The 57671-nt window shown below is 62.0% G+C and carries 53 protein-coding genes (1 of these 53 running past the window's edge); 26 read left to right on the top strand and 27 right to left on the bottom strand.

Annotated features, from left to right (window positions below):
* Positions 1 to 428: the start of an HlyD family secretion protein gene (locus tag PHS32_RS08435; protein WP_301078479.1), read on the bottom strand. 643 nt of this gene lie to the left of the window's left edge; only the first 428 of its 1071 coding nucleotides appear in the window; its start codon is at positions 426 to 428; its stop codon lies beyond the left edge, outside the window.
* Positions 429 to 541: 113 nt separating this feature from the next.
* Positions 542 to 2122, bottom strand: a complete 1581-nt coding sequence (gene garD, locus PHS32_RS08430; RefSeq protein ID WP_301078478.1) for a galactarate dehydratase — start codon at positions 2120 to 2122, stop codon at positions 542 to 544.
* Positions 2123 to 2208: 86 nt separating this feature from the next.
* Between garD and PHS32_RS08425 the strand changes: the two genes are divergently transcribed.
* The 5 genes from PHS32_RS08425 to PHS32_RS08405 all read left to right on the top strand — a co-directional run bounded on the left by PHS32_RS08425 (position 2209) and on the right by PHS32_RS08405 (position 7569).
* The gene (locus PHS32_RS08425; RefSeq protein ID WP_301078477.1) at positions 2209 to 3237 is read left to right on the top strand and encodes a LacI family DNA-binding transcriptional regulator; all 1029 of its coding nucleotides are present in this window, start codon (positions 2209 to 2211) and stop codon (positions 3235 to 3237) included.
* A 208-nt stretch (positions 3238 to 3445) separates the two neighbouring features.
* Positions 3446 to 4399, top strand: coding sequence for a tripartite tricarboxylate transporter substrate binding protein (locus PHS32_RS08420; protein WP_301078476.1), 954 nt, complete (start codon positions 3446 to 3448; stop codon positions 4397 to 4399).
* A gap of 5 nt (positions 4400 to 4404) precedes the next feature.
* Positions 4405 to 5754, top strand: a complete 1350-nt coding sequence (gene gudD / locus PHS32_RS08415) for a glucarate dehydratase (protein ID WP_301078475.1) — start codon at positions 4405 to 4407, stop codon at positions 5752 to 5754.
* A gap of 76 nt (positions 5755 to 5830) precedes the next feature.
* Positions 5831 to 6619, top strand: a complete 789-nt coding sequence (locus tag PHS32_RS08410) for an aldolase/citrate lyase family protein (protein ID WP_301078474.1) — start codon at positions 5831 to 5833, stop codon at positions 6617 to 6619.
* Positions 6620 to 6675: 56 nt separating this feature from the next.
* On the top strand, positions 6676 to 7569 hold the full coding sequence (locus PHS32_RS08405; RefSeq protein WP_301078473.1) for a 2-hydroxy-3-oxopropionate reductase: 894 nt from the start codon (positions 6676 to 6678) through the stop codon (positions 7567 to 7569).
* Between the two features lie 31 nt (positions 7570 to 7600).
* On the opposite strand, the gene PHS32_RS08400 is transcribed toward PHS32_RS08405, so the two are convergent.
* The 5 genes from PHS32_RS08400 to PHS32_RS08380 all read right to left on the bottom strand — a co-directional run bounded on the left by PHS32_RS08400 (position 7601) and on the right by PHS32_RS08380 (position 13092).
* Positions 7601 to 8752, bottom strand: a complete 1152-nt coding sequence (locus PHS32_RS08400) for a GGDEF domain-containing protein (protein ID WP_301078472.1) — start codon at positions 8750 to 8752, stop codon at positions 7601 to 7603.
* Between the two features lie 6 nt (positions 8753 to 8758).
* Positions 8759 to 10246, bottom strand: coding sequence for an AMP nucleosidase (locus PHS32_RS08395; protein ID WP_301078471.1), 1488 nt, complete (start codon positions 10244 to 10246; stop codon positions 8759 to 8761).
* A 76-nt stretch (positions 10247 to 10322) separates the two neighbouring features.
* Positions 10323 to 11165: a C13 family peptidase gene (locus PHS32_RS08390; RefSeq protein ID WP_301078470.1), complete on the bottom strand. Its 843-nt coding sequence runs from the start codon at positions 11163 to 11165 to the stop codon at positions 10323 to 10325.
* A 375-nt stretch (positions 11166 to 11540) separates the two neighbouring features.
* Positions 11541 to 12467, bottom strand: a complete 927-nt coding sequence (locus tag PHS32_RS08385) for a C13 family peptidase (protein WP_301078469.1) — start codon at positions 12465 to 12467, stop codon at positions 11541 to 11543.
* Positions 12457 to 13092: a hypothetical protein gene (locus PHS32_RS08380; protein ID WP_301078468.1), complete on the bottom strand. Its 636-nt coding sequence runs from the start codon at positions 13090 to 13092 to the stop codon at positions 12457 to 12459. The genes PHS32_RS08385 and PHS32_RS08380 overlap by 11 nt, the downstream gene beginning before the upstream one ends.
* Before the next feature lie 180 nt (positions 13093 to 13272).
* Here PHS32_RS08380 and PHS32_RS08375 point away from each other — a divergent pair, with 180 nt between their 5' ends.
* On the top strand, positions 13273 to 14712 hold the full coding sequence (locus tag PHS32_RS08375) for a serine hydrolase (protein WP_301078467.1): 1440 nt from the start codon (positions 13273 to 13275) through the stop codon (positions 14710 to 14712).
* A 37-nt stretch (positions 14713 to 14749) separates the two neighbouring features.
* Here the strand turns inward: PHS32_RS08375 and PHS32_RS08370 are convergent, their stop codons facing one another.
* From PHS32_RS08370 to PHS32_RS08335, 8 genes are all read right to left on the bottom strand, one after another.
* On the bottom strand, positions 14750 to 18103 hold the full coding sequence (locus tag PHS32_RS08370) for a type II CAAX endopeptidase family protein (protein ID WP_301078466.1): 3354 nt from the start codon (positions 18101 to 18103) through the stop codon (positions 14750 to 14752).
* A gap of 38 nt (positions 18104 to 18141) precedes the next feature.
* A complete protein-coding gene (locus PHS32_RS08365) occupies positions 18142 to 20253 on the bottom strand; it encodes a peptidase domain-containing ABC transporter (RefSeq protein WP_301078465.1) in 2112 nt (703 codons plus the stop codon).
* A gap of 9 nt (positions 20254 to 20262) precedes the next feature.
* Positions 20263 to 20796 carry a toxin-activating lysine-acyltransferase gene (locus PHS32_RS08360; RefSeq protein ID WP_301078464.1) on the bottom strand — a complete coding sequence of 178 codons (534 nt, stop codon included), beginning with the start codon at positions 20794 to 20796 and terminating at the stop codon, positions 20263 to 20265.
* Positions 20781 to 22412, bottom strand: coding sequence for a hypothetical protein (locus PHS32_RS08355; protein WP_301078463.1), 1632 nt, complete (start codon positions 22410 to 22412; stop codon positions 20781 to 20783). The genes PHS32_RS08360 and PHS32_RS08355 overlap by 16 nt, the downstream gene beginning before the upstream one ends.
* Before the next feature lie 20 nt (positions 22413 to 22432).
* A complete protein-coding gene (locus PHS32_RS08350) occupies positions 22433 to 23194 on the bottom strand; it encodes a hypothetical protein (RefSeq protein ID WP_301078462.1) in 762 nt (253 codons plus the stop codon).
* A gap of 98 nt (positions 23195 to 23292) precedes the next feature.
* Entirely contained in the window at positions 23293 to 23724 is a 432-nt protein-coding gene (gene tnpA, locus PHS32_RS08345) for an IS200/IS605 family transposase (RefSeq protein WP_301078461.1), read from the bottom strand.
* Positions 23725 to 24269: 545 nt separating this feature from the next.
* Positions 24270 to 25616 (bottom strand): HlyD family efflux transporter periplasmic adaptor subunit, encoded by a 1347-nt coding sequence (locus PHS32_RS08340; protein WP_301078460.1) that lies wholly within the window; start codon positions 25614 to 25616, stop codon positions 24270 to 24272.
* A gap of 147 nt (positions 25617 to 25763) precedes the next feature.
* Positions 25764 to 26450, bottom strand: coding sequence for an autoinducer binding domain-containing protein (locus tag PHS32_RS08335; RefSeq protein WP_301078459.1), 687 nt, complete (start codon positions 26448 to 26450; stop codon positions 25764 to 25766).
* Positions 26451 to 26746: 296 nt separating this feature from the next.
* On the opposite strand from PHS32_RS08335, the gene gshA reads away from it, so the two are divergent.
* From gshA to ccmI, 10 genes are all read left to right on the top strand, one after another.
* Entirely contained in the window at positions 26747 to 28309 is a 1563-nt protein-coding gene (gene gshA, locus PHS32_RS08330; RefSeq protein ID WP_301078458.1) for a glutamate--cysteine ligase, read from the top strand.
* A gap of 116 nt (positions 28310 to 28425) precedes the next feature.
* A complete protein-coding gene (gene ccmA, locus PHS32_RS08325) occupies positions 28426 to 29058 on the top strand; it encodes a cytochrome c biogenesis heme-transporting ATPase CcmA (RefSeq protein ID WP_301078457.1) in 633 nt (210 codons plus the stop codon).
* The gene (gene ccmB, locus PHS32_RS08320) at positions 29055 to 29738 is read left to right on the top strand and encodes a heme exporter protein CcmB (RefSeq protein WP_301078456.1); all 684 of its coding nucleotides are present in this window, start codon (positions 29055 to 29057) and stop codon (positions 29736 to 29738) included. Before ccmA ends, ccmB begins: the two co-directional genes overlap by 4 nt.
* The gene (gene ccmC / locus PHS32_RS08315; RefSeq protein ID WP_301078455.1) at positions 29735 to 30475 is read left to right on the top strand and encodes a heme ABC transporter permease CcmC; all 741 of its coding nucleotides are present in this window, start codon (positions 29735 to 29737) and stop codon (positions 30473 to 30475) included. Before ccmB ends, ccmC begins: the two co-directional genes overlap by 4 nt.
* Positions 30462 to 30641, top strand: coding sequence for a heme exporter protein CcmD (gene ccmD, locus PHS32_RS08310; RefSeq protein WP_301078454.1), 180 nt, complete (start codon positions 30462 to 30464; stop codon positions 30639 to 30641). Before ccmC ends, ccmD begins: the two co-directional genes overlap by 14 nt.
* Complete coding sequence (gene ccmE, locus PHS32_RS08305) at positions 30638 to 31081, top strand: cytochrome c maturation protein CcmE (RefSeq protein WP_301078453.1); 444 nt, start codon at positions 30638 to 30640, stop codon at positions 31079 to 31081. Before ccmD ends, ccmE begins: the two co-directional genes overlap by 4 nt.
* A gap of 51 nt (positions 31082 to 31132) precedes the next feature.
* Entirely contained in the window at positions 31133 to 33100 is a 1968-nt protein-coding gene (locus tag PHS32_RS08300) for a heme lyase CcmF/NrfE family subunit (RefSeq protein WP_301078452.1), read from the top strand.
* Positions 33097 to 33624, top strand: a complete 528-nt coding sequence (locus PHS32_RS08295) for a DsbE family thiol:disulfide interchange protein (protein WP_301078451.1) — start codon at positions 33097 to 33099, stop codon at positions 33622 to 33624. Before PHS32_RS08300 ends, PHS32_RS08295 begins: the two co-directional genes overlap by 4 nt.
* A complete protein-coding gene (locus tag PHS32_RS08290) occupies positions 33621 to 34088 on the top strand; it encodes a cytochrome c-type biogenesis protein (RefSeq protein WP_301078450.1) in 468 nt (155 codons plus the stop codon). Before PHS32_RS08295 ends, PHS32_RS08290 begins: the two co-directional genes overlap by 4 nt.
* The gene (gene ccmI / locus PHS32_RS08285; protein WP_301078449.1) at positions 34085 to 35482 is read left to right on the top strand and encodes a c-type cytochrome biogenesis protein CcmI; all 1398 of its coding nucleotides are present in this window, start codon (positions 34085 to 34087) and stop codon (positions 35480 to 35482) included. Before PHS32_RS08290 ends, ccmI begins: the two co-directional genes overlap by 4 nt.
* 13 nt (positions 35483 to 35495) lie before the next feature.
* Here the strand turns inward: ccmI and hemG are convergent, their stop codons facing one another.
* The 10 genes from hemG to PHS32_RS08235 form a co-directional block, all read right to left on the bottom strand.
* Positions 35496 to 36029, bottom strand: coding sequence for a menaquinone-dependent protoporphyrinogen IX dehydrogenase (gene hemG, locus PHS32_RS08280; RefSeq protein WP_301078448.1), 534 nt, complete (start codon positions 36027 to 36029; stop codon positions 35496 to 35498).
* Entirely contained in the window at positions 36026 to 38101 is a 2076-nt protein-coding gene (gene fusA, locus PHS32_RS08275; protein WP_301078447.1) for an elongation factor G, read from the bottom strand. The genes hemG and fusA overlap by 4 nt, the downstream gene beginning before the upstream one ends.
* Positions 38102 to 38167: 66 nt before the next feature.
* Positions 38168 to 38716 carry a crossover junction endodeoxyribonuclease RuvC gene (ruvC, locus tag PHS32_RS08270; RefSeq protein ID WP_301078446.1) on the bottom strand — a complete coding sequence of 183 codons (549 nt, stop codon included), beginning with the start codon at positions 38714 to 38716 and terminating at the stop codon, positions 38168 to 38170.
* A 1-nt stretch (position 38717) separates the two neighbouring features.
* The gene (locus tag PHS32_RS08265) at positions 38718 to 39707 is read right to left on the bottom strand and encodes a phosphatidate cytidylyltransferase (RefSeq protein WP_301078445.1); all 990 of its coding nucleotides are present in this window, start codon (positions 39705 to 39707) and stop codon (positions 38718 to 38720) included.
* A 5-nt stretch (positions 39708 to 39712) separates the two neighbouring features.
* The gene (locus PHS32_RS08260; RefSeq protein WP_301078444.1) at positions 39713 to 40324 is read right to left on the bottom strand and encodes a lysophospholipid acyltransferase family protein; all 612 of its coding nucleotides are present in this window, start codon (positions 40322 to 40324) and stop codon (positions 39713 to 39715) included.
* 68 nt (positions 40325 to 40392) lie between these two features.
* Positions 40393 to 41148 carry a transglycosylase domain-containing protein gene (locus PHS32_RS08255; protein ID WP_301078443.1) on the bottom strand — a complete coding sequence of 252 codons (756 nt, stop codon included), beginning with the start codon at positions 41146 to 41148 and terminating at the stop codon, positions 40393 to 40395.
* Positions 41149 to 41272: 124 nt separating this feature from the next.
* The gene (aroE, locus tag PHS32_RS08250) at positions 41273 to 42121 is read right to left on the bottom strand and encodes a shikimate dehydrogenase (protein ID WP_301078442.1); all 849 of its coding nucleotides are present in this window, start codon (positions 42119 to 42121) and stop codon (positions 41273 to 41275) included.
* Positions 42118 to 42972, bottom strand: coding sequence for a TonB family protein (locus PHS32_RS08245; protein WP_301078505.1), 855 nt, complete (start codon positions 42970 to 42972; stop codon positions 42118 to 42120). The genes aroE and PHS32_RS08245 overlap by 4 nt, the downstream gene beginning before the upstream one ends.
* Positions 42973 to 42974: 2 nt before the next feature.
* Positions 42975 to 45071, bottom strand: a complete 2097-nt coding sequence (locus PHS32_RS08240; RefSeq protein WP_301078441.1) for an RNB domain-containing ribonuclease — start codon at positions 45069 to 45071, stop codon at positions 42975 to 42977.
* 57 nt (positions 45072 to 45128) lie between these two features.
* Positions 45129 to 45725, bottom strand: a complete 597-nt coding sequence (locus PHS32_RS08235; RefSeq protein ID WP_301078440.1) for a YqiA/YcfP family alpha/beta fold hydrolase — start codon at positions 45723 to 45725, stop codon at positions 45129 to 45131.
* Positions 45726 to 45781: 56 nt separating this feature from the next.
* Between PHS32_RS08235 and rodA the strand changes: the two genes are divergently transcribed.
* From rodA to PHS32_RS08220, 3 genes are all read left to right on the top strand, one after another.
* Positions 45782 to 46936, top strand: coding sequence for a rod shape-determining protein RodA (gene rodA, locus PHS32_RS08230; RefSeq protein ID WP_301078439.1), 1155 nt, complete (start codon positions 45782 to 45784; stop codon positions 46934 to 46936).
* Between the two features lie 8 nt (positions 46937 to 46944).
* Positions 46945 to 48414, top strand: coding sequence for a metalloprotease TldD (gene tldD, locus PHS32_RS08225; protein WP_301078438.1), 1470 nt, complete (start codon positions 46945 to 46947; stop codon positions 48412 to 48414).
* A 301-nt stretch (positions 48415 to 48715) separates the two neighbouring features.
* Positions 48716 to 49855 carry a 3-deoxy-7-phosphoheptulonate synthase gene (locus tag PHS32_RS08220; protein WP_301078437.1) on the top strand — a complete coding sequence of 380 codons (1140 nt, stop codon included), beginning with the start codon at positions 48716 to 48718 and terminating at the stop codon, positions 49853 to 49855.
* A gap of 52 nt (positions 49856 to 49907) precedes the next feature.
* On the opposite strand, the gene mpl is transcribed toward PHS32_RS08220, so the two are convergent.
* Positions 49908 to 51293 (bottom strand): UDP-N-acetylmuramate:L-alanyl-gamma-D-glutamyl-meso-diaminopimelate ligase, encoded by a 1386-nt coding sequence (gene mpl / locus PHS32_RS08215; protein ID WP_301078436.1) that lies wholly within the window; start codon positions 51291 to 51293, stop codon positions 49908 to 49910.
* A gap of 43 nt (positions 51294 to 51336) precedes the next feature.
* Here mpl and PHS32_RS08210 point away from each other — a divergent pair, with 43 nt between their 5' ends.
* From PHS32_RS08210 to PHS32_RS08180, 7 genes are all read left to right on the top strand, one after another.
* Complete coding sequence (locus PHS32_RS08210) at positions 51337 to 51930, top strand: hypothetical protein (RefSeq protein ID WP_301078435.1); 594 nt, start codon at positions 51337 to 51339, stop codon at positions 51928 to 51930.
* Positions 51927 to 52493 (top strand): TlpA disulfide reductase family protein, encoded by a 567-nt coding sequence (locus PHS32_RS08205; RefSeq protein ID WP_301078434.1) that lies wholly within the window; start codon positions 51927 to 51929, stop codon positions 52491 to 52493. Before PHS32_RS08210 ends, PHS32_RS08205 begins: the two co-directional genes overlap by 4 nt.
* Positions 52494 to 52653: 160 nt before the next feature.
* Complete coding sequence (gene accB / locus PHS32_RS08200; RefSeq protein ID WP_301078433.1) at positions 52654 to 53103, top strand: acetyl-CoA carboxylase biotin carboxyl carrier protein; 450 nt, start codon at positions 52654 to 52656, stop codon at positions 53101 to 53103.
* Positions 53104 to 53121: 18 nt separating this feature from the next.
* The gene (gene accC, locus PHS32_RS08195; RefSeq protein WP_301078432.1) at positions 53122 to 54471 is read left to right on the top strand and encodes an acetyl-CoA carboxylase biotin carboxylase subunit; all 1350 of its coding nucleotides are present in this window, start codon (positions 53122 to 53124) and stop codon (positions 54469 to 54471) included.
* 126 nt (positions 54472 to 54597) lie between these two features.
* On the top strand, positions 54598 to 55503 hold the full coding sequence (gene prmA / locus PHS32_RS08190) for a 50S ribosomal protein L11 methyltransferase (protein WP_301078431.1): 906 nt from the start codon (positions 54598 to 54600) through the stop codon (positions 55501 to 55503).
* 40 nt (positions 55504 to 55543) lie between these two features.
* The gene (locus PHS32_RS08185) at positions 55544 to 56368 is read left to right on the top strand and encodes a zinc-ribbon and DUF3426 domain-containing protein (protein WP_301078430.1); all 825 of its coding nucleotides are present in this window, start codon (positions 55544 to 55546) and stop codon (positions 56366 to 56368) included.
* Between the two features lie 18 nt (positions 56369 to 56386).
* Complete coding sequence (locus PHS32_RS08180; protein ID WP_301078429.1) at positions 56387 to 57289, top strand: carbohydrate kinase family protein; 903 nt, start codon at positions 56387 to 56389, stop codon at positions 57287 to 57289.
* A gap of 61 nt (positions 57290 to 57350) precedes the next feature.
* Here the strand turns inward: PHS32_RS08180 and PHS32_RS08175 are convergent.
* The coding region (locus tag PHS32_RS08175) for a histone (protein ID WP_301078428.1) at positions 57351 to 57671 on the bottom strand (321 nt) is incomplete at its 5' end.

Below are 57671 nucleotides of genomic sequence, written 5' to 3'. Positions count from 1 at the left end.
AGTCGTTCGGAGCGGGGCAGGCGGCGCTGCGCGCTATCGAGGTCGCTTTCACGCTGCGCCACCAGCGCCAGCGCGGCCTGGAAATTGCTCTCTTGCAGGGCCACCTGAACCTCGGCACCGCTGACCGCCTGCTGCGCCTGCTGCAGCCGGGCCAGCGCCTCTTCACGCTGCGCTTGCAGGCTCTCGATCTGCATGCGCGCCAGCGGCTGTCCGGCTTTGACGAACTCGCCCTCATTGACCAGGATTTTTTCCACGCGCCCGGCCAGCTTGGTGGCCACCGAGATCTCGGTCGCCTCGATGCGCCCGTTGCCGCTGACAAAACCGTCACCCCAACCAGCCTCACGCCAAGGCTTCCAAACCAGCAAGGCCCCGAGGGCGGCAACCAGCAACAGCGCGGCGGCAGCGGCGGTCTTGAAACTGATTTTCATGGGCAGATTTCCGGTGTGCAACAAGGCGCCTCCAGCGGCAAGCGAGCGCCGGCACCATGTTCACCCGCCCGGCCGTTGGCGGCGTTGCGAAATGTCAAGACCGAGGAGGCTCTTCAGGTCACCGGCGCGGGATTGAACAAAACCAGGGCGTTGTGCAGTTTCCAGTGTTCGGCCCAGGTCTTTTTGCGGCCGCTGGCGACGTCCAGCAGCAAACGGAAGAGCTCCCAGCCGACGTCTTCAATGCTGGCCGATCCCTCGGCGATGGTGCCGGCATTGACATCCATCAGATCGTGCCAGCGCCGCGCCAGCTCGCTGCGCGTGGCCACCTTGATCACCGGCACCGCTGCCAGGCCGTAGGGCGTTCCGCGGCCGGTGGTGAAGACGTGCAGGTTCATGCCGGCCGCCAACTGCAAGGTGCCACAGATGAAATCGCTGGCCGGCGTGGCGGCATAGGTCAGGCCTTTGGTCTTGAGTTTTTCTCCGGGTCCCAGCACGCCCGTGATGGCTGCGCTGCCGGACTTGACGATGGAGCCCAGCGCTTTTTCGACGATGTTCGACAAGCCCCCCATCTTGTTGCCGGGCGTGGTGTTGGCACTGCGGTCGACCTGGCCGCGTTGCAGGTAGGCGTCGTACCAGGCCATCTCACGCACCATCGTTTGCGCCACTTCGGGCGTGCTGGCACGCGCCGTGAGGTGCGCAATACCGTCGCGCACCTCCGTGGTTTCCGAGAACATCACACTGGCGCCGGCGCGCACCAGCAGGTCGCTGCAAAAACCGACGGCCGGGTTGGCGGTGACGCCCGAGAAGGCATCGCTGCCGCCGCACTGCAGACCCACCACCAGTTCACTGGCGGGTACTGTTTCGCGCCGGCGCTGGTTCAGTCGTTGCAAATGTTCCCTGGCTTGGCGCAGGATGGCCTCGATCATCGACATGAATCCGACATGCGCCGGATCCTGCAGGCACAGCACGTCCAGCGGCCTGGCGGCGCCCTGGCGCGCATCGATCAGGGGCATCGAGCCGGCGGGCAGCAGCCGCTCGGGCTGCAGCTTTTCGCAGCCCAGACTGATCACCATCAGCTCGCCCCCAAAGTTGGGGTTCAGGCTGATGTTGCGCAAGGTGCGGATCGGCACGCTGGCGTCGGGCGCATCTATCGCCACGCCGCAGCCGTAGCTGTGCGCCAGCGCCACCACGTCATCGACATGGGGAAACATGGGCAGCAGCTCGGCCTTGATGCGCTGGAGCGCAAATTCGGTCACGCCGGCCACGCACTGCACGGTCTGGGTGATGGCCAGGATGTTGCGGGTGCCGACCGAGCCATCGGCGTTTCGATAGCCCTCGAAAGTGAAACCCTGCAACGGCGCCAGAGCAGCCGGCTTGAGGGTTGCCATGGGCAGGTCTTCGAGGCCGCACGCCGGCGGCAACTTCAGCAGACGTTCATGCACCCAGCTCCCCGCCGCAATGTCGGCCAAGGCATGACCGATGGGAACACCGTAGCGCAGCACCGCCGCGCCCTGCTTCAGGTCAACCAGCGCCACCTTGTGGCCTTGCGGCACCCGGTCGCGCAGTATCTGTCCGCTGGGCAGAAGGCTGCCGGCCGGCAACCCGCCGTCGTTGGCCACAATGGCGACATTGTCATCCGGGTGCATCCGGACCGTGCGCGGCGCCGTCAGCCTGGTTGGCGGGGTTTGCGGCATCGATATCTCCTATCATGCGTTGCGCCGTGAAAGCATTTTTTGAATTATTGTAGACTCATTGGTAGCGGTACCATTGTAAAACCCAAATGAACAGCAAAGTCAACAGCAAGCGAACCCGGCGCGGCAGTGGGGCGATTACCCTGCGCGACGTCGCCAAGTTGGCCGGGGTGGCGCCCATCACCGCCTCGCGCGCCGTCAACACACCCGGGCAGGTTTCGCCGGAGGTCCTGAAAAAAGTGCTCGATGCGGTGCAGCGCACCGGCTATGTTCCGAACCGGATGGCCGGCGGTCTGGCCTCCTCGCGCAGCCGCCTGATTGCGGCGATCGTGCCCAGCACAGTGATGTCGGTCTTCATGGAAACCATAGAGGCGCTCAACAGCACCCTGTTCGACGCCGGCTACCAGCTGATGCTGGGTCAGTCCGGCTACTCCGCGGCGCGTGAAGAGAAGTTGCTCGACGCCGTCATCGGGCGCCGCCCGGACGGCATCTTTCTGACCGGCGTCATGCACTCCGGCAAAGGCCGGACCCGGCTGCTGGCGTCCGGCATACCGGTGGTGGAAACCTGGGATCTGACGCGCACGCCGATCGATATGCTGATTGGCTTCTCGCACCTGGACATCGGTCACGAAGTAGCCAAATTCCTGCTCGGCAAGGGTCGGCGGCGCCTGGCCGTGATCAGGGCCGAGGACGAGCGAGCCGGGCGCCGCGCCACGGCGTTTGCCGAAACCGTGGCGCGCGGTGGCCAGCGCGACGTGCTGGTGGTCAATGTGGGCGATTCGCGCTCGCTCAAGAGCGGGCGCGAGGCGATGGTGCGCTTGCTGGCACAGGCACCGGATACGGACGCCATTTTTTGCAGTTCCGACCTGCTGGCCCTGGGCGTCATGACCGAGGCCAGAGCGCGGCGTATTTCGATTCCGAAACAGATCGCGCTGGTCGGTTTTGGCGATGTCCCGTTTCTGGCCGACATGGTTCCGGCGCTGAGCACCGTTCGCATCAATGGGGCCGCCATCGGGCAGCAGGCGGCGCACTTCCTGATCGAGCGGGCCGAGGGCCGCCCGGTCAGCCCGCATATCGTCGACGTCGGATTTTCCATCGTCGAACGCGATACGACCTAGCGCCGCGTCCGAGCGCACCCCCGTCGCACCCACGCGCCAAGCCCGGCAGGCTGCTAGGGAAATCCCTGATTCAACTTCATTGACGTTCATCAGTGGTACCGCTACCATTCATGGCATCAAAATGGTACCGCTACCAAATTTGCTTAGTTCAGGGCATTTTGCAAGGCGGCCTCGCGACGGCTGATCACCCACCTCAAGGAGTCTTGAAATGAAGAAGTTGCTTTCCGCCTTGGCTGTTTCATTGGCCATGACCTCGGCCATGGCCTGGCCCGACAAGGTCGTCACACTGCTTGTGCCGTTCCCGCCGGGCGGCTCTACCGACCTGATTGCCCGAACACTGGCACCCAAGCTGCAGGAAAAACTGGGCGGCACCTTCGTGGTTGACAACAAGGCAGGGGCAACGGGCACCATTGGCGCGGGGATCGTCTCGAAAGCGGCACCCGATGGCCATACCCTGCTGGTATCGTCCTTGGGGCCGTTCGTCATCGCGCCGCATCTGCTGGCCAAAGTACCGTACGACGCGCTGAAGGACTTCGACTACATCACGGTCGCGGTGCAAGCCCCCAATGTCCTGGTGGTACCCGCCAGATCGCCGCACAACTCGCTGGCCGATGTCATCGCCTTCGAGAAGGCCAATCCAGGCCGGATGTCGTTTGCCTCTTCCGGCAATGGCAGCAGCGACCATTTGACGGCTGAACTGTTCTGGCTACAGACCGGCACCAGCGGCCTCCACGTGCCCTACAAGGGCGGCGGACCGGTGATGACCGATTTGCTGGGCGGTCAGGTCGATTCGTCTTTCATGAACATCAACACCGCCATGCCGCAAATCCTGGCTGGCAAGCTGAAGGCGCTGGCCATCACCAGCGCCAGGCGCTCGCCGCTGTTATCCAAGGTGCCGACCATGGAAGAGGCTGGCGTCAAGGAAACCAACGTCTACTCGTGGCAGGCGATTGCCGCACCGCGCGGCCTGCCCGCCGACATCAAGGCCAAACTGCACGGCGCCATCGTGGCCGGGCTGAACGATCCCCAGATCAAGGCCCGGCTGCTGGACCTGGGCTTTGAAATCGTGGCCAACACGCCGGAGCAGTTCAGCGCTTACCAGGCGGCAGAATTCGCACGCTGGAAAAAGCTGATCGAAACCCGCAAGATCACGGCGGATTGAGCACGATGAGCCAGCCAGCCTTGCACCAAGCCGGGGCGCCAGTCGTAACCGCGCTGCGTGCCATACCGGTAGCGGGGCGGGACAGCATGCTGCTCAATCTGTCCGGCGCGCACAGTCCCTTCTTTACCCGCAACCTGCTGGTCTTGACCGACAGTGCCGGTCGAACCGGGGTGGGCGAAGTACCGGGCGGCGAATCCATCAGAGAGACCCTGGCCGAAGCCGCGGAACTGGTGCTGGGGCAGTCGATCGGCCATGTTCAGGCGGTTCTGAACACCTTGCGCACACGCTTCGGGGATCGGGATGCCGGCGGCCGTGGTATGCAGACATTCGATTTACGAACCACGATTCATGCCGTTACGGCGGTGGAGTCGGCCATGCTGGACCTGCTGGGCCAGCATTTGAATGTGCCGCTGGCGGCCCTGCTGGGCGAAGGCCAGCAGCGCAGCGCGGTGGAGCTGCTGGGTTACCTGTTCTTCGTTGGCGATCAAGCCAAAACCGACCTACCCTATCGCAGCGAAGCCGGCGCCGACGATGAATGGTTGCGCTTGCGCAACCAGCCGGCCATGATGCCCGAGGCGGTGCTGCGGCTGGCCGAAGCGGCGCACGCGCGTTACGGCTTCAACGACTTCAAGCTCAAAGGCGGGGTATTGCGCGGCGCGGAAGAAATCGAAACGGTCAAGGCCTTGCATGAACGTTTTCCGCAGGCCCGTATCACGCTCGATCCGAACGGCGGCTGGCTACTGAGGGAGGCTGTTTCACTGATGCGCGACCTGCGTGGCGTGCTGGCTTATGCCGAAGATCCGTGCGGCGCCGAAGAGGGCTTTTCCGGTCGTGAGGTGATGGCCGAATTCCGCCGCGCCACCGGTTTGCCGACCGCCACCAACATGGTCGCCACCGACTGGCGCCAGTTGAGCCATGCACTGTCCTTGCAGTCGGTCGATATCCCCCTGGCCGACCCGCATTTCTGGACCATGGCCGGCTCGGTGCGCGTGGCGCAGACCTGCCGCGACTGGGGGCTGACCTGGGGCTCGCATTCGAACAATCACTTCGACGTGTCGCTGGCGATGTTTACCCAGGTGGCTGCCGCTGCGCCGGGCCGCGTCACGGCGATCGACACGCACTGGATCTGGCAGGACGGCCAGCGCCTGACCAGGGAGCCCTTGCAGATTGTCGGCGGCCTGGTGCAGGTGCCCACCAAGCCGGGCCTGGGTATCGAACTCGACATGGTGGAAGTCGAGAAAGCCCACCAGCTCTACCGGCAGCTGGGTCTGGGCGCGCGCGATGACGCCATGGCCATGCAGTACCTGATACCGGGCTGGACGTTCAACCCGAAACGCCCGGCGCTGGATCGGTAATTTTGAAACCTTGTGGGACAGACCGCAGTTACACCAAGTGAACAAGCTCTGTCCCCAACCAATCAAGGAACACCCCATGCGAGCAAACCGCTTACGCACCCTGTGGCAATCCGGTGGCGCCGTTGTCAATGGCTGGCTCGCCATCCCGAACAGTTTCTCGGCCGAGACCATGGCGCACCAAGGCTGGGATTCTCTGACCATCGACCTGCAACACGGGGTCGTCGATTACCAGGCGATGGTCGGCATGCTGCAAGCCATCTCGACCACCGACACGGTGCCGGTGGTGCGCGTGCCCTGGCTCGAACCGGGCATCCTGATGAAGACGCTCGATGCCGGTGCTTACGGTGTCATCTGTCCGATGGTCAACACGCGGGAAGAGGCACAAAAACTGGTGGCCTGCACCCACTATGCACCGCGCGGCATGCGCAGCTTCGGCCCGGTGCGAGCCCTGCTCTATGGCGGCGCCGACTACCCGCAGCACGCCAACGACACCATCGTCACCTTTGCCATGATAGAGACCGCCAAAGCGCTCGATAACCTGGACCACATCCTCTCGGTGGAAGGACTGGATGCCATCTACATCGGCCCCTCGGACCTGTCGCTGGCGCTGGGCTGCACCCCGACCTTCGACGATCTGGACCCCAAGGCGGCGGAGGCGGTGGACCACATCCTGGCGCGTGCCAAGGTCCACGGCGTGGTGGCGGGCATCCACAACGGCAGCCCGGAGGCCGCGCTCAAGCGCATCGCCAAGGGCTTTCAGTTCGTCACGGTCAGCTCCGACGCGCGGCTGATGGCCGCCGGCGCACAGCAGGTCGTCGCCAAAATGCGCGCCGGCCAGGCCAGCAAGTCCACCGGATCGCGCTGATCCCCCGCACCCCACCTTCACAACCAGCGACGCAACTCACTCAAGGAAAGAAGACTATGAAGATCGGATTTATCGGCCTGGGCATCATGGGTACACCGATGGCGCTGCACCTGGTCAACGCCGGCCACCAACTGCTTGTCAACACGCTGGGCCCATTGCCGGACAGCATAGTCGCGTCGACCGCCCTGGCGTGCGCCAACGCGGCAGAGGTGACCCGTGGCGCCGACGTCGTCTTCATCATGGTCCCGGACACGCCCGATGTCGAGGCCGTGCTGTTCGGTGACATGGGTGTCGCGTCCGGCTTGCAGGCGGGCGCCGGGGAGCGCCGCAAGATCGTCGTCGACATGAGTTCGATCTCGCCGATCGCGACCAAGACTTTCGCGCAGAGAATCAATGCGCTGGGCGCCGACTACCTCGATGCCCCGGTTTCGGGCGGCGAAGTGGGCGCCCGGGCGGCTTCGCTGACCATCATGTGCGGCGGCTCTGAAGCAGCCTTCGAGACCGTGCGCCCCCTGCTCGAGAAGATGGGCCAGAACATCACCCTGGTCGGTGGCAACGGTGACGGCCAGACCACCAAGGTGGCGAACCAGATCATTGTGGCACTGACCATTGCCGCCGTGGCCGAGGCGCTGTTGTTTGCCAGCAAGGCCGGCGCCGATCCGGCCAAGGTGCGCCAGGCGCTGATGGGCGGGTTCGCGTCGAGCCGCATCCTCGAAGTGCATGGCGAGCGCATGATCAAGCGCACGTTCGCACCGGGCTTTCGCATCCGCTTGCACCAGAAGGACTTGAATCTGGCCTTGCAGGGCGCACGCGAGCTTGGCGTGGCGCTGCCGCAAACCGCCAACGCGGCCCAGTTGATGCAAGCCTGCGCGGCCAACGGCATGGCCGACCTGGACCACTCGGCGCTGCTGCGCGCATTGGAATTGATGGCCGCTCACGAGCTGGCCTGAGGCTTGCGGCGCCAGTGCCTGACGCGGCCGCTCAGTCCGCCCTCACCAGGCAACCACGTCCCTGGTGTTTGGCCCGGTACAGGGCCGCGTCGGCGCGCGCCATGAAGCTGGCCAGGGTGTCGTCCGCCGGCCCCAGCAGGCTCAGTCCGGCACTGTAGTTGACGGCCAGTTGCGGCTGCGCACTGCAAGCGTCCCGCAGTGCCTGGCGCAAGCGCTGTTCGAACAGAAGCGCGGCGGCCCGGTCGGTCTGGGGCAGCAGCAGCGCAAATTCCTCGCCGCCAAGACGCACTGCCAGATCGCTGCTGCGCCGGTTCTTCTGCAATATACCGCCCAGCATCTTGAGCACCTGATCGCCCGCCTCATGACCCAGCGTATCGTTGATGCGCTTGAAATGGTCCAGATCGAGCAAGATGAGGGCCAGCGGATTGGCGTGCCGTCTGGCCTGGTCATACAGTGCCGGCGCACGCTCGTCCCAGCCGTGGCGATTGAGCAAGCCGGTCAGGCCGTCGGTCTGGGCCTGCTCGCGCAGTTGCGCTTCGGCTTCTTCGTGCCAGGCCACCAGCAGCGCCAGGTTGCCCAGCACCAGCGTCACGTTGGCTGCCAGCATGGCCATCAGATTGACCGGGCTCGGGGCTTGAAATGTGGGGTACAACTCGGTAAAAAAAGCCCCCATCAGACCCCGCGCCGCCGTGAAGGCCGCCATCGTCAGGGCGCAGCCGAAGACCACCCAGCGCCAGGCCCCGTCGAGCCGCAAGGCGGGCCGCAACGTGGCCTGGCAGATGATCAGCAGTTGCAGCGCCAGCATCAGGTTGGACCAGCCGACGCGGACCGGGTAGCTCTGGAAGGTCAGCGCATAGCCAAGCGGTGTCAGCCACACCACCCACAGCAGCAGCGTCCGTCCGCGGCGTGGTCCCAGCCAGCCTTGCAGCGCCTGGAACAGCAGCCACTGGCTGGCACTGAGGTAGGCCATGGACACGCTAGACAGCAAATGGTCCTGCCACTGGTGAATCCAGAAGCCAGCCAGGATGAGGGCCAGCCAGCCCAGCGCCTGCATCACCAGCGAAGCCCGGGCATGGGCCGCCGCCTGGCTGAGCTGGCGCCCCATGATGAACGGCAGGATGGACGCCATCAGCAGCAGGTTGGCCGCATTGACGACCAACAAGGTGCGAATATCCAGGGTCATGGCAGCTTACTGAAACGCCACTTCGGCAAAGCTGCGCAGCTTGCGGCTATGCAGCTGGTCCACCCCTTGCCGGCGCAACAGCTCGATGGCACGCATGCCGATGCGCAGGTGCTGGTCGACCCGTTCGCGGTAGAAATGGTTGGCCATGCCGGGCAGCTTGATCTCGCCGTGCAGCGGCTTGTCGCTGACGCACAGCAGCGTGCCGTAAGGCACGCGGAAGCGAAAACCGTTGGCGGCGATGGTGGCGCTTTCCATGTCCAGCGCCACCGCGCGGCTCTGGCTGAAGCGGCGCTGCGGACCGTTGTCGGGCAACAGCTCCCAGTTGCGGTTGTCGGTGGAGGCGACGGTACCGGTGCGCATGACGCGTTTCAGCTCGGCGCCCTTGAGCTGCGTGACGTCCGAGACGGCCGCTTCCAGCGCCATCTGGATCTCGGCCAGGGCCGGCACCGGCACCCACAGCGGCAGTTCCTCGTCCAGCACATGGTCCTCGCGCACATAGCCATGCGCCAGCACGTAGTCGCCCAGCTGCTGCGAGTTGCGCAAGCCGGCGCAGTGGCCCAGCATGATCCAGGCATGCGGGCGCAGCACGGCAATGTGGTCGGTGATGGTCTTGGCGTTGGCCGGGCCGACGCCGATATTGACCATGCTGATGCCGCTGCGATCGGTGCGCATCAGGTGGTAGGCAGGCATTTGCGGCAGACGGGGTGGTGCTGCGGCGCTGGAGAAATTGGAATCTGACCCCGATTTTGTCGTCACCACATTGCCGGGCTCGACAAATGCGCTGTACTCGCTGCCGGGGTCGGCCATCGCCGCGCGCCCCAGACGCACGAATTCATCGATGTAAAACTGGTAATTGGTGAACAGCACGAAGTTCTGGAAGTGCTCGGGCGCGGTGCCGGTGTAGTGGCGCAGGCGGTGCAGGGAGTAGTCGACGCGCGGCGCGGTAAACAAGGACAGCGGCTGCGGCTCTCCCGGGCGCGGCACATGGGTGCCGTTGGCAATGCCGTCGTCCATGGCGGCCAGGTCCGGCAGATCGAAAACGTCGCGCATCAACTGGCGCCGCTCAGGGCTCAGATGGCCCTCGATATGGTCGTTCTCGGCAAACGAAAAATGCACCGGGATCGGCTGCGCGCTGGTGCCCACCTCCAGTTCAACCTGGTGGTTTTCCAGCAGCAGGGTGAACTGCTCCAGGTAATAGTCGGCGTACAGATCGGGTCGCGTGAGGGTGGTTTCGAAGCGGCCGGGGCCGGCCACAAAGCCGTAGCTCAGGTGCGCGCCCTGGGCCGAGTCCAGACGCGCCACGGTGCTGGTCTGGACCCGCACAAACGGGTAGCAGGCGCGCACATGGCCGGGCAGGCGCTCGCCGGCCACGAAGCGCTGCATGGCCGAGCGCAGGTGAGCGATGCTGCCGTCATAAATTTCACGCGCCCGCGCCAGCGCATGGGCCGGGTCGGTGAAGCGGGCGGGGGCAATGAAGGCAGGCAGATAAGGCATGGTGCTATTGTCCCTCCTCCGGCACCCGCTGCGCCAGCCCTGCCGCGGCTTGCAACAAGTCCCTTGCAGGCCGCTCTCAAGGCTTCAGAAAATCGGCAATCGTCCGGTCGGCCAAGGCGCCTGGAACACTGCTTGTCGGATTGGAAGCGGTGAACCGCAGTGCCTGTTCTTTTCGCTCGACACCGCGGCGTGCCGCCTCAAAATTTTGTTGCCAGGTGTTGTCGGGATTGAAACTGCCACCGAACAATTCGCCGATGAAGTGGGTGTTGTCGTCGCGGTAGCTACAGCCGAACGAATTGCGATCGGCCGCCGCCGCTGTCAGCACAATGCGGTTAGCCGCCGCCAGCGCCGGCACAAAAGAACCCGAATAGCAGGCCGACAGGATGACCACGGTCGGTGTGTCGCCCAGTGCCTCCAGCCACGCCCGCAAATGATTGGATTGAACCGGCGCGTAATAGTCATTGGCCACATTGCTGGACAAAACATCGACAGCGCCATGGGTCGCCACCAGCAGCACCAGCGTCAACGGGTATTTTTTTGACCACGCCGCGATACGCGCAAACGTTGGCGTCAGAGTATGCAGCGTGGCGAACGGATAGACCAGTTTTGCGGTCTGCAGCTGGTTACTCAAAATGATGCTCTGCAGCTTCGGGTTGACGGCGGTGAGGCGTTTTTGAACCAGCAGGACGTCGCCTTGAAAAGCCAGCGATTGAGAATGCTGCGCCGAGCCCAGGTACAAGACCAGGTGTTCACTGCGGGGCGCTGTTTCGAAGGCTTTTTCCACGGTTGCCAATTGCTGCGCCAACAACTCGTCACTGGTAATTCGCGATTCCGCGCTCTTCGGGCTCAGCGCGCAGGCCGACAGCAGCAGCGCAAGACCGCCCAGCAGAACGATGCGTTTGAGTTTTTGAAGGTTCATCGGTCTATCTCCAGTGTTTTTGTCGAACAAGCGCCCTGCCCTCGTACCCGTGCATTGTGCTCGGCCAGCGCCACCGGAGTCCATCCCCCAATTGGGGGATGCATCGCATGCGTAGCCCTAATGGCTTTGATCTGAATTGTTCGTGAATATGCCCAAGGCAAATGGGTCCGCACCTTTCAATTCCGGACAATTCCACAGGTTGGAGGCCCGTCCACGTTGGGTCTATCCCAGCCCATTGTGAATTGCCAGGCTGGCCAAAGCGCATTCTCTGGATTCCGATTGGAGGACTACTTGCACATCAAATTTGACTACCAACACCCACCGGCAAAGTTGCCGCCATACATCACTGGCGTATCTGAAATTTTCCAGATAACGCTAATGCTTGGACATCCGGAACTCGCGCAGGGCTGTGGACCACTTCGCAAGTGGCGTGACAGCAAACACCTCCATGTCGGAGCCAACGTCCATCACGGGCAGCGAATGCTGCATCTTCAGGCGCATTTCCAACCCGATGACCCGGTTGCGCCCCCGAATGAACAAATCTTCGAGCGAAAAGGAGCGATCCAGTTCCTTGTCCAGAAGCGCTTGCATGAAAACAGTACTGGTTGAATCAGCGCCGCACCCAAAAGAAACCCGGTCCGAGGCGGCGGCTGCGATGATGATGCGGTTCGGTGCGCGCAGGGCCGGGATGAGGGAGCCGGCGTGACAAGCCGAAATAATGACTATCGTTGGAACAGCACCGAAGTCGTTGAGAAACGCATTGATGTAGCTCCCATTGATCAACGCTAGGATTTGGGTTTTGCCAGCCCGCACCATCAACATATCGTCTTGCCCATGGCTAGCAATCACCACCATGGCAAATGGTGTGCGGTTAGTTTGCACGCTCTGGGATTGAAGCCACTGCCCCGCCGCTCGCGCGGCAGTCGGCATAGTTGCAAAATCAGCGTGCGGATCGCCCTGTGGTTCGGCCTGTAAATTGCTCAATAACAGTGACGGGCCGCTGGCCGCCTGGAGAAATAGGCCGTTACGGGCGCGGCGAATATCACCGTCGAATGCAGGGGACGCGCCGTCAAGTGCAACACCCATATAGACACCGAGTGGTTTATCCGGAGGCGTAGTGAATGAAGATCGAAGTGGTTGCAACGCGCGGTCAACAAGGGATGCGTTGATCTGTCGAAATTCAGGCCTGTATCCAGGCGGAAGTGCGCACCCGACCAGCAGTGTTACCACCAGAACAAGCAGTTGCCGCACATTACGCATGTTGGGCTGCATCCGTTGCAGGAGGAATAGATCACCACTCATAACGGTCGAACTTCCAAACGCCGGCATCAAGGATGAACACCATTCTTTGGCTCAAGACCGGGGGCCGCACGCCGGACGTGTCGCTGAAGTCTGCGGTGACGGCCAACTCTGCCGGGCTGCGCACATCCCACTTCGACCAGCGTGACACATAATGCCGCTGGCTGGGATCGTGCGGGAGAGGCGGGGGCAAGATCAAGACCTTCAAACCATGTTCTGTGACGTGTCTGCGTCCAGGGCTTCTGGGATCAAGTCCAAAAGGCAGGCCATTGCCAAAAATAATGACGCCATCGATCGCCGTCGCCAGAACCTTGGCCTCCCCTGCTGTGCGAATGCCGTCGGTGCTGACGGCTTGCTTGATTCTTCGAAGTCGTCCTTCTGCTTTTAGAAATGCCAGATCTTCCGCTGTCACGGGCCGCACGTCAGCCAAAGGGTTCTCCCCGGAAAGGGGTTGTGCACTCGACAAGCCGATGCAGAAGTGGGAGGCGGCCAAATAGACCAAGCGGCGAACAACGGTCCGCCTTGTGTCACCCATTCGTCGCGCCGCAACTCTGTTTTTCTTGGACGCCGCGTGCTGGCACTGCACACCCTCCGTGCCGCCGGAAAAATTCTCTTGCCAACTTTTCATGAGCCTCCCTCCCTTGCTTGGCGCTTATCCGTGCGCCCTGCCCTGGTACCCGTGCATTGTGATCGGCCGGCGCCACCGGCGTCCATCCCCCAATTGGGGGATGCCGCGGCGACGATCTTCCGGCAATTCGACCGATTGCTTCGGGTACAGTGAAGCCCTCCCTTGCTACCTGGAACTTTTATGGCGAACGCATCAAGCTGGATCAAACGTGTTTTGCTGACGCTGTTGGCCCTGCTGGTGGGCCTGGTGGCACTGGTCATAGTCGCCCTGCTTTACCTGGGCATCCCGCAGAATGCGGCCGGCATGGCGGCCAAGGGGGTTTGCTCGGCTGCCTTTGTGGCCGGACGTCCCTGGCAAAAGATGCTGGCCGACGATGTGCTGCCGGCCAGCCCGGTACTGGGTCTGATCAGCATCGCCGTCGATGAGAATGCGCACGCCGTGACGGCGAGGTTTGCCGGTCTGTTTGCGCGCCGGGCGGCGCTGCTGCCGCAGCGGGGTTGCGTGCTGGACCTGGCCCCGGCCGGCGAAGCTGCGCCGACGGCCAAGCGCGTCAACCCGGACCTCGACAAACCCTGGCCGCAAGGTGAGGCGGCTCTGCCGGTGGCGCAGTGGGGTCCCGGCGTCGATGCGCAAGCGCTGCAAAAAGTGCTTGACCAAGCCTTTGTCGGCGCCGGCGACCCGGCCGCCGCCAACGCCCGCGGCGTCGCCATCGTGCACCAGGGGCGCCTGCTGGCCCTGCGCAACGGGCCGGGCTTTGCCGCCGGCACACCCTTGCACGGCTGGTCGATGAGCAAGACGGTCAACGGCATGCTGCTGCACAAGCTGGCGGCCGAGACGCAGTTGTCGCTGGACTCACCCGTGGTCGACGCCTTCCGGCCGGCGCGCGAACCGGCCTGGGTCGCCAGCTGGCGCCAGGACGAACGCAAGAACATCAAGGTCTCCGACCTCCTGTACATGCGCGACGGCCTGGCCAGCACGGAAGACTATGACCCCTGGGGTTCCGTGCCCAAGATGCTGTGGGGGCAGCCCAGCGTGACCGCCTTCGCGGCGGCATCACCCACGCAAGCCGCGCCCGGCACCCGCTGGCGCTACCTGAGTGCCACCGCCAATCTGCTGGCGGGCGTGGCGCGCGGACGCTTCAGCAATGACGCCGACTACTGGGCCTACCCGGCCAAGGCCTTGTTCGAACCGATCGGCGCCAGCAGCGCGGTGCTGGAAACCGACAGCGACGGCAACTGGGTCGGCTCCTCTTACGTCTGGGCCAGCGCCGGCGACTGGGCACGCCTGGGCCAGTTGATGCTGAACGACGGCCGCTGGGGCGACACCCAGGTGCTGCCGCCGGGCTGGCTCAAGCGCGCCAGCACACCATCGACGGCGCAAGGCGAAGGCCTGGGCTACGGCGCGCAAAGCTGGCTGATCGGCAACCCGGCAGCCGGCGAATGCAAGGCCAACCCCGGTGTCCCGGCGGACACCGTGGCCATGATGGGACACTGGGGTCAAATCGTGGCCGTGGTGCCCTCGCGCGAGGCTGTGATCGTGCGTTTGGGCTGGACCTTCAAACGCGCCCAGTTCGACGCCTGCGCCTTTGTTGCCGACGTACTGCGCACCTTGCCGAAGTGAGGACCGGCCAAACCTCGGCCTGCGCCAGCGCTGAAGTTCAGCCCCGCCCCAGGCTTCGACCGTAGCGCAGAGCCCACCAGCTCAGGCCTACCGCCAGCGCGCAGGTCACTGCCGCATGCGTTGCCGCATTGGCGATGGGTGCGGCCAGCAACTGCGGCAGGCTGGCGATGACAGACAGGGCCACCATCGCCAGCGCTACCCCGATCTCGCCGCGCCGTACCAATGCCCACAGCGTCAGCACGTTCAGTAGCCCGGGCACGACCTGGGCGACACCGGCAGTGACGCTTTCAGCCGCGATGATGCCGCCCGAGATCAGCGCCACCAGCCCCAACGACCAGAGCAACACCAGGCGCCGCCGGGTCTGGCAAAAGTGCACGGCGCTCAGGATCAGCGCCATGGTGGCAACGGCCAGGCAGAGGCCCATGAGACCCTGCGCTGCCGTGGTCACAAGCGGTTGCACCGAGTCCCAAGCACCGACGCCGGGCAAGCCGGGGCTGTTCTCCGGAAAAAAATGTTGCAGGCCAGTTGCCACACCCTTGAGCGCCAGCGCCAGGCCCAGGCCGCGCAGCAGATCGCCGGCGACGCTGGCGTTACCGGGGCGCTCCTTGCTGTGCAGGCGCATCACCAGCAAACCCAGCAGCGCCGCCCCCAGCAGGAAGCCGGCGGCGGCCAGCGCCACGCCGGTGGTCAACTGCGTGTTCCAGTCCTGCGCCAGGTTGAAGCCCATCGCCTTGCGGTCGAAGGTGAGCGCGTAGTCCGCCAGCCCCGCGACCAGAAACAGCGCCGCCCAGGTCAAACCCTGGCGCCAATGCAAGCGGCCCTGCACCACTTGGCGCAGCGCCGCGCCCAGGATCAGCAGCAGCAGTGCGGCGCCGGCCACACCGGCGGCAATCCTGAACGGCGTTTTGGCCGACTCCGCTTCCTGCTGCTGGCGTATCCAGGCGTCGGGCACAAACACGTATTGCCAGGCGGTCATTTCGTCGCCGCGCACAGTGACGGCCACGCGGCTGGTGCCGCCCTTCACGTTGAGGGCCTGCTTGTCGTCCCAATAAAAAGTCCAATCGCGCCGCGCCGGACGCTCCTTCTGCTGTACCGAGGCCAGTTCCCACGGCCGGTTCGCCAGCGCCGGCTGGCTGGCCATGAAGTTCTGCACCAGGGCTTGCGCCTGTTCGCGGCTCAGGTGGGCACCGGGGCGGCCTTCCGGCAGGTGGTGTTCCACTGCCAACACCTCGCCTTGGCCAGTCAACGCCACTTCCCAGACTTCCGTGCGCTCTTCCACCGGCCCGCTGACGTGCTTGAACAGCACTTGCCAATGCTGCGGCAACAAGGTGCTGCCCAATAATTTGGCAAACACCTGTGCTCCCGCCTCGCGCCAGACAAAGCGCACCGTCTTGTCATCGCCCCCTGCCACTGGCCGCACAATGGCCAGGCGCTTCCAGCCGGCGTCCAGCCGCACTCCGCGCTGGGCCAGCACGCTCTCGGCGCGGGCCACGGCAGCGGCGTGGTCCAGCGTGAAGGGCGGCGTGCCGACCTGGGGTGCCTGCCACAGCCACAGCGCCAGCGCACCCAGCACGGCGGCCAGCGCCAACGGTGTACGGCCTAGCCACCATGGCCGGCCGGCAGTGGCCGGTACAAGCAGTGGCGGTGGCAGCGTCGGCTCATCGCCGGCCGGGGCGGCGGCCTGTTCCACCACCTCCTCGCCGTTGCGCAGGGCCTGTGGCAGCTCAGCCAGATAGCCCTGTTTGAAGCGGGCGCGCGCCAGCATCAACAGCGGCAGCAGACCGGCCAACAGCACCAAGGCGCGGTCCAGCCACAGGCGTGCGTCGGTCGCCACGAACAGCGGCAGACTCATCAGCGTCAGGTCGAAGCTGAAATGCATCACGATGCAGGGTACCAAACCGAAGCGCAGAAAAATCAATCCCCATACCAGGGCTGGGAAAAACAATTCGAGCACCCGGCTGTAGCTGGGCAGGCCGGGGTAGCCGGCATGGCCGCCGGCAAACACCAGTGCCTGCAGCACCAGCGCCACGGCGATGCTGCTGCGCCGCCAGCCCAGCCACTGACCGATCAAGGCGGCGCCGGCCAGCGGCACGGCGCGAAACAGCGCTTCTTCCGAGGTGCCGGCCATCAAGGCCTGGGCAATCGGACCCAGCGCCGGACGCCAAGCGGACAGGATGTTGGGGTCGCTCAGCGATTCGGCCGGCACCCACCAGCCGAACTGGGTTCGCGCGACAAGATAAAACCCCGCCACCAGCAACAATTCAAAACCGGTCCAGGCGTAACCGCCCAGCGTGCGCCCCAGCGCCTGCGGGCTGGCTGCCGCCGCCACGCTCCAAAAACCGAACAGCCGCGGCTGCTGGGCAAAGGCGCGCCGGCTCAAGCCCTCGGCCACGACAAAGATCAGGCCCAGTATCAGTGTGCTGCCAATCCCCGTGCCGAAGACGGCGGCGGCGTTGCGCCACAGGAAGCTGCTGACGGAATCGGTGGTGGCATAGCCAAACCAGCTCTGCGGAATGTTCGACAGCACTGCCGCCGCCAGCAACAGGCCGACGACGCCGGCGGCACGCAGTGCGCCGCGCCAGGCCAGGCCGCCACGGCGCGTCAGCCACAACCAGCCACCCAGCAGCCCGCCCAGGCCGAACAAGCTGGTCATGGCAATGGTGGCAACCTTGGCGATGGTTTCATTGCCGCTGCGCAACTGGGCAAAACGCTGCGCAAAGGCCTGCGGCACAAAAGCATAGGGCGCGACCTCCACCAAGCGGTCTCCGGCCACCACCAGCTTGAGCCGAAAGCGCGCCTCGCCCCGTTGCTCGGTTCGGTGCTCGTAGACAAAGCTGTGGTCTATGCGCCCGCCGGGACGGGTGATTTGCGACGCGCTTTGCGGCGCGTAGGCGGCCCACAGCGCATCGCCCAACAAGCTGCGGGCGCCGCTCTCGGCCAGCGTGCGCGCGGCGGCCTCGGTCAGCGCCGCGCCAGGCGCTTTTTCCGGAACCTTGCGTGTGAAGCCGTAGGCCCGGCCTTCGGGCGTGAAGCGCACGCTCAGCTCGTCCTCCTGCGACTCGGCAAAACGCCGCACCGTCCAGTGGTAGGGCGCGATGAATTGCCGGCCCAGCAAGCCGGTGAAGGCGTCCACGCCGCCGCCCTCCAGCTCGACGTAGTTTTGCAGGCTGGCGTCGTGGTCGAAACGGGCCACCGCGCGCGTCGTGGCAAGTTCCGCAAAGCGCTGCGTTTGCAGGGCTTCGGCCGCAGCCAGCGCCTGGTCGCGCGACATGCTGACGTTCAACTGAAGCAGCGGCATGGCACGTGGGAACAGCCACAGGGCAGTGCCGGCCGAGGCGACGGCCAGTGCCAGCAACACGGCCCAGAATGATTTGCGGTTGAGGAGGGTCATGCAGGTTTGCTTTCGAACAATTGTTGGGACTACAGGTATCAAGCTGTGATTTGACTCGCCTCACGCAGCACCTCAAGCACCTTGCCCTGCTGCAATACCACCACCCGCTGCGCGCCGGCGATGGTCTCGGGCCGGTGCGCCACCACGATGCGCGTCAAGCTCATCTGCGCCAGGGCTTGGGTGACACGCTGCTCGTTGGCAATGTCCAGGTGGCTGGTGGCCTCGTCCAGCGCCAGCACTTTGGGATTTTTGTACAAGGCCCGCGCCAGCAGGACGCGTTGCTTTTGCCCACCCGAGAGGCTTGATCCCATGTCGCCCACCAACGTCTGATAGCCCATTGGCATTTTGGCAATGTCTTCATGCACCGCGGCTATTCCGGCGCAGGCCAGGACGCGTTCCTCATTGGACCGCACGTCAAAGAAGCTGATGTTGTCCGCAATGCTGCCGGCCAGCAGCACGTCTTCCTGCATCACGGTGCCTATGCGTTGCCGGTAGTTTTGCAGCCCCAGGTGCTTGACCGGGATGCCGCCGTACAACACCTCGCCTTCTTGGGGAGGTAACAAACCCAGCAGCACTTTCAGCAAGGTGGTCTTGCCACAACCGCTGGGGCCGACAATGGCCACGCTTTCGCCCGCTTTTAACAGCAGGTTGGTGTCTTTCAGAATCCAGGGCTCGCCCTCCCCGTAGCGAAAGCTCACATTGCGCAGTTCAATGCTGGGCGCCAGATGCGTCAGCTCGTTGGCGGGCACCTCGTTTTTCTCCGGCGTCTCCAGCACAATATCGCCCAGGCGTTCGGCGTGCAGGCTGAGCATCTTGATCTCGACTGCATAGTTGATGAGCGCCGACACCCGGCCCGTGAATTGACCTTTGTAGCTGATGAAGGCAAACAGCATCCCGATCGTAAAGGGCGATACCGTCCCGCCAGCAGTAGTACCGGTCTGCATCACCAGACCCGCACCAATCCAGAACACCAACAGGTTCTCAACGCCAGACACCAAGGTGTTGGCAGTGGAGAAGCCGATACTCATCTTGGCGGTGCGTACGTCGCGGTTTTGCACTTCCACCAGCAAGTTTTGCCAGCGCGCGCGGCGCTCCTGCTCGCGGCCAAAGAGCTTGAGCGGCGTGATAGCACGCAGGGTTTCCAGAAAATGGGTGTTCTCCCGAGCCGAGACAATCAGACGCTCCGCCGCCGCATCGCGAAACGGGCTGTAGGCAACCCAGCGGATCAGGCCATACAGGAGCACGGAGCCGACCACGATGGCAGTCAGTTGCAGGGAATACAACAGCATCATGCCCAGTGCCGCCAGGCCCATGATGCCGTCCAGAACGGCTTCAATCACGCTGGTGGTCAGCGTCTTCTGGATCGTGCCGACCGAACCAAAGCGGGACACCACATCGCCCAAATGGCGCTTCTCGAAATATTCCACCGGCAGCTTGACCATGTGCGCAAACACATTGCTGGCCCATTGCAGGCTCAAGGACATTCCCAATATCATCACCATCCAGCTACGGGCCAGGCCGATGCCGGTCTGGATCAGCATCAGTAGAGCAAAGCCCACGATCAACACCGACAACAAATCAGCATCGTGCGTGGCGATGGCGTCGTCCACCACCAACTGATTCAGCAAGGGGGAGGTGATGGCAAACAACTCCAGCACCACAGCCAGGGCAAAGATTTGTAGCAATGAACGCTTCAGGCCCAGCACCTTGCCGGTGAGTGCCGACAACGCCACGCGCTGGAGCTCATCGGCGGGTTTGAAGTCGGCATTGGGCGTGAGTTCCAGTGCCACGCCGGTAAAGTGGCGTGAGGCCTCTGCCAAGGGCAAGCTACGCTCGCCCACAGCAGGGTCCAGGATAGTGATTGCCCGCCGGCCGACCTTTTTGAGCACCACAAAGTGGTTCAAGTCCCAGTGCAGGATGCAGGGCAGCTGCAGTTGCGCCAGCTCGTCCATCTCCAGGCGCAAGGGACGGCTGCTGAAATTGAGGGTTGCGGCGTGGGAGATGAGTTGCTTGAGCGTGGCCCCCTTCAGGGACACGGGGAAGCGACGGCGCAACTCGGCCAAGTCCACATGCAGGCGATGCGCGTTGGCCACCATGGCCAGACTGGCCAGCGCGCATTCGCTGGATTCGGATTGGAGGATGGGGGTCACGCGGTCGGACTATGCGGAAGCCGGCTGCACCGGTGCTAACGCTCGGGCGGTAGCTTGCGATGGTGCGTCGCGAAAAAAATATCCGCCGTCGGCCCGGCTCACTCGTTTAAAGATGCGCTTTCTATTCTTGATGCGAAAGTAGGTCAGCGTATCGAAGTCTTTGAACAGCTTGTCGCGCATGTCTTCCAATACGTGCTTGATGGAACCATGTGGAACCACCATATCCATAATCCACAGGCTGGCGCCCTCGTTCCATTCGCAGGTCCGCAGGTCGTAATCTTCACCGAGCAGAAGTCGTTTTTCCACATCGGGAGCCAGCATGGCCCATGTGACAAAGCCTACGCACTGACCAAAGTCATTGAAATACAGCTTGTACTGCTCCACCTCAACCGGTGAAACCAGCTGGCTGAGAGTGCGCCCAAGCGGCAAGTTGGCATGCACAGGGCTTTGGGCGCCAAGCTGGCACACAAAGCCAACCAGCGCGGCGCGGTGCGTGTCGGCATTCTCAGCCTTACCTGTAACAGTGCTTACGCTGTAACGCATAGTGCCTCCAGTTGGGCATTGAGCCCCTTGATGCGCCGCCCTTGGGGCATGACCAACTCGGGCGGCTCATCACACATGATTTCTTTTGCATGACAAATGGTGCTATCAATGAATGCGCCCAGGCCGCCGGGATCTTCTTCAAAAGTGGCCATGGCTGCGTCCAGCGCCTCGCGCGTCAGGTGCGACACATCGGCATTGAGCCTTGTCGCTTGGCGGGCAAGAAACTGCCTCGCCATCACGGCATCCATGCCGGGCTGCGAAGCCAAAAACCAGTCCACCAAATCGGTGTAAACGGCGCAAAATTCTGCCGCCAACGCCGCATCGTCAATCAGCGCCGCTACGGTACCTTGCAGTTGTACGGCATCGCGACACGGTGCAGCCTTGATCAATATGTCGTTCAAGTCATAGCGCCCGAGACTTTGCAGCGGCTGCACGCCTATCATGCTGGGGTCATCGTCTCCGCGCCACACGAACGACGTGTTGGCACCACACGTGTAAATGGCTTTGAAGCAACGGTGGGCACGGCTTCGTAGTGTTGGGGAATAGACACTTATTGCTTGCTCAGGGATGCCTGTTTGTTTCAGCATCTCAATTTCCATGCGCTGTTGCAGTGCATCGTTGAATTGGACTGTAAGGTCTGCCGGAGAAACAAGGCTCTTGATATCCGGGCAGTCCAAGTACTTGCCCACATGGAACAACAGGTAAGTCAGCGTTCGCAACAATGGGGTGTGCTGGCTCCAAAAGTCGGGCCAAAGGGGCGAACCCGCTTGCCGGCGGTATGCGCTAACGGCGGTCATGGTGCCAAAGTCCAGGTATCGCCCATCCAATGCAATGTTGGAGCAGTTCAAGCTGCTGTGGTACAGCCGTTTGGCAAAGGCAGCAGCTACCTGAGCGGCAAAGCGGCGCGCCATCAGCTTCAGCCCCATGTTGACCCTTGCGGTAGCAGACTCACCATTCAGACCATCACCAAACGCATCCACAAGAGCTGCAGGCAACGAGGCGATCATGCTGCTCACGCGCTGGTAGTCTTCGCACACACCAGCACCGGGCATCAAAGCAGTTTTGAAGTGAACATTGCGCATAAAGTGGGCTGGACGCAATGCCATGGCTCGCATGATGAGCGCGCGACGGTTGAGTACCGTCACCCCCGGAGCCGTGTCAGTACGCAAGCATTGCGTACCGGTGAGCACAACGGCCAGTGTGGGCACGGCGCCAAAGGGCAATGCAGCATCACAAATACCACTCCAGATGGCCTCGCGCCCGGCTTCATTCATGGTAACCGTGCCGCTACTGTGCCAGGGGTCAACAGGTGCGCCGGGTTGGCTACCCATTAACGGTGTCAGACCAACGCCCTTGATCTGGATGTCACCACAAGCGCCACACCGGGCACTTCCACCGCAGTAACCAACGCCATAACCGCCGTAACGGTCGGCATTCAGCACACGTTGCGCGGTGAGATAGTCAGCTTCAGTCTCCTGCCCCTGGGCCATACATCCGGCATGGCTTACTGCCTCCGATGGAGAAAATATTTTCTGATTTACCCATGCCACCAGAGGGTGTGCAACTTCCTTGGCGCAGAACGCAACCAGAGCTGCGGGTTGGATTTTCGATTTCACGTCAATTTAGCGAATATATATTATTCTGTAGACAGTTTTTCGCACAATTCCATAGGACTATTTCCGTGGATCGGCATGCTGACGGCGACATTGAATTGTCGAAATCTAATTTCTGGAATCATTACCTCATTAACCGGAACAACTCGATCAACAATTTTTAATTTCCTCATAACCTGCATGGAAGGTGACCAAAGCAGTTGACCAAGTCCTTTGCAGGTGTATAAATACCCATCAAACTTGATTGAAAATTTCTGATTAGGTTGCCCTATTGAAATGCTTTGAAGAAAGTGAATCAAGGCCACTTTGGGAATGATTTCTTCGAGACGCTTTTCCGCTTCAGTTAATTCACGCAACTTCGAAAGAAGCATGGGATCTACATAATTTCCACTTATATCCATAAATGCTGTGAGCGACGTCCTTGCGTCACCATGGTAAACAATAGTTGAATCGCCCTCTATGGTAACGATTTTTGCGGCAGGAATTAAATAGTTTGCACAAGAGGAATGACAATATCCACGGATAATGATAGATAGATTCTTCTGGTGAAGTTCATTTGCCACTCTTAGAGCAGCCTCAACATCACCACCTTCTGATTGAACAACTAAATCCCTAGGGCTGCGTCTTATTGCCTCAATCAAAATATCTGCACTCTCTCTTGAGATGCACCCAATGAATCCTATCTGTATTGAATTTTCAATTATTTTTGATTCACATGCGGATGCACTTGCAACCATCGACAGAAAAAACACCACGAGTTTCAGAAGTTGATTTACATGCTTCATACTATATTTCATGAAAGTCAGGTACCCCCGGCAAAGCCGGGGGCTTGATTTGTTAGCCCCTAAAAGGGGCAAAAAGATGGCGTCGCCTAAAGGCGACTTCACATCGCAAGCTTGAGTTGGTCATATCGTTCGTCCTCGCTTTCCTGATGCCTGATGTAGGCCCGTATCATCTCTTCATCTAACCCCACCGTAGAGACATAGTAGCCTCTGGCCCAAAAATTCTCCCCCGTGAAGTTCCTCGTCTTGCCTGAGAAATTTCGAGCTATGCTGATGGCGCTTTTCCCCTTGATGAACCCCATCACGTAGCTCACTGAATGCTTGGGTGGAATGCTCAAGCACATGTGCACGTGATCTGGCATCAAATGCCCTTCCACAATCTTGCATTCCTTTTGCTGCGCCAACTCGTGCAACACTTGCCCCAAGTGTCTTCTGATTGCCCCGAATATCGCCTTCTTCCTCTTCTTGGGTATAAATACCACGTGATATTTGCAATCCCAGCGCGTATGCGCCAAGCTCTGATACTCTTTCATCCGATGCTCCTTTTCCTTGGTCGGAATCGAAGCATCTACGACCGCTTCAAACGGTCAAACCTGTGTGAGTCCCCCGGCTTAGCCGGGGGCTTACCTTATAACGAGTTACGCATTTTAAGTTTCTTAAAATGCGTAACCTCTTCTTTATTTAGTCACGCAGGTTATTGTTGTAGTTACTCCACCGCTTGTTGTATTGGTCGTACTCGGCATACCGACGCTGCAACTTATAAAGGGCGGATTTGAGGTAACCACGCATCCAGGCGAAGTTTTGGTAGTCACGTAATTTTGAGCAGTAGTTACCACGGTGGAGGTTGTGCAGATTGGACCGCCCTCAGCATAGCCATAGGATTCGGATGACGCCCAATAGGAGGGCCCCCAAGTTGAGGGGTTAGAGGATGTGGCACCGGGATTACCGTACACCGTATCTTGAGCGTTGCCACCAGAAATATAGGCCAATTCACGTTTACACAGTACTTTCATAGATTCTCCAGAATATCGGTCGAAAATGGCGTCGACCTTTCACCTCCCCAACACCGTCCGCCGCCTCAGCCGCCTGCGCGTCCTTTGTTCGGATCAGCATTCAGAACCCACATCTGCTGCCGTGCTGCCAGCACAGGCTCCAGCACCCATTCCCATACTTTTCTGCGTTCCTGCAACACGTCGGCTTCCAGCGTTAGACCGGGCTTGAGTGGCATTGTTTCGCCGTAGGCTTTGATATCTTGCGCGTCCAGTTGTACGTTGATGCGGTACAACGCCTCGCTACTACCCACCTGGGCGATGAGTTGCTGGCTCAAGTTGGACGGCAATTCGCTGGGGGCGAAGGGGGTTGCGGAAACAGCGGTGATGTGTCCGGTGTACAGGCCGAACTTCTGATACGGGTAGGCGGCGTAGCGCAGGTACACGCTTTGCCCGGGGCGCACAAAGCCTGCGGTGCGGCTGGGGGCGAATAGGTGGGCTTGCAGTGCTGCACCCTTGCTGGCACCACCGCTGCCAGTTGCAGCCTGCGGCACCAGCGTGGCCAGGGTCTGGCCGGTCTGCACGGATTGGCCCACAGTGAGATTCAACGCGGTCACGGTGCCGGCATAAGGCGCGGTGATGACGGTGCTTTTGCGCGCGGCGTTTTCGCTCATCTCCTGATCCAGGCTGGAGCGATTGCGCTCGATCAGGTTCAGGTCGCTCTCGAGTTGGGCACTCAGCGCGGTGCGCTCACCGCGTAGCGCTTGCAGGTCGTGTTGAAGAGCCAGGCGTGAGCGCTCCAGTGCTTGCAGCCGGCCGTCGGCGTCTATCAGTTCTTCCTGTCGGGTTTGCACCTGGGCGGGGGCGACGAAGCCCTCGGCGGCCAATTGCTCGTTGCGCGCCAGGGTGCCGCGAGCGAGTTGCACGCGGCGCTGTTGCAGGCTGCGTTCTTCTTCCGCCTGACGCAATTCGGCTTGCAGAGTGCGGATGCGGTCGGCCAGCACTTGTTCGCGTTGCCGGGTTTGCAACTCGCGCAGGGTTTGCTCAGTGCTCAGGGTTTGTCGACGCGCCTCTATTTGCCGGGCGGCACGCTCACTGGTGTCACCAACAGCGCCTTGCAGCAGGCTGCGGTGTTCGGTGTTAAGCACCAGTAGCACGTCGCCTGCTTGGACTGTTTGACCTTCGGTGATGAGAAGTTCCATCAAGACGCCAGACTGCTGCGCGGTGATGTTGAGGCTACCCTGGCTGGGCACCAGCAGGCCGCTCAAGCGGGCTTTGCGGTTGACTTCACCCCAGGCCGCAAAGGCGACCAGCGCCAGCGCCATGCCCAGCGCCACTGTGGTGACCAGTGTGAACGACAAGGGCCTATGCAGGCGCACACTGCCCAGCCATTGGGCGGCTTGCGCGACGTGGACTTCCTGCCGGAACAGCTTCATAAAGCCACCGCTAGCTCGGCTGACATGCCCGCCACAATGTGCACCTCGTCTCCCTTATAGAACTGAGGGCAATCAGATCACGAAGAACAAGTCTTGGTAACTACCAAATCTGGTAGGTTTTGAAAGTGAATTGGGGCGAACGGCTGCTCAGTTCAAAAAACCAAGCTTTGCAGCGCGGGCAACGGCGGCCGTCTTGTTCGCGGTCTGAAGCTTTGCCACGGCATTCTTGACGTGAAAGTTCACCGTGTTTTCGGACACAGCCAGGATTTCTGAAATCTGGCCGGAGGTTTTGCCGTCTGCGCTCCAGCGCAGGACCTCGATTTCTCTGGCCGTCAATGGGATCTGCTCCCGCAGCCTGGACACGAATATCCCGGACAAAGTCAGATGCGAGACATTGACCAGCCAGCGCAGCTTGATTTCCTGGCTTGCCAGTTCCACCGCAGACCGCACTTCGCGTGAACGCGACAGGGTCAGCATGTCAGCGACACCGATAACCTCCAAACTCGACTGCGTCCAGCCGACACGCAGGCCGCAGCGCTGGGCTTCATCCCATAGCTGACGCGCGGAGCCAGAGACCTTGTCATTCCAATTGAGCGGGGTGTGGGTGCGACGACCGTGCAAGACGGTTGAATCGGTGTGCAGTGAGCCCTCACTGATGTATCGGACCCACCATGGCGCGGCGTAGTGGTTCAGGACGATGGCCCTGGAACCGGAGAACGGCTGCGCAGCACGCAGTCCAAGGGCGCAGTGCTCGAAGCCCAGCGCCCGCGCGCCAGCTTCGATTTTTTTAAACGTCGCATGCTCGCACGGCACGCCCCCGGTGGTACCGAGCAAATCCTCTGGCCAACTCTTCATGAGTCCTCCCTCATCTCACGTTGGCGCTTATTGGCGCGCCTTATTCGTGCTGGTTGGACTTATTATCATGGAAACGATTCCATAACTTCTTGGTGTTTGTACTTAGGGCTTGACTTTCATAGGGAGCCCCTGGCTTGCGCCCAAAAACTGCCATACTTCCAGCCGTTTCAAAGTGTTGGGGCGCGGCCTGGTCCTGCTGTGTAAAGGCAGCCGTCCCGCCAGATAATCGACATTTAGCCGCGGTCGTCGCGCAAGCTTTTAGAAAGCAAAAATCCATGTTGAAGTTCACCTGCTGCGACGCGGTCCAGCAATTTTTCACCAGCGGCCAGGCGCAGGTGTTGCGCGGCATTACGCGCGGTTTCGAGCGCGAGTGCCTGCGCGTCGACGCGGCTGGCCACCTGGCCAAAACACCGCACCCGTTGGCGCTGGGCTCCAAGCTGACGCACCCCTGGATCACCACCGACTACTCCGAGGCGCTGCTCGAATTCATCACGCCGCCGTCGCAGGACCCGGACTTTCCGCTGCGCTTTCTGCGCGACATTCACCGCTACGTGGCGCCGCACCTTGGCGGTGAGGCGATGTGGGCCGGCTCCATGCCTTGCGTCCTGGGCGATGACAAGGACATCCCGATTGCCGACTACGGCAGTTCCAACGCGGCCCGCTTCAAGTACGTTTACCGCGAGGGTCTGAGTTTGCGCTACGGCCGCAAGATGCAGACCATTGCCGGGGCCCATTACAACTGGTCGCTGCCGACGGACTTCTGGCTGGCGCTGAAAGACTGCTGCCTGGGCGGCAGCAAGCTGGAAGATTTTGTCAGCCAGCGCTACTTCGGCTTGATCCGCAATTTTCTGCGCTACGGCTGGCTGATTCCCTACCTGTTCGGCGCCTCACCCGCCATCTGCGAATCGTTTCTGCAAGGGCAATCATCCGATTTGCCGGAACTGGTCCCCGGCACCCGCTACGGCCCTTACGCCACCAGTCTGCGCATGAGCGACCTGGGTTACCACAACCGGGCCCAGGCCAACCTGCGCGTCAGCGTCAATTCGCTGGCCGAGTACACCCAGGCACTGGAGGCGGCGATCCGCACGCCCGATCCGTTTTATGAGGAACTGGGCGTGCGCGACGGCCCTCGCTGGAAGCAGCTCAACGCCAACCTGCTGCAAACCGAAAGCGAGTTTTACGCCAGCATGCGCCCCAAACGCATCGGCAAACTGGGCGAACGCCCGGCCAAGGCGCTGCAGCGCTACGGCGTCGAGTATGTGGAGATGCGCTTGTTCGACCTGAACCCGTTCATCGACATCGGCATTGCCCCCGAGCAAAGCACCTTTGCCGACGTGTTGCTGCTGATGTGCTTGTTCCGCGACAGCCCGCCCATTACCAGCCGCGAGCAAAGCGAGAACGACGAGAACAAGCGCCGCGTCGTGAATCGTGGCCGCCAGCCCGGCCTGCAATTGCTGGCGCACAACCGCGAGCAGCCGTTTCGCCCACTGGCGCACGAGTTGTTCGACGACATGCAGCCGTTTGCCGAAATGCTGGACGCGGCCTACGGCGGCAAGCGCTACAGCAGCACGCTGCAAGGTTTGCGCGGCCGCATCGATCAGCCCGACAGCACGCCCTCGGCCCAGGTGCTGGCCGGGGCGCGGGAACATGGCGGCTTTTTCAGCTACGCGCTGCAACTGTCGCAACAGCACCTCAGCGAATTGCTGGCGCAACCGCTGGACGATGTCAGCAACGCCAAATTCGTGGCCAGCGTGCAAACTTCGCTGCTGGAACAGCAGAAGTTGGAGAGCAAGGAGCAGGACCCATTTGAAACTTTTGTGACAAGTTACTACGATTAAGCTCGAAATTTCCGAGTGTCAAGCAGAGGATTAGGGAGCGTAAAGTTTTGATGAACGTCAATAATCGGACCCACCCTTGCCGTAAAATTGGCCTTCCCCTTTACCCCTGACCAGAATTGAAAACTGCGCCAACTCTCTCATTTTCCAAGCTTGCATGCAGTCGGGGGGGTCGGCAACTTTTTCAGGGCATTGATTGTGTACTGGAAGCCGGGCGCTGGCTCTATGTGACCGGTGCCAACGGCGTCGGCAAGACCAGTCTGCTGCGCATGGTGTGCGGTCTGGCGCCGATCGAGGCCGGGCAAATTCTCTGGAACGGCACGTCGATTCACGCGCAGCACGAGGCCTACCGTGAAGACCTGTGTTACCTGGGTCATCTGAACGCCTTGCAGGAGTCCATGACGGTCGACGAGAACCTGATTTTTACCGCTGCCCTGGCCGGCAACGCCACCGAAGCGGCGCAAAGGCAGCAGGTGCTGGCGGACTTTGGCGTGCGCGGCCGCGGGGGCCAATTGGTCAGGCACTTGTCGCAGGGACAAAAACGTCGCGTCGCACTGTCCCGGCTGGCCTTGAGCCAGGCTAGGCTGTGGGTGCTGGACGAGCCGTTTGTGGCGATGGACGAAGCCGGCGTGCGCATGCTGGCCGACCTGATCGCGGCGCATCTGGGCCGCGGCGGGCTGGCCGTTCTGACCAGTCACCAGTTGGTGGACATCGGCTCCGTGCCGGCGCAACTGCTGGAGTTGCGCGCATGAAGAAACTTGGAATGGCGAGCGTCATGCTGGCAGTACTGCGCCGCGAGGTGGCGGTGGCGATGCGGCAAAAAGGCGAAGTGCTGACGCCGCTGGTGTTTTTTGTCGTCATCGCCAGTCTGTTCCCGCTGGGCGTCGGGCCGGAATCGGCACTCTTGCTGCGCATGGCGCCGGGCGTGCTGTGGGTCAGCGCCCTGCTGGCGGCCATGCTGTCCCTGCAACGCCTGTTTGCCACCGATTACGCCGACGGCTCGCTGGAGCAGATGGCGCTCTCCAGCACGCCGCTGGGTCTGCTGGTGGTGGCCAAGGCGCTGTCGCACTTCTTGTTGTCGGGCCTGCCGCTGGTGCTGATGGCGCCGGTGCTGGGCTTGCAGTTCGGGCTGGAGCCGCGCTCACTGGGCATTTTGATGCTGACCCTGTTGCTGGGCACACCGACCCTGAGTCTGATCGGCAGCATTGGCGCGGCCCTGACCTTGGGCGTACGCGGTGCAGGGGTATTGCTGTCGTTGTTAATCCTGCCACTGTATATTCCGGTGTTGATATTTGGCGCCGGCGCAGTGGAAGCCGATGCCGCCGGCCTTGGTTTTGGCGGCCACCTGTCATTGCTGGCAGCCATGCTGGTGCTGTCGGTCTTTTTTGCACCTTTGGCCACCAAGACTGCCTTGAGGATTTCCCTGGAATGAACACTCAAACGATTCACTGGTTCAAGTTTGCCTCGCCGCAGAACTTCTATTATCTGGCCGGCCGCATGTGGCCCTGGTTTGCAATACTGGCAACCGTATTGACGGCGGTAGGTTTGTGGATTTCGTTCTTTGTCGCGCCCACCGACGCGCAGCAGGGCGAAGGCTACCGCATCATCTTCGTCCACGTGCCGGCGTCGCAGATGTCGATGTTCATCTACCTGGTGATGGCCGCCTGGGCTGGCTTCGGCCTGGCCTTCAACACCCGGCTGTCGGGCATGATGGCCTCGGCGCTGGCCCCCACCGGCGCCCTGTTCGCCTTCCTGTCGCTGGCCACCGGGGCTTTGTGGGGGAAACCGATGTGGGGTGCCTGGTGGGTCTGGGATGCACGCTTGACATCCGAGTTGATCCTGCTGTTCCTGTACCTGGGCTTTCTGGCCCTGCAGTCCAGCATCGACGACCCGCGCCGCGCCGACAAAGCCTGTGCCGTGCTGGCCCTGGTGGGCGTGGTGAACGTGCCCATCATCTATTTTTCAGTCAAGTGGTGGAACACCTTGCACCAGGGCGCCTCGGTGTCCTTGACGCGGGCGCCGTCGATGGCGGCCACCATGTTGTCGGGCATGCTGATCATGGTGGTGGCTTGCTGGATGTACGCCATCACCATCGCCTTGCTGCGGGTGCGCAACATTATTCTTGACCGTGAACGTCATACGGAGTGGGTGAAACATGCAGTGGAATAGCGTTTCGGAATTTTTCGCCATGGGCGGCTACGCCTTCTATGTCTGGGGCAGCTTCGGCTTGACCGCCGTGGTGGTGGCCGGCGAAGTGCTGCTGCTGCGGGCCCAGCGGAAAAACATTCTGCGCAACTTGCGCAGTGAACTATTGTCGGAAAGAAACTCGTCATGAAGCCTCGTCACAAACGTGCCGCCATCATCATCGGCGGCCTGGCTGCACTGGGTGTTGCGGCCTATCTGGTGCTCAATGCCTTTCAGAGCAACCTGGTGTTTTTCTTCTCGCCGACCCAGGTGGCGGCGGGCGAGGCGCCCAAGAACCGGACCTTCCGGATTGGCGGCCTGGTCAAGCCCGGCAGCGTCAAGCGCGACAACCTGACCGTCAACTTTGTGGTCACCGATACCGCCAAGGACATGGCCGTGGCTTACACCGGCATCCTGCCGGACCTGTTCAAAGAGGGCAAGGGCGTGGTGGCGCAAGGCAAGATCGACGCCGACGGCAAATTCACCGCCACCGAAGTGCTGGCCAAACACGATGAAAACTACATGCCGCCCGAGGCCAAGCAGGCGCTGGACCAGGCGCAGCTTCAGAAGACCGTCAAGTCACTTAAGTAACATTTTGTGGGACAGGCCCTCGGCTCTGTTCCCAACCGATGAGGATAGATCATGATTCCTGAAATTGGCCATTTTTCACTCATTCTGGCGCTGTTTGTGGCACTGGCCCTGGGCGCCTTGGGCGTGATGGGCGGGCAGCAGGGGCGCTCCGACTGGATGGCGCTGGCGCGCCCCGGAGCGCAGGCGCTGTGGGCGCTGGCCAGCCTGTCCTTCTGCTGCCTCACCTATGCCTTTTTCACCAACGACTTTTCGGTCTCCTACGTGGCGCAGCATTCCAACTCCAAGCTGCCCGACATCTACCGTATCGCCGGCGTCTGGGGCGGCCATGAGGGCTCGCTGCTGCTGTGGCTGGTGATGCTGTGTTCGTGGATGATGGCGGTGTCGCTTTTTTCCCGCCAGTTGCCCGATGTCATGGTGTCCCGGGTGCTGGCCGTGCTGAGCCTGGTGGCGGTCGGCTTCCTGCTCTTCATGCTGACAACCTCGAATCCGTTTTTGCGGCTGAGCGATATCCCGGCCGATGGCCGCGACCTGAATCCGCTGCTGCAAGACCCGGGGTTGGTGTTTCACCCACCCATGCTGTACATGGGCTATGTCGGCATGGCCGTGCCTTTTGCTTTTTCGATAGCCGCCCTGCTCAATGGTCGGCTGGACGCCGCCTGGGCACGCTGGACACGCCCCTGGGCCACCGCGGCCTGGATTTGCCTGACCATCGGCATCGCCATGGGTTCCTGGTGGGCTTACTATGAACTGGGCTGGGGCGGCTGGTGGTTTTGGGACCCGGTGGAGAACGCCTCCTTCCTGCCCTGGCTGGTCGGCACGGCGCTGATGCATTCCCTGGCGGTGACGGAAAAACGGGGGCTGTTCAGAAGCTGGACCATCATGCTGTCCATCATCGGCTTTTCGCTCAGCCTGCTGGGAACCTTCCTGGTGCGCTCCGGCGTCTTGACCTCGGTGCACGCTTTTGCCACCGACCCCAAGCGCGGCATCTTCATCCTGCTGTTCCTGTCCGCAGTGGTGGGCGGCTCGTTGACCCTGTTCGCCCTGCGCTCCGGCAAGGTGCGCTCCGGCGGCGCTTTTGCGATGATCTCGCGCGAAACCTTTTTGCTGGTCAACAACGTGTTGCTGACCACCGCCGCCGCGGCCGTGCTGCTGGGCACTTTGTACCCGCTGATCGTGGATGCACTCAACCTGGGCAAGCTGTCGGTCGGGCCGCCCTACTTCAATTCGGTGTTTGCGCCCATCATGCTGCCGGTCTTGCTGTTCATGGTGCTGGGCACTTATGCACGCTGGAAGAACGACAGCTTGGCCGAACTGGGCCGCAAACTGCGTCCGGTGGCCATTCTTTCGGTCTTGCTGGGCTGCGCCACGCCCCTGCTGGCCGGTCCCTGGTCGGCCCTTGTGGCCTTGAGCCTGACGCTGGTGTACTGGATCGTGCTGTCGTCGCTGCAGCAGATCTACCGTCAACTCAAGGACACCGCCAACTGGAAGGCCACGCCGATCTCGTATTGGGGCATGCACCTGGCCCACATCGGCATTGCCGTGTGCGTGGTGGGCATCACCATGGTGAAGGGTTACGAGACCGAAAAAGACGTGCGCATGGCGATTGGCGACACCGTTGAAGTGGCCGGCTACACCTTCCGGTTGACCAGCATCGGCGAGGTTCCGGGTCCCAATTACAACGCCGACCGCGGGGTGGTCGAACTGAGCAAGAACGGCAAGGTTCTGCGCACCCTGGAGCCCGAGAAGAGAACCTATTTCTCGTCCACCATGCCGATGACGGAAACCGCCATCGACAGCAACTTGGTGCGCGACGTCTACGTGGCGCTGGGCGAGCGGCTGGAGGACGGCCCCACCCCGGCCTGGGCGATGCGGGTTTACCACAAACCCTTTGTCACCTGGATCTGGGTCGGTTGCCTGCTGATGGCTTTGGGCGGTGCCATGGCGGCGCTGGACCGCCGCTATCGCCGTAAAGCCCTGGCGAGCACGGCGCCAAGCCACGCCAAGGGAGTGCCGGCATGAACAAGAAGGCATTGATTCCGCTCGGGATTTTTGCCGTCCTGGTGGTCTTTCTGGCGATTGGCCTGACGCGTGACCCGCACGAAATTCCGTCGCCCTTTATCGGCAAGCCGGCACCGGCCTTTACCGCGCCGCGCCTGCAGGCGCCGGAGCAGCAATTTTCCGGCAAGGACATGCTGGGCAAGGTTTGGCTGCTCAACACCTGGGCTTCCTGGTGCGTCGCCTGCCGCCAGGAGCATCCGATCCTGATGGAGTTTGCCAAGACCAAGACGATTCCCGTGGTCGGTCTTGACTACAAGGATCAAAACACGGAAGGGCTGAAATGGCTGGCCCGCTTTGGCGACCCTTACGACCTCTCCATCACCGACAAGGACGGGCGCATCGGCATCGACTTCGGCGTCTATGGCGTGCCCGAGAGCTTCCTGATCGACAAGATGGGCATCATCCGCTACAAGCAGATTGGCCCGGTGACGGAAGAAGCGTTGCGCGACAAAATCATTCCCCTGGTGCGGGAGCTGCAAAAATGAAATACTGGCTGGCCCTCATCCTGGCGCTGCAATGCGCCCTCTCGTCCCATGCCGGCGAGGCCATCCCGCTGGCCGAGGATCCGGTGGTGGAGCAACGCATGATTGCCATTTCGGAGGAGTTGCGTTGCCTGGTCTGCCAGAACGAATCGCTGGCCGGCTCGCGCGCCGATCTGGCGCAGGATTTGCGCCGTGAGCTGCGCACCCTGATCAAGGCCAACAAGACCGATGCCGAAATCATGGAATACATGGTCAGCCGCTATGGCGACTTCGTGCGCTACCGTCCGCCCATGAAGCCGACCACCTGGCTGCTCTGGTTTGGCCCGTTTTTACTGCTGCTAGGCGGCTTGTTTTTCCTGGTGCGCATGGTGCGCCGCGGTCAAGGCCGCAAGCAGCCGCCGGCACTCGATCCGGAGCAGCGGCAAAAAGCGCAGTCTCTTCTCAAAGATACGGAACTTCCCTCATGACAGTTTTTATAGCAATTGCGGTATTGTTGACGGTGTTGGCACTGGCCTGGCTGGTGCGCCCGCTGCTGTGGCCGGCTGCCCGCTCCGGAGTCTCCAGCGAGCGCCTGAACGCTTCCATCTACCGCGATCAACTCGAGACCCTGGAACGCGACGTCGCGCGCGGCGTCATCTCGGCGGCTGACTGTGAAGCCACCAAGGACGAATTGCAGTTGCGTCTGCTGGACGACACGGCGGACTCGGCAGCCCTGCCACCGCCAGCCAGCACCGGCTTCTGGAGCGGACGGCGCACCGCCGCCGCGATCGCCCTGCTGTTGCCACTGGGGGCCGGCGGCATGTACTGGTGGCTGGGCACGCCGGCCGCGATCGACCCGGTGGCGGCCCAAAAAGCCAACAACGACCAGGTCGCGACCATGGTCGATACGCTGGCGGCGCGCCTGAAGGCCAATCCGGACAACCCCAAGGGCTGGGCCATGCTGGCACGCTCCTACAAGGTGATGGGACGTTTCGCCGAGGCCGAGCAGGCCTTTGTGAAGGCCGGCAACCTGGTCAACACCGAGCCAGACCTCCTGGTCGACTACGCCGACCTGCTGGCAGTGCGCGCCAACAACGACATCGAAGGCAAGCCGCTGGAACTGGTCAACAAGGCGCTGGCGCTGAACCCGCAGCATCCGATGGGTCTGATGATGTCGGGCGTTGCCGCCTACCGTCGCTCCGATTTCACGCTGGCCGTGAAGCAATGGGAGAAGCTGTTGACGGTGCTGGACCCGGGTTCACCGGACGCCCAGCAAGTGGAAGCCGATATTGCTGATGCGCGTGCCAAAGCGGGCCTGCCAACCGGCGCTGCCAAGGCAGCGTCAGGCGCCAAGCCCGGCGCCGGTGCCGATGCCGGCAAACTGCCGCCGGTGGACCCGGCCGCGGCGCCCGCCATGACGCCGGAAAAGATCAATCAGATGATAGACGGCCTGGCGGCGCGCCTGAAAGCCAACCCGGATGATCTGGCTGGCTGGATACGGCTGGGGCGCGCCTACAAGGTGCAGGGGCGCCTGGCCGAGGCCGAACAGGCTTATGGCAAGGCCGGCAAGCTGATCGACACCGATGCCGACCTGCTGACCCAGTATGCCGACTTGTTGGCCACGCGCTCCGGCAACATCGAGGGCCGGCCACTGGCGCTGGTGAACAAGGCACTGGTCTTGAACCCGAAGCATCCGGTGGCCTTGATGCTGGCCGGCACTGCCGCCTACCGGCGCTCCGACTATGCGCAAGCGGTGGCGCATTGGGAAAAAGTGCTGGCGGTACTGCCACCGGGGTCGCCTGACGCCAAGCAGGTGGAAGCTGAAATTGCCGATGCGCGTACCAAAGGCGGGCTCGGTCTGGCGCAGAAGGCCAAGCCCTGAGCCAGGCCTCAGATCATTTCGTCATTTCGCTTAGCTGGCGGCCAAAGGCCTCGACCCGCTGCCAGTCGGTGAACTCGATGATGGCCTTGGGATCGGTCGGGCCGTTCGTCATGAGCATGATGAAGCGGATCATGAGACGGTCGAAAAAGCGGTAACGCGGATAGTCCAGCTTGCCGGCGAAGACTTCCAGCAGTTTCGGTTTCCAGCTGATCTGGCGCAGGAATTTGATCAGGTAGGGGTTGGTCCCGGGCCGGTTTTTCTCCGGTTTGCGGGCCACGATGTTGACGGTAAAAAAAGCATTCGCCTTGCCCTCCAGCAAGGCCTGATGGCGGCCTATGAACTGCGCCACCTGCGGCTGGTGTTTGCCGTAGCGGATGCTGGCGCCGATGACGATGCTGTCAAAAGCCGGCAAGTCGAGCGCCTCGGCTTGCGCCAGCGCAGCCACGGTCACGCTGTGCCCCTGCTGCTCGATGACTTGGCGCAAGCGCTCGCAGATCCGTACCGTGTGGCCGTCGGTGGTCGAATAGGCAATTAGAAAGCGGCTCATCGAGCGGGTCCGCCCGACTGCTCGTCGTCCAGGTTGACGGCCTTGAACTTGCTGGCGAGGTGCTGCTGGGTGGCATCCGGTACCGGCGCGTAGTGCGAGAACTCGATGCTGTAGGAACCCTCGCCGCCGGTCAGCGACTTCAGGCGGCCCTGATAGTCGCCCAACTCGGCCAGCGGAATCACGGCGCTGATGGCCACCGCCGCGGCCGGCCGCGGTTGCGTTCCGGTGACTTGGCCGCGCTTGCTGGCAAGATCGCCCGTGAGGTCGCCGATGGTGGCTTCGGGCGCCAGCACCTCGATATTGACCAGCGGCTCCAGCACAATCGGGCGCGCTTGCCGCACTGCATCGATGGTGGCCTTGCGCCCGGCGGCGGTAAAGGCAATATCCTTGCCGTCGACCGCGTGGGTCTTGCCGTCATGCACCGTGACCCGCAGGTCGTGCAAGGGGTAGCCGGCCACCACGCCCTCGGCCAGCGCCTGGTGCACGCCTTTCTCCACCGCTGCCATGAAGACCCCGGGGATGGCACCGCCCTTGACGATGTCGACGAATTCGAAACCGGCGCCGCGCGCCAGCGGCTCGACGCGCAGCATGACCTCGCCGAACTGGCCGGCGCCACCGCTTTGTTTCTTGTGCCGGCAGTGGCCTTCGGCGTTGGCGGTGATGGTCTCCCGGTAGGCGATTTGCGGCGCGCTGGTGTCGAGTTCCATCTTGTACTGCTGCTGCATGCGCGAGAGCTTGGCCCGTAAGTGCATTTCACCGAGTCCACGGATCACGGTTTCATTGGTGCCGGGATGGCGCTCGATCTTGAAGCAGGGGTCTTCCAGCTCCAGCTTGTGCAGGATGTCGAACAGACGCTGCTCGTCGCCCTTGCGCCGCGTCTGCACCGCCAGGCCGTGCATCGGCTGCGGGAACGCCAGTGGTTTGAGATGAATGTTGTCCTCATCGTGCGAATCGTGCAGCACGCAGTCGAATTCAATCTCGTCGACCTTGGCCACGGCACCGATGTCGCCCGGCACCAGCTGATCCACTTCGACGTGGTCCTTGCCCTGCAGACGGTACAGATGGGCCACCTTGAACGCTCGTTTGGCGGAGCTGACGAACAGTTGCGCGTCGCGCCGGATGGTGCCCTGGTGCACCCGGAAGACGCCCAGTTTGCCGATGAACGGGTCGATCACCACCTTGAACACATGCGCCAACACGTGCAGTTCGTCATCGGGTTGGGCCTGGAAGGCTTGCGGCTCGGCGCCCGGTTCACCACGGTAGAACGGTGGCGGGTTGCCCTCGGCCGGATTGGGCGCCAGCCGCACCAGGGCGTCCAGCAGTTGCGGTATGCCGGCGCCGGTGCGGGCCGACACGAACAGGATCGGGATCAGATGGCCGGCGCGCAAGGCACGCTCGAACGGCGCATGCAACTCCTCCAGGCTGGGGTCGGCGCCGGTTTCAAGGTAGCGCGCCATCAGGCTGTCATCCTCTTCCACGATCTGATCGATCAGGCTGCGGTGCGCCGCCGCGATGGAGGCAAAGTCGCTCTCGCCGTCTTCATGACCCAGCAGTTCCACCACGTCTTGCCCGTTGTGCGTGGGCAGGTCCAGCAGCAGGCATTGCTTGCCGAAGCGTTCACGGATCTCCGCCACCAACACCGGCAAATCGACGTTGTCGGCATCGATCTTGTTGACCACCAGCATGCGGCACAAGCCGCGTTCGCCGGCCAGCGTGAACATGCGCTCGGTGGCCAGTTCAATGCCGGTCTGGGCGTTGATCACCACCAGCGCGGTATCGACCGCCGCCAATGCGCCCATCGACTGCCCGGCAAAGTCAGGGTAGCCGGGGGTGTCTATCAGGTGAATCCGGTTGCCGCTCCAATCGAAGCTGACCAGCGCCGCCTGCAATGAGTGCCCCAGTTCTTTCTCGATCGGGTCGAAGTCGCAAACGGTGTTGCCTTTTTCGACCGAGCCCCGACTCTGGATGGCCCCGCTGGCGGCCAGCAGACTCTCGGCCAGGGTGGTCTTGCCGGCGGCACCGTGCCCGACCAGGGCGACGGTGCGAATGTGGGTACAGCTTGTCTGACTCATGAGTGTCCCTTAAGTTGCTTGAAGTGACGAAATCAAGCACACATCTTACTGGACAAAAGAAGCGCCTCAGCGGCTGCGTCCGGCCTTGTATTTGCCGCTACCGGCGCCAATCACGCCATCGGCCCGCGCCAGGCGGGCCAGGGCTTTGGCGGCGTGGGCGTGGGTGATGGCCAGGCCCAGGGCGTCGGCGGCATCGGGGCCGGGCAGTCCCGGCAAGCTCAGCAGGCGGCGCACCATCTCCTGGACCTGGGTCTTGTCGGCGCGGCCATAACCAACCACCGCTTGCTTCATTTGCAGCGCGGTGTATTCAGCCACCGGCAAATCGTTGGACACCAAAGCGGTGACGCAGGCACCGCGGGCCTGGCCCAGCAACAAAGTCGATTGCGGGTTGACATTGACGAAGACGATTTCGACCGAGGCGCAATCGGGCTGGTAGCGCGTTATGACCTCTTTGACGCCGTCGAACAAAACCTTCAGGCGCGCCGGCAACTGGCCTTTTTCCAAGTGAGTGGTGCTGATGGTGCCGCTGGCCACATAAGTCAACTCCGATCCGGCTACGTCGATCAAGCCGAAGCCGGTGGTGCGCAGACCGGGGTCGATACCAAGAATTCTCATCCTAGAGCCCAAAATACCAGCGCACCGAATGAAAGAAGACCGGCGCGGCAAAGCACAGCGCATCGACCCGGTCCAGCAGCCCGCTGGCGCCGGTGACGGCGCTGCCCTGGCCGCGCCAGATCGGAATGCCACGGTCGCGCTTGAGGGCTTTCATCACCAGATGCCCGAACGACCCGGCGACACAGGCGATGAAGGACATTGCAAATGCCTGGCCCGGCACAAAAGGGGTAATGCCGGCCAGCAAGGCACCCAGCAGGCTGCCGACGGCGATGCCGATCCACCAGCTGGGCCAGTTGAAACTCTGGCTGATGGCCGCTGCCGCGGGCGCTCTTTGCAGCCGGCGCGAGGCCAGATGCTGCACGATCATGCTGGTCTGCACCACCAGCACCAGAAAGAAAATCAGAAACGCGTTCTTCTTGTCGTAGCCGGGGAAATCGAGCAGCAGCAAGGCCGGCACATGGCTCATGCCGTAGATGCAGACCATGATGCCCCATTGCAGTTTGGCGTTGCGTTCCAGAAAGCGCTGCGGGTCGTTGGCCAGCGCGCTGACCACCGGGATCGCCAGAAACACATAGACCGGGATGAAGACGGTGAACAGGTTGAACAATTCGTTGCCGACCAACGCGTACTGCAGTGGCAGCACGACAAAAAATGCCAACACCAAGCTGCGATGGTCGCCGCGGCGGGTCGGCGACAGCGTCATGAATTCACGCAGCGCAAAAAAAGATACCAGACCGAACAGCGTCAGCGCGACCCAGTCGCCAGCCAGCCAGCCGATCCAGAACACCAGCATGATGAGCCAACTGGTTCTGAGCACGCCATCGAAGTTGTGCAGGTCACTGCGCTGGCGCTGCGCCTTGGGGCTGTCGCCGAATTCGCGCATGGACAGCAACACGGCGGCGACACTGGCCAGCAGCAACAGGCCAAACACCAGGATGAACAAGGTCCCGACCTGTTGGTTGGGGTTGAGATTTTTCAGAAACTGGTACATCGCGGTTACACGTCGCGCAGCGCCATGACGGCGCTGCGAGCACGCTCCAGAAAAGCGCGCCGCTCCTCACCCGCAGCCAAATGAAGCGGGGCGCCGAAGGTGACCGAGCACAGCACCGGCACCGGCACCACCTCGCCCTTGGGCATGACGCGCTGCACATTGTTGATCCAGGCCGGCACCAGCTCGACCGCCGGAAACTTCAGCGCCAGGTTGTAGAGCCCGGCCTTGAAGGCCTGCGGTTCGTCCTTGTTGCCGCGCGTGCCTTCGGGAAACAGGATGATCGAGTCGCCATGCTCCAGCGCCTCGAACAGGGGCTCCAGCGGGTCTTCGTCGGCGTTGCGCTCGCGCGAAACATAAATGACGTTGAAGACCGCGGTCGTGATCCATTGCCGGAACGGGGTCTTGGTCCAGTAGTCCCTGGCCGCAATGGCGCGGGTGGTGGCGCGCAACTCCTTGGGCAGGGCGGCCCAGATCATCACCAGGTCGGCATGGCTTTGATGGTTGGCGAAGTAGATGCGTTGCTCGGCCTTGGGCGGGCAGCCGTACCAGCGGGCCTGCGATCCGGTTAGAACACGGATCAAACCCAGCAGGAAGTAGCTCATCAACTTGGCACGCATGAAGGGGATGATAATTGGAATGGGCGTGTCCTTGCCGCCATCACGACGCGAAAAAATGCGGCGCCCACTCAGGGCAATTCGGCGCCAGCCAGGCGGTTGGCAATCACGCCGGCGCGCTCGGCCAGGTAGCTGGAGTTGGGCAGTTTCTCAAAATACTTCGGGCGCGGCAGCATCACGGCCAGCCGGGCCGCCTCCAATGCGTTCAGTTCCGACGCCGATTTGTGAAAATAGTGTTGCGCCGCTGCTTCGGCGCCAAAAACGCCCTCGCCCCATTCGACGCTGTTGAGGTAAATTTCCAGAATCCGCTGCTTGCTGAGTAACGCCTCCAGCGCCAGCGTCAAGACCAGTTCCTGACCCTTGCGCAACAGGGTCCGCTCGCCGGTCAGGAACAAATTTTTGGCCAGTTGTTGTGTGATGGTGGAACCGCCCACCACTTTCGGTGAACGCACTGGTTTGCCGTTGGCCTTGGCGGCGCCGGCTTTTTTTCCGGCCTGTGTTTTCGCCACCTGGGCCTCGGCCCTGGCATTCTTTTGCCAAGCCTTTTCCAACGCGTCCCAGTCGACCCCATCGTGTCGGCTGAAACCATCGTCTTCGCTGGCAATCACCGCCTGCTTGAGCTTGTCGGAGATTTGTTCGTAGGGCCGCCACTGCTGGCGCCACGGCAAGCGACCTTTTTCCAGCCGCACGCGCCAGGCTTCGGAACGCTGGAAGGCGGTCGACTGGGGATCCAGCAGCGCCATGGTGGCGATTCGCAGAACAAAGAAAAGCTGCAAGGCGACGGCCGCCACTGCCAGCAAACCGAGCCAGCGTACAAAGGGTTTCAAAGGCCGTCATTGCGGACTTGATCCGCAATCCATGGATCCCGGATCGGGCCTGCCCCGGACTCCGATCCGGGGTCCGGGATGACCGTCGCCAGCGCGCCTGCCACGGGGCCCAATCCCGGGGTCCTCATGCGGCGCCCCGCAGCACCGCGTGCAACTCGGAGAGCACCTGCTGCGCCGGTGGACGCACGCCGCGCCAGAGCAAGAATGCCTCGGCCGCCTGTTCCACCAGCATGCCCAGGCCGTCACGCGCGCTGGCACCCTGCTCGACCGCCCAGCGCATGAAGCCTTGCGCCGCGCTCCCGTACATCAGGTCGTAAGCCAGGGCAGCGGGCTTGAGGGTGCTGCCGGCCACCGGTATGGCGCCACCGCCCAGGCTGCTGGCCGTGGCGTTGATGACAACATCGAAACTTCCGGCCAGCTCCGACAAGCCGCAGCAGAAAAGTTCCGTTTCTTGCGCCGCCGCGAGCGCCGCATGGCGCGCGGCCAGGGCCGCGGCCTTGGGCTCGCTGCGATTGGCCACGGTGATGCTGGCCGGCCGCGCCAGCAGCAGCGGGCCCAGCACGCCGGCCGCCGCACCGCCGGCCCCCAGCAGCAGCAGGTGGCGCCCGCTCAAGTCAAAGCCGGCGTTGCGCTGAATGTCATTGACCAGCCCGACACCATCGGTGTTGTCGGCCAGGATGGCGCCATCCCGGAAAGTCAAAGTGTTGGCGGCCTGGGCCAGCGCCACACGGTCGCTGCAATGGCCGGCCAGCGCCGCCGCCTGGAACTTGAAGGGCACGGTGACGTTACAGCCACGGCCGCCTTCGGCCATGAAAGCGCGCACTGCCGGCACGAAGCCGTCGAGTGCAACCAATCGCTTGCCATAGTGCAGGGTCTGGCCGGTGAGTTCGGCAAAGCGAGCATGAATCCACGGCGAGCGGCTGTGCTCCACCGGGTTTCCCAGCACGCAATAGAGGTCGATGGACATGGTCAATGTGCCGTGAGTAAGGTTTCCAGCGTTTCGTCGCGCGTGAATTTGAAGCGCGAGACGACCCAGATCTGCTCCGCTTGACGCCGCATCGCCGCGTTGAAGCGGCCGAACGGCGCCGCGCTTTTGACAATGGCCGCAGCACGCCGATCGAGTGCCCGGTTGCCGGAGCTTTCGACAATTTCGATCTGGTGAATCCGCCCATCGAAATTGACGGTGATACCCATCGTCAATTCTCCATACAGCTTCCGGCCCGCCGCCTCGGGAAAGTTTTCGGTGCCCTTGTCTTCGATGCGACGGCGCAACCGGTCGTAATAGACCGCATACACCTCTTCGCGGGTGGCCGGGCTGATGTAGCGCTTGCGCGGGCGCGTGTTTTCCAGCTTGATGCGCCGCTCGATCTCGGCCAGCAGCTTGCTCAATTGGCGCCGCATTTCCTCGCGCTGCACCTGGTCCGGCGCGGCATTGCTGGGCTGGCTGGGGTCGGATGGAGGCAGCGCCGCCAGCCTGGCTTTGACCTCGGCCAGCAGCAGATTCTGTTGCTCCTGCAACTGCTGCAATTGACGCGCCACCTGGGCCTCGGTTTGGTCACCCGCTTCAGCCAGCGGGGCCGGCGGCAGGGGACTGGTGGCACGCCCGCGCTCAGCCTCGCCGCCACCGGCCATGGCGGCCTGGGCAATGGCCAGCGCCTTGTCGGGGCGCTCGCTGGTGCGGGCGTTGACCAGAATGACTTCCAGTGGCGTGTCTTCAAAGACCCGGTTGAAGGCTTCGGGGTCGACAAAGCGCACCGTCAGCAGCGCGCCATGCACGGCGATGGAGACGCCGAGTGCGAGCTGGAGAGTGCTGAAAGACCGCAGGTTCACGGGGCTGGATTATCGCTGCCAGGGCTAGCGGCTTCGCTGTCGTTCTCGCGCAGGTCGACGGCAATCGCAATCGCAATCGGGCCGGCGGCGGCGCTTTCGTCATCTTCCTCGTCGCCGGCGGCGGCGTCGACCGCGCCTTCGGCCGCTGGCACGCTGTCCAGGCGCGCCAGCACGCTGCCACCGACATCCAGCGTCACCTCGTCAATGGCACCCAGCTTGACGCGCAGGCGCGCGCCCCGCGGCAGGCCCTGCGCACCCACGACCGGCAGCACCAGCGGCAGATCGTCGGAGCGCACCATGTTCTCCTTGAACACCGTGGCGGTAATTTCAGTGATGTTGTTTTGCTGCAAGTACTTGAGCGTCCAGAAGCGTTCCATCGCCCCCTGGTAAGCGTTGTAGGCGGAATAAGCGGCGTCGAAGCTGGAGATGATGGAAAACAGGTCAGCGTCCTTGGGCTTGAACGGCGCCGCCAGGGCCGCCGTCTTGCCATGACGGGCGCAGGCAATGATTTGCCACTGGTTCACCAGATCGGTGTAGCGACGCAGCGGCGAACTGCTCCAGGCGTAGCTTTTGACGCCGATGCCGGCATGCGGCAGGGCCTTGCTGCCCATGCGCACCTTGACGCCGGGCAGTAGCGAAGCCTGGCTGCGGTAAATGGCCGGCACGCCCAACTCGGCCAGCCAGTTGCCCCAGGTGCTGTTGGCCAGAATCATGGCCTCGGAGACGATCAGGTCCAGCGGCGCGCCACGCTGGCGCACGCTGATGCTGACTTGCTCATGGCCTTGCGGTTCGGCACCGTCGTTGCCCACCAGCCTGAAGTTGTAATCCGGCCGATTGAAAGTCTCGGGTTTGCCGCGCACCAGTTCACGAGCCGCCTTCAGATGCTTGGCCAGCCGGTATAAAAATGACAGCTGCGGGCGTTTGTGCTGTAAGGGCTGGGGGTCCATCCGGTGTGAAAAAGCGGGGTCCTCCAGCCACTCCTCGGTCACCACCGTGTCGAGCTGATCGTGCCGCAGATTGGCGCCGATGTGGACCCGCTCCAGCTTGGTCTCGCTGGCCTTGATCTCCAGGGTGGCCTCGTCCAGCGTGAGGTACAGGGATACCGCCGGGCAATCGCGCCCCTCTTGCAGCGTGTAACTCTGCACCACCTCGTCGGGCAGCATGGTGACCTTGTAGCCCGGCATGTAGACGGTGGACAAGCGGGCGCGGCCGATCAGGTCGATAGCGCTGCCGGGCACGATGGCCAGGCCCGGTGCCGCAATGTGGATACCCAGGCGGACGGTGCCGGAGCCCAGGCCTTGCACCGAGAGTGCGTCGTCGATCTCGGTGGTGGCCGAATCGTCGATGGAGAACGCGCGCGCCGTCGACAGGGGCAGTTCGTCGCGGATCGGCGGCGCCTCCAACTTGGCAAAACCGGTGCCCTTGGGAAAGTTCTCCAGCAGGAAGCGGCGCCAGTGAAACTGGTAAGGTGAATCAATGGCGCCGGCTTTGACCAGCAACTCCAGCACACCCAGATGGGTGGCGCGCGACGCCTCCACCACGGCCTTGTATTCGGGCGCATTCTTGTCCGGTTTGAACAATATCTTGTAAAGCTGCTCGCGCACCGGCGGCGGACAAATGCCCTGGCTCAGTTCCTTGACCCACTGCTCGGTCTGCAACGCAATCTGTTTCTTTTTCTCGATCGCCGCCAGCGCCTGGGCAATGATCTCAGCCGGCGCTTTACGGAAGCGCCCCTTGCCGGCGCGACGAAAGTAGTGCGGCGCCTCAAACAGACGCAGCAGCGTGCCGGCTTGCTGTTCCAGCGTGGCTTCCTTGCTGGCACTGCTGCTGAAATACTCGCGCGCCAGCTCGGCAAAACCAAACTCTTCATCGGGCGAAAACTCCCAGGCCAGCTCCAGCTCAATCGATTGGCTGATGGCTTGCGCCGACGCCAGCAATTGCGCCGGCGACGGTTTCTCGAACCGCAGCAGGATGTTGGCGGCCTTGACCTTGACCCGTTTGCCGCTGTCGAGCTCGACCTGCGCCGACGACTCCGCTTCCGACAGCACCCGGCCGGCCATGAATTTCCCGGCTTCTTCAAACAATAAAAACATAGACCGCATTGTCCCAGCAAAGCAGGCGCGGCGGCGCCGGACTCAATCCGAGCGGTTTCAGTCCAGCCCCAGGAACGCCATGACCGCCGGCAGGTGCCGTTCAAAGTCGCTCAGGGCGTGGTCGCCGCCTTCCAGCAAACGGATATGGGCGCCGGCGTAGCGCGCATGCATTTCGCGCCAGTCCAGCAACTCGTCGCCTTTGGCAATCACCACCATGTAACGCTGCGCCTGCGTCAGTTCCGGTAGCGCCAGATCGCGCAACTCCTGGACGAATTCGCTGCGGAAGAAAAAGCGCTGGGTCGGGTCGTGCCAGTTGCTTTGCTCGCCGATGTAGGTTTGCAGATCGCGTGCCGGATCAACCGCCGGATTGAGCAGCACCGCCCGGCAGCCGGTGGTCTGCGCCACCCAGGTCGCGTAAAACCCGCCCAGCGAAGAGCCCACCACCGCCATGCTGGCGCGCGGCCAGTCGGCAATGCCCCGCAGCACCTCGGCCATGGCCTGGCGTGGCGAGGGTGGCAGTTGCGGGCAGCACCAGGTCACGCTCGGGTGCCGGGCCGCCATGTGGCGCGCCATCAGGCTGGCCTTCTTTGACTGCGGCGAGGAGCGAAAACCATGCAGGTAAAGCAGATGGGTGATCGGTGGCTGAAGTGACATGGCCGCATCATAGTGGCGCCAACCGCCGGATTGGCGTGGCAAGGGATAATCAGGCCATGGCAGTCGTATTTAAAAACCCATCGCTCTGGCAGCGCCTGACGCCCTGGTTTCGCGGCTTTGACGGCCCGCTGGCATTTGCCGTCTTTTTGCTCGCCTGTATCGGTTTGCTGACCATGTATTCGTCCGGCTACGACCAGGGCACCCGGTTTGAGGATCACGGCCGCAACATGCTGCTGGCCGGCACCATTTTGTTCGTCGTGGCGCAGATTCCGCCGCAACGCTTGATGTCGCTGGCGCTGCCCTTGTACGTGGCGGGCGTGACGCTGCTGATTGCCGTGGCGATTTTTGGCGTTACAAAGAAGGGCGCGCGGCGCTGGCTCAATGTGGGCGTCACCATCCAACCCAGTGAAATCCTGAAGATCGCCGTGCCGCTGACGCTGGCCTGGTGGTTCCAGAAGCGCGAAGGCCAGCTGCGCCCGCTCGACTTTGCAGTCGCCGCGGCGTTACTGGCGCTGCCGATCGCCCTGATCGTGCGCCAGCCCGACCTGGGCACCGCCATTCTGGTGCTGTCGGCCGGCCTGTCGATCATTTTTTTCGCCGGCCTGTCCTGGAAGTGGATCTTGCCGCCGCTGCTGCTGGGCGTGCTGGGCGTCGCGCTGGTGGTCGGTTTTGAGCCGCAGTTGTGCGCCGAAGGCGTGCGTTGGCCGGTTTTGCACGATTACCAGCAGCAACGCATCTGCACCTTGCTGGACCCCACCCGTGACCCCTTGGGCAAGGGCTTTCACATCATCCAGGGCATGATCGCGATTGGCTCCGGCGGCTTCTGGGGCAAGGGCTTCATGCAAGGCACGCAGACCCATCTGGAGTTCATACCCGAGCGCACCACCGACTTTATATTTGCCGCTTTTTCCGAGGAGTTCGGTCTGTTCGGCAACCTGCTGCTGATCGCGGTCTTTGGCTTCCTGATCCTGCGCGGTCTGACCATTGCACTGGAAGCGCCAACCTTGTTTTCCAGACTGCTGGCGGGCAGCATCACGCTGATATTTTTCACCTACGCCTTTGTCAACATGGGCATGGTGAGCGGCATTTTGCCGGTGGTGGGCGTTCCCCTGCCCTTCATCAGCTACGGTGGCACCGCCATGGCGACACTGGGCATGGGGCTGGGGATATTGATGTCGATCGCCAAGTCGAAACGACTGGTGCAGTCGTAAAATCAAGCATGATCTCTCGCGAACCCACCATTGAACGCTTGGCCATCGCCAAGTCCCTGTTGCTCACGCCGTTCGGCCTGGACGAATCCCACCTGACCCGGGCGCTGGCGGAAATCAAGGCGCACCGGGTCAACGAAGCCGATCTTTACTTCCAGTACACCCGCTCCGAGGGCTGGAGCCTGGAAGAGGGCATTGTCAAAACCGGCTCCTTCAGCATCGATCAAGGCGTCGGCGTGCGGGCCGTCTGTGGCGAGAAGACGGCGTTTGCCTATTCCGACGACATCTCCGAGGCCTCGCTGCTGGACGCAGCCCGCACGGTTCGAACCATTTCCAGCGCGGCGCAGGCCGGGCGGGTCCGCAGCGCGACAAAAGTGGCGCGCGCTCGCTCGCTGTACCCGGGCCTGGACCCGATTGCCACTTTGGACAGCGCCAGCAAGGTTGCCTTGCTGGGAACCGTGGAGCGTCTGGCGCGCGCCAAGGATCCGCGCGTGGCCCAGGTCATGGCGGGGCTGGCCAGCGAATACGACGTGGTGCTGGTGGCGCGTGCCGATGGCACGCTGGCGGCCGATGTGCGGCCGCTGGTGCGTTTGTCGGTGACCGTCATCGCAGAGCAGACCATTGGCGGGAAGAGCCGCCGCGAAATGGGCTCTGCCGGCGGCGGCGGGCGCTTTGGCCTGGCCTATTTTGACGCGGCACGGATAGTCCAGTATGTGGACGAGGCGGTGCATGCCGCGCTGACCAATCTGGAGGCGCATGCCGCGCCGGCCGGCGAAATGACCGTGGTACTAGGTCCGGGTTGGCCCGGTATTTTGCTGCATGAGGCGATTGGGCACGGCTTGGAGGGCGACTTCAACCGCAAGGGTTCGAGTGCGTTCAGCGGCCGCATTGGGCAGCGCGTGGCGGCCAAAGGCGTCACAGTGCTGGATGACGGCACCCTGGCGGAGCGTCGCGGCTCACTCAATGTGGACGACGAAGGCAACGCCAGTCAGCGCAACGTGCTGATTGAGGACGGCATTCTCAAGGGCTACATTCAGGATGCCATGAATGCGCGCTTGATGGGCGTCGCGACCACCGGCAACGGGCGGCGCGAAAGCTATGCCTGTGTCCCGATGCCGCGCATGACCAACACCTACATGCTGGGCGGCGACAAGGATCCGAAGGAAATCATTGCCAGCATCAAAAAAGGCCTGTACGCCAGCAACTTCGGCGGTGGTCAGGTGGACATTACGTCGGGCAAATTCGTCTTCTCGGCGAGCGAAGCCTATTGGGTCGAGAACGGCAAAATTCTGTACCCGGTGCGGGGCGCCACCATCGTCGGCAATGGCCCGGACGCCCTGACCCGCGTCAGCATGATCGGCAACGACATGAAACTCGACAGCGGTGTCGGCACCTGCGGCAAAGAAGGCCAGAGCGTGCCGGTCGGCGTCGGCCAGCCGACCCTGCGCATTGACGGCTTGACGGTGGGCGGCACCGCCTGAAGCCTTGTGCTTGCGATCATCGGGATGACCCACCCTCATGCCGACGACGGCTTTGGACTGTGCTACATTTGACGCCATGAAGTCAGCCCGGTTTTACTTTAGCTATTTTTGGTTCTCAAGCGCCTGCGGCGGTAGAGAGTTCTGAACGTACCCAAAGAAAACGTCCTGATCTTCCAATAACCGCCGGCACCCCCGGCGGTTTTTTTATGCCTTTTTGACTTTACTTGACTGAAACCTTGCCCGACAGACCGCAGCTACGTGAAACAGGTTGCTCGGTCGTCCACCCTTTAGGAAGCTCACGATGAAATCACAAGCCACTGTCGCCAGCACCGATGCCTGGTATGCGAACCCGGTTGCCCACTCCACCGACCGCACCGGTCAGACCGACGACGAACGCATCAAGGACATCACCGTGTTACCGCCACCCGAGCACTTAATTCGCTTCTTCCCGATTCAAGGCACGGCGGCCGAATCGCTGATCGGCATGACACGCCGGCGCATCCACGACATCATGTCCGGCACCAATGACCGCTTGCTGGTGGTGATTGGCCCCTGCTCGATCCACGATCCGGCGGCGGCACTGGACTATGCGCGGCGGCTCAAAGCGCAGCGCGAAAAATATGCCGGCACGCTGGAAATCGTGATGCGGGTCTATTTTGAAAAACCGCGTACCACGATCGGCTGGAAAGGCCTGATCAACGACCCCTACCTGGACGAGACTTTTCGCATCGACGAAGGCCTGCGCATGGCGCGTCAGTTGCTGATTGAAATCAACCGCTTGGGCTTGCCGGCCGGTAGCGAGTTTCTGGATGTCATTTCTCCCCAGTACCTGGGCGATCTGATCTCCTGGGGTGCGATTGGAGCGCGTACCACCGAAAGTCAGGTGCACCGCGAACTGGCGTCCGGCTTGTCGGCCCCGATCGGTTTCAAAAACGGCACCGACGGCAACATCAAAATCGCCACCGACGCGATTCAGGCGGCGGCCGGCGGGCACCATTTTTTGTCGGTTCACAAGAACGGGCAAGTGGCGATTGTGCAAACCAATGGCAACCCCGACTGTCACGTCATCCTGCGCGGCGGCAAGGCGCCCAACTACGACGCGGCCAGTGTGGCAGCCGCCTGCAAAGGCCTGAAACTGGCGAAACTGCCGGCCACCCTGATGGTGGACTGCAGCCACGCCAACAGCAGCAAGCAGCACGAGAAGCAACTCGACGTGGCAGCTGATATTGCGGCCCAGATTGCGGCCGGCTCGACCAGCATCTTTGGCGTGATGGTGGAGAGCAATCTGCATGCCGGTGCCCAAAAATTCACCCCGGGCAAGGACGACTCCCTGCAACTGGAATACGGCAAGAGCATCACCGACGCCTGTCTGGGCTGGGATGACTCGCTGCGGGCGCTGGAGGTCTTGTCAAACGCCGTTCAGGCGCGGCGCAAACCTTAGAACTTGTCCGTAATCAGTTGGGGACAGAGCTGAAGATCTGTCCCGCAAGCAGCTAAGTTTTTTCCAATACCTGGAGCAGTTTGAGGTGTATGCCGCCAAAGCCGCCATTGCTCATGCACAGGATATGGTCACCGGCTCGCGCCTGGGCCACGACCTGAGCCACCAGCGCCTCAATGCTGTCCGCCACTTGCGCCCTGGCGCCCATGCCGGCCAAGGCTTCACGCGCATCCCAGCCCAGCGCGCCGCCGTGGCAAAACGCCAGATCGGCGTCTTCCAGGCTCCAGGGAAGCTGGGCCTTCATGGTGCCCAGCTTCATGGTGTTGGAGCGCGGCTCAAAAACCGCCAGGATGCGCCCACTGTGCCCGACCTTGCGGCGCAGCCCATTCAGCGTGGTCCGAATGGCCGTCGGGTGGTGGGCAAAGTCATCGTAAACGGTGATGCTGCCACCGGGACGTTGCACGCTGCCGCGCAGTTCCAGCCGCCGCTTCACATTTTCAAAGCGGCCCAAGGCGTCGGCGGCAAGCGCGGGTGAAACGCCGACGTGCTGGGCCGCCGCAATGGCCGCCAGCGCATTGAGCTGGTTATGCACGCCGGTAAGCGCCCACTTCACATGACCGGCAACCTGCCCCTGGTACAACACATCAAAGGCATCGGGCTCACCGGCGGCAGTGAAATCACTGACGGCCGCGCCAAAGCTGCGAACCTCGCTCCAGCAGCCCATGTGCAACACCCGCGCCAGACTTTCCTCCAGAGCGTTGACCAGCACGCGCCCGCTGGCGGGTACGGTACGCAGCAGGTGGTGAAACTGGCGCTCGATCGCCGCCAGATTGTCAAAAATATCGGCGTGGTCGAATTCGAGGTTGTTAAGCACCGCTGTACGCGGCCGGTAATGCACAAATTTGCTGCGCTTGTCGAAGAAAGCGGTGTCGTATTCGTCGGCTTCAATCACGAATGTAGGACCTTTGCCGAGGCGGGCAGAGACGCCAAAGTTCAGTGGCACGCCGCCGATCAGAAAACCGGGTTGCAGACCGGCAGATTCAAGGATCCAGGCGATCATGGCCGTGGTGGTGGTTTTACCGTGGGTACCGGCCACGGCAATCACATGCCTGCCCTGCAACACCTGTTCGGCCAGCCATTGCGGGCCGCTGGTGTAAAGCAGCCCGGCATCCAGGATGGCTTCCATCAGAGGAAACTTCGGACTGCCGTCGCTCAGATGCGCGCGGCTAAGCATATTGCCAACCACGAAAATGTCCGGCTGGAGGGCCAGCTGGTCGACGCCGAAACCTTCTATCAGGTCAATGCCCAGGGCGCGCAACTGATCGCTCATGGGCGGATAGACGCCGGCATCGCAACCGGTGACCTTGTGACCCGCTTCGCGCGCCAGCGCGGCCAGGCCACCCATGAAGGTGCCGCAAATGCCAAGAATATGAATGTGCATGCGCGAATTTTAGGCTGACACAACAGGGGCAGAATACGGCCTTATGGATACCCTGAAGTCAGAAATCTCGGCTGCCGCGGCCCGGCTGGTGGTGGAAGAGGGGCTCGAATATGGCGCCGCCAAGCGCCGTGCCGTCAAGCAACTGGGCTTGCCGGGGCGTAGCGCGTTACCCGGCAATGACGAAATCGAATCGGCTGTGATGGAACACATCGCGCTTTTCTGCGCCCAGACACAGGCCCGCGAACTGCGGGCACTGCGCCGCCTGGCCCTGACCTGGATGGAACGCCTGGCGGCGTTTCGGCCCCACTTGGGAGGAGCCGTATGGCACGGCACGGCAACCCGTTTGTCAGATATCTACATCCAGTTGTTTTGTGATGACAGCAAATCGACTGAAATTTCCCTGCTTGACCAACGGGTGAATTATGTGCCGCGCACCGTCACCGGCCTGCATGGCGAACCGGTGGAAGCACTCAGCGTGCATGCTTTCTGCCCGGACTTGAACGAAGAGGTGGGCTTGCATTTGCTGATTTATGACCGCGATGACCAGCGTGGCGCGCTACGGCCCGACGCCAAAGGGCGCAGCCCGCGAGGCGATCTGGCGGCGGTTCGGCGTTTATTGCATGATAGTCAACCATGACCGATACAACGCCAAGCTCCGGGATCGCAGAAACCGCCCTGCAAAACCGCAGGCGCTGGCTGCTGCGCGCAGTCGCCGCCGCGGCCACTTTGGCAGGTGCCGGCCTGGCTTGGCGAACTTCCAGGTCGCCAGAACCGCCACAAGCCATTGACTCGGAATTCTGGCGGTTGGAGTTTGCCACCCCGGACGGTGCCACGCTCCACATGGGCGCCCTGCGTGGCAAGCCTCTGCTGCTAAATTTCTGGGCCAGCTGGTGTCCACCCTGCGTAGAGGAACTCCCGCTATTAAACGGCTTCTTCAATCAAAATTCCGCCAACGGATGGCAGGTTATTGGATTGGCGGTTGATCAGCTCGACCCCGTGAAGCAATTTTTGGCTCGCACCCCGGTCACCTTCCCGGTCGCCATGGCAGGAAATTCCGGGATCGAGATCAGCCGATCCCTGGGGAACCTGATAGGCGGTTTACCGTTCACCGTGGTGGTGAGTTCCAGTGGGCAGCTGGTGCATCGTAAAATGGGCAAGGTGACGCCCAATGAGTTGCATGCTTGGGCGCTGCTGAAGTAGCCCTGGATTGCGTAGAGTTCGCACTGACCGGGCTCATCAGGAGGTCTCTACGGGACACTGGGAGATCTTCGGGTACGATTAAAATAATAGAAGAAGACAGTATTTTGATCTAATTTAATGTAAATTAGACGCCTGTTACTTGAAATTCGTTGGAGACCTCATGGATCTAAGAAAACTGAAAACACTGATTGACCTGGTATCGGAATCAAATGTTTCGGAACTGGAAATCACGGAAGCAGAGGGCAAGGTCCGCATTGTCAAGGGCGGCGGCGCCGTTCCCCAGCATTACGCCATGCCGGCGCCAGCACCGGTCAACATCCCCGGACCGGGCTTGACGCCGGCAGAACCTGCCGCAGCGCCGGCGCCCGCAGTTGTCGGCCATAGCGTCAAATCGCCCATGGTGGGTACCTTCTACCGGGCCGCCTCGCCAGGTGCCAAGTCTTTTGTGGAAATCGGCGACTCGATCAAGGTCGGCCAAACGGTATGCATTATCGAGGCGATGAAGATTCTCAACGAAATCGAGTCTGATAAATCAGGCGTTGTGACCCAGATTCTGTGCGAGAACGGACAAGCCGTCGAATACGGCCAGCCTTTGTTCGTGATTGAGTGAGGTTAAACGTCACTGTTTATGTTCAAAAAAATCCTGGTTGCCAATCGGGGCGAGATTGCCCTCAGAATTCAGCGCGCCTGTCGGGAACTCGGCGTCCGCGCGGTGATGGTCTATTCGGAGGCTGACCGTGAGGCCAAATACGTCAGACTGGCCGACGAAGCGGTGTGCATCGGGCCGGCCCAGTCGGCACTCAGCTATCTGAACATGCCGGCCATCATTTCGGCGGCTGAAGTGACGGACGCGGAGGCGATCCATCCCGGTTATGGTTTTTTGAGCGAAAACGCCGATTTTGCGGAACGGGTGGAAAAAAGCGGCTTTCAGTTCATTGGGCCGACACCCGAGTCGATCCGGCTGATGGGCGACAAGGTGTCAGCCAAGCAGGCGATGATCAAGGCGGGGGTTCCTTGCGTGCCCGGTTCGGAAGGTGAACTGCCAGACGATCCGCTGCAAATTCGTCGCATTGCGAAGGCAGTTGGCTACCCGGTCATCATCAAGGCGGCTGGCGGGGGCGGCGGGCGTGGCATGCGCGTGGTGCACACCGAAGCGGCCCTGGTGAATGCCGTCGCAATGACCAAGGCGGAAGCTGGCGCGGCGTTCGGCAATTCCGCCGTGTACCTGGAAAAATTTCTGCAAAACCCCAGGCATATCGAGATCCAGATTCTGGCCGACAAGTTCAAAAATGCGGTTTACCTTGGTGAGCGCGATTGCTCAATGCAGCGGCGACATCAAAAAATCATCGAGGAAGCGCCGGCACCCGGTATTGCGCGCAAGCTGATCGAACGCCTGGGTGAACGCTGCGTAACGGCGTGCAAGAAGATCGGCTACCGTGGCGCCGGAACTTTCGAGTTTCTGTATGAAGACGGGGAGTTCTACTTCATTGAGATGAATACCCGGGTCCAGGTTGAGCATCCGGTGACGGAAATGATCACCGGGGTCGATATCGTCAAGACCCAGATCATGGTTGCAGCCGGCGAAAAACTGCCCTTCACACAACGTCAGATCCAGATTCGAGGTCACGCCATCGAGTGTCGCGTGAATGCGGAAGACCCCTACAAATTCACCCCTTCACCGGGTCGGATCAGCATGTGGCACCCGCCGGGGGGGCCGGGCGTGCGGGTCGACTCGCACATCTATACCAATTATTTTGTCCCGTCCAATTACGATTCAATGATTGGCAAAATCATTGTCCACGGGGATACCCGCGAACAGGCTTTGGTGCGCATGCAAACGGCACTCGGCGAAACGGTGGTGGAAGGCATCAACACCAACATTGCCCTGCACCGGGAACTGATGGTGGATGCAAAATTCCTGTCCGGCGGCACCAACATTCATTACCTTGAAGAGTGGCTGAGCCAGCACCAACGCTAAACTGGAAGCTTGTGGGCCAGACCCGATCTGCCATTGATGGATTGCGGGTCAGGCCCGCAATGACAACGCCCCATCCGTTGCTGTGCAACAGTGTCGCTATTTTCTGAAACATCAATAGTGCTATCCATGTTTGAACTCAGTCTGCTATGCCGGCAAGATCAGGTCGAAACCCTGAGCGATGCTCTTGAAGCCTTGGACGCCTTGAGCGTCAGTGTGGAAGACGCTGACGCCCAGACCGATGCCGAGCAGGCCTTGTTTGGAGAACCCGGCATGCCGCCGCCGCAGGACGGCTGGCAGCGCTCCCGGTTATCGGCCCTGTATGCCTCCGAGGCTTTGGCGAAAAATGCGCTGGGCCTGTTGCAGGTTCAGGATTTTTTTGCCGACTGCAAGACGCTGGCGTTACGGGAAGTGCCGGAACAGGACTGGGTGCGCTTGACCCAGTCGCAGTTCGCGCCGGTCGATATCACGCCGGAGTTCTGGATTGTGCCAACCTGGCACGAACCCCCGGCGCAGGCCCGCGTCATCATCCGGCTCGATCCGGGTCTGGCGTTTGGCACCGGCACGCACCCGACGACCCGGATGTGTTTGCGCTGGATTGCGCGACATGGGCAAGTGGGCGCCTCGCTTGCGGCAAACAGACTCGGCCGGGTGCTCGATTATGGCTGCGGCTCCGGTATTCTTGCCATCGCTGCGGCCAAACATGGTGCCACCGACATTGACGCGGTCGACATCGACACGGCCGCGGTCCAATCCACGGTTCAGAACGCACAAGCCAATCAGGTCAGGCTGCACACCGGTTTGCCTGACATCGTAACGGGCAGTTATCAGACTGTGTTGGCCAACATTTTGGCGACCCCCCTGAAGCTGCTGGCACCGCTGCTTTGGTCGCGGCTGGCGCCGGCCGGATCGCTGGTGTTGGCCGGTATCCTCGAGCGCCAGGCCGATGAACTCAAAGAGGCCTACACCCCGTACTGCCAACTTGACATTTCGGATCAGGAAGATGGCTGGATTCTGATGACCGCAACCCGCTGATTGGCCTGGGGCTGGGCTCTACAATTCCGGGCAAATGAGCATGATCACACGTTGCCCGGGATGCCAGACCCTGTTCAAGGTGGTGCCCGATCAACTTCGGATTTCTGAAGGCTGGGTTCGATGCGGGCAATGCGATGCAATTTTTGATGCCTCGCTGCATCTGGTACCGCAGGCGCCGGACGCCCTGCCACAGAATGCCGACAGCGCCCCCCCATCGACCCCGGTGGATGGCGGTACTGCAACGCCGGAATTGGCATCGGCGCAGCCCGAGCCCATGATCCCGACTGAGCCGGATTCCAACGAAGACCAGGGCCCGGCTCTTCAGAGCACCACCGAATCGGGCGAAGTTTCTTTTCTGCGCAAGCCGCGTCAGGACACCTTGTGGCACAAGCCACTGGTGCGCGTTGCCCTGGCATTGCTAAGCCTGACGCTACTGCTGACTTTGGCCGGACAAATTGTGTTCCACGAGCGCGACCGGATAGCAGCCCAGCAACCGGACCTCAAACCATGGCTGCTGGCGTTTTGCGAGGCCTTCAATTGCCAGCTGTCGGCGCTGCGGCAGAAAGACTCGGTGCTGATCGACAGCGCCTCGTTTACCAAACTCAGGGAAGACGCCTACCGCCTGAATTTCACGCTAAAAAATACGGCCGCCGTGGCACTGGCGTTACCGGCGATCGAATTGACGTTGACCGATTCGCGCGATCAGCCGGTGCTGCGACGAGTCTTGCGGGCGACCGAACTGGGCGTCGGATCGGATTCCCTGGCAGCCGCCTCCGAGCGGCCGATTTCACTTGCTCTGGCTGTCAATGTCCCGGCTACCGCCGAGCGCATCGTCGGCTACCGTGTATATGCTTTTTATCCTTGAACTCAACCTGTAAAAACTATGGCTTCCATCATCTGTGGCTCACTGGCCTTTGACACCATCATGAACTTCGAGGGCCGCTTTGCCGAGCAAATACTGCCCGATCAATTGCACATTTTGAATGTGTCGTTTCTGGTGCCTGCACTGCGCCGTGATTTTGGCGGCTGCGCCGGCAACATTGCCTATGCACTCAAGCAACTTGGCGGAACCGCCTTACCCATGGCCACGCTTGGCAGCGATGGCGGCAGCTACCTGGAACGGCTGGCCGGTCAGGGCATCTCCACCGAATTCGTGCGCACCATTGACAGCGCTTACACGGCACAGGCAATGATCATCACGGACCGCGACAACAACCAGATCAATGGCTTTCACCCCGGCGCCATGGAGCACGCGCATCTGACCTCGATTGCGGCTCGCGGCGACATCAAACTCGGCATCATCGCGCCCGATGGACGCGATGCGATGTGGCAACATGCCGGGCAGTTTGCCATGGCCGGGATCCCTTTTGTCTTCGACCCGGGACAGCAACTCCCGAGGTTTGACGGGACGGAACTCAAGGCACTGCTGGGCCAGGCCAGTTGGGTCACGGTGAATGATTACGAAGGCCGGATGCTGAGTGATCGCACCGGCTGGGGTTACGCCGAGATTTCGCATCACGTGCGAGGACTGATCGTCACCCTGGGCGCCGAAGGCTGTGAGGTATGGGTTGACAGCAAAAAGACCCATGTTCCGGCGGTCAAGGCCGCGGCGCTGGTCGATCCCACCGGCTGCGGTGACGCGTTTCGAGGTGCCTTGCTGTTCGGACTGGAGCAGGGCTGGTCACTGGAACGTTGCGCGGTACTCGGAAACCGTTTGGGCGCACTCAAAATTGCAGGACGCGGACCCCAGAACTACACGGTCGATTTGAAATTGCTCGGTTTGTAGCGCTCAAGAAAAAGCCCGATGCGGTTAAGCATCGGGCTTGGAGCAGAACCTGCCTAGAGGTTCAAGGCTTGTTAGCCGTCGGAAATGGCCAAGCGGCCTGCGGGCTCAAAGTGGTCTGAGCAGCGGGGGCAGCTGGGGCAGGCGCTGCCTTGGCAGCGGGTGCTTTCGCGGCTTTCTTCGCGGCCGGCTTCTTGGCTGCTTTCTTGGCTACCGGTTTCTTGGCAGCCGGTTTCTTGGCTACAGCAGCCTTCTTGGCAGGCACCTTCTTGGCAGCAGCCTTCTTAGCTGGTGCAGCCTTCTTAGCTGGTGCAGCCTTCTTAGCTGGTGCAGCCTTCTTAGCTGGTGCAGCCTTCTTAGCCGGTGCAGCCTTCTTAGCCGGTGC

This window comes from Rhodoferax sp. (assembly GCF_028714215.1).
Lineage (GTDB): Bacteria > Pseudomonadota > Gammaproteobacteria > Burkholderiales > Burkholderiaceae_C > Rhodoferax.
The sequence above is the reverse complement of the archived record's forward strand: the minus strand, read 5'-3'. Positions and strand labels throughout refer to the sequence as shown.

Coding starts and splice junctions, on each gene's coding strand:
- garD (WP_301078478.1), bottom strand. CDS start 2,122: ATGCCGCAAACCCCGCCAACCAGGCTGACGGCGCCGCGCACGGTCCGG.
- PHS32_RS08425 (WP_301078477.1), top strand. CDS start 2,209: ATGAACAGCAAAGTCAACAGCAAGCGAACCCGGCGCGGCAGTGGGGCG.
- PHS32_RS08420 (WP_301078476.1), top strand. CDS start 3,446: ATGAAGAAGTTGCTTTCCGCCTTGGCTGTTTCATTGGCCATGACCTCG.
- gudD (WP_301078475.1), top strand. CDS start 4,405: ATGAGCCAGCCAGCCTTGCACCAAGCCGGGGCGCCAGTCGTAACCGCG.
- PHS32_RS08410 (WP_301078474.1), top strand. CDS start 5,831: ATGCGAGCAAACCGCTTACGCACCCTGTGGCAATCCGGTGGCGCCGTT.
- PHS32_RS08405 (WP_301078473.1), top strand. CDS start 6,676: ATGAAGATCGGATTTATCGGCCTGGGCATCATGGGTACACCGATGGCG.
- PHS32_RS08400 (WP_301078472.1), bottom strand. CDS start 8,752: ATGACCCTGGATATTCGCACCTTGTTGGTCGTCAATGCGGCCAACCTG.
- PHS32_RS08395 (WP_301078471.1), bottom strand. CDS start 10,246: ATGCCTTATCTGCCTGCCTTCATTGCCCCCGCCCGCTTCACCGACCCG.
- PHS32_RS08390 (WP_301078470.1), bottom strand. CDS start 11,165: ATGAACCTTCAAAAACTCAAACGCATCGTTCTGCTGGGCGGTCTTGCG.
- PHS32_RS08385 (WP_301078469.1), bottom strand. CDS start 12,467: ATGAGTGGTGATCTATTCCTCCTGCAACGGATGCAGCCCAACATGCGT.
- PHS32_RS08380 (WP_301078468.1), bottom strand. CDS start 13,092: ATGAAAAGTTGGCAAGAGAATTTTTCCGGCGGCACGGAGGGTGTGCAG.
- PHS32_RS08375 (WP_301078467.1), top strand. CDS start 13,273: ATGGCGAACGCATCAAGCTGGATCAAACGTGTTTTGCTGACGCTGTTG.
- PHS32_RS08370 (WP_301078466.1), bottom strand. CDS start 18,103: ATGACCCTCCTCAACCGCAAATCATTCTGGGCCGTGTTGCTGGCACTG.
- PHS32_RS08360 (WP_301078464.1), bottom strand. CDS start 20,796: ATGCGTTACAGCGTAAGCACTGTTACAGGTAAGGCTGAGAATGCCGAC.
- PHS32_RS08350 (WP_301078462.1), bottom strand. CDS start 23,194: ATGAAGCATGTAAATCAACTTCTGAAACTCGTGGTGTTTTTTCTGTCG.
- tnpA (WP_301078461.1), bottom strand. CDS start 23,724: ATGAAAGAGTATCAGAGCTTGGCGCATACGCGCTGGGATTGCAAATAT.
- PHS32_RS08340 (WP_301078460.1), bottom strand. CDS start 25,616: ATGAAGCTGTTCCGGCAGGAAGTCCACGTCGCGCAAGCCGCCCAATGG.
- gshA (WP_301078458.1), top strand. CDS start 26,747: ATGTTGAAGTTCACCTGCTGCGACGCGGTCCAGCAATTTTTCACCAGC.
- ccmB (WP_301078456.1), top strand. CDS start 29,055: ATGAAGAAACTTGGAATGGCGAGCGTCATGCTGGCAGTACTGCGCCGC.
- ccmC (WP_301078455.1), top strand. CDS start 29,735: ATGAACACTCAAACGATTCACTGGTTCAAGTTTGCCTCGCCGCAGAAC.
- ccmD (WP_301078454.1), top strand. CDS start 30,462: ATGCAGTGGAATAGCGTTTCGGAATTTTTCGCCATGGGCGGCTACGCC.
- ccmE (WP_301078453.1), top strand. CDS start 30,638: ATGAAGCCTCGTCACAAACGTGCCGCCATCATCATCGGCGGCCTGGCT.
- PHS32_RS08300 (WP_301078452.1), top strand. CDS start 31,133: ATGATTCCTGAAATTGGCCATTTTTCACTCATTCTGGCGCTGTTTGTG.
- PHS32_RS08295 (WP_301078451.1), top strand. CDS start 33,097: ATGAACAAGAAGGCATTGATTCCGCTCGGGATTTTTGCCGTCCTGGTG.
- PHS32_RS08290 (WP_301078450.1), top strand. CDS start 33,621: ATGAAATACTGGCTGGCCCTCATCCTGGCGCTGCAATGCGCCCTCTCG.
- ccmI (WP_301078449.1), top strand. CDS start 34,085: ATGACAGTTTTTATAGCAATTGCGGTATTGTTGACGGTGTTGGCACTG.
- hemG (WP_301078448.1), bottom strand. CDS start 36,029: ATGAGCCGCTTTCTAATTGCCTATTCGACCACCGACGGCCACACGGTA.
- fusA (WP_301078447.1), bottom strand. CDS start 38,101: ATGAGTCAGACAAGCTGTACCCACATTCGCACCGTCGCCCTGGTCGGG.
- ruvC (WP_301078446.1), bottom strand. CDS start 38,716: ATGAGAATTCTTGGTATCGACCCCGGTCTGCGCACCACCGGCTTCGGC.
- PHS32_RS08265 (WP_301078445.1), bottom strand. CDS start 39,707: ATGTACCAGTTTCTGAAAAATCTCAACCCCAACCAACAGGTCGGGACC.
- PHS32_RS08260 (WP_301078444.1), bottom strand. CDS start 40,324: ATGCGTGCCAAGTTGATGAGCTACTTCCTGCTGGGTTTGATCCGTGTT.
- PHS32_RS08240 (WP_301078441.1), bottom strand. CDS start 45,071: ATGTTTTTATTGTTTGAAGAAGCCGGGAAATTCATGGCCGGCCGGGTG.
- PHS32_RS08235 (WP_301078440.1), bottom strand. CDS start 45,725: ATGTCACTTCAGCCACCGATCACCCATCTGCTTTACCTGCATGGTTTT.
- rodA (WP_301078439.1), top strand. CDS start 45,782: ATGGCAGTCGTATTTAAAAACCCATCGCTCTGGCAGCGCCTGACGCCC.
- tldD (WP_301078438.1), top strand. CDS start 46,945: ATGATCTCTCGCGAACCCACCATTGAACGCTTGGCCATCGCCAAGTCC.
- PHS32_RS08220 (WP_301078437.1), top strand. CDS start 48,716: ATGAAATCACAAGCCACTGTCGCCAGCACCGATGCCTGGTATGCGAAC.
- mpl (WP_301078436.1), bottom strand. CDS start 51,293: ATGCACATTCATATTCTTGGCATTTGCGGCACCTTCATGGGTGGCCTG.
- PHS32_RS08210 (WP_301078435.1), top strand. CDS start 51,337: ATGGATACCCTGAAGTCAGAAATCTCGGCTGCCGCGGCCCGGCTGGTG.
- PHS32_RS08205 (WP_301078434.1), top strand. CDS start 51,927: ATGACCGATACAACGCCAAGCTCCGGGATCGCAGAAACCGCCCTGCAA.
- accB (WP_301078433.1), top strand. CDS start 52,654: ATGGATCTAAGAAAACTGAAAACACTGATTGACCTGGTATCGGAATCA.
- accC (WP_301078432.1), top strand. CDS start 53,122: ATGTTCAAAAAAATCCTGGTTGCCAATCGGGGCGAGATTGCCCTCAGA.
- prmA (WP_301078431.1), top strand. CDS start 54,598: ATGTTTGAACTCAGTCTGCTATGCCGGCAAGATCAGGTCGAAACCCTG.
- PHS32_RS08185 (WP_301078430.1), top strand. CDS start 55,544: ATGATCACACGTTGCCCGGGATGCCAGACCCTGTTCAAGGTGGTGCCC.
- PHS32_RS08180 (WP_301078429.1), top strand. CDS start 56,387: ATGGCTTCCATCATCTGTGGCTCACTGGCCTTTGACACCATCATGAAC.